This is a genomic window from Actinomadura sp. NPDC049382, assembly GCF_040677125.1.
GTDB lineage: Bacteria > Actinomycetota > Actinomycetes > Streptosporangiales > Streptosporangiaceae > Spirillospora > Spirillospora geliboluensis.
Map to the genome: position 1 here is coordinate 57,672 of NZ_JBFARO010000009.1, position 54,441 is coordinate 112,112.

The following is a 54,441-nucleotide window of genomic DNA, read 5'->3' on the forward strand; positions in this document are numbered from 1 at the left end:
GCGGCGACGCTCGCGGCGGCGGCCGAGGAGCTGCCGTCCGGCATCGCCGTCAACGTCGGCCATCCCGAGCATGTGGCCGTGCGGGACGCGATCGCGATGCTCGTCGACGCCCTGGGCGTCCAGGCGGAGATCCAGCGGGAGACGCCGGTGGCCGGTGACGCGCACCGGACGTGGGCCGACACCGGGCGCGCCCGGGAGCTGCTCGGCTGGGAGCCCGCGATCGGTCTCCGAGAGGGGCTCGACGACCAGATCGCCTGGCATCGGGCGTCGGCGGAGGTGCGCGTCGGATGAGGCACAGAGCGGCCTACGTCGCGTTCGATCGGTTCCCGTCCAGCAAGGGGTCGGCGGTGCACATCGCGCAGATGGCCGACGAGCTGTTCGACCGGTACGGCGGCGGGCTCCTCGGCGTGATCGGCGGCGGTGACCTGCCCCGCTACCAGCGGGAGGGGACGCGCGAGATCGCGCGGTTCGACACGCCCGTCCCGAATCTGATCGACCGGGCCGAGGCGTTCTCCGGCTGGGTGGCCGACCATCTGGCGCCGCACTGGGAGACCCTTGAGGTCTGCCACGTGCGGGACCCCTGGAGCGCGCTGCCGGCGGTCGCGGACGGCCGCCGCCACAAGGTCGTGTACGAGGTCAACGGCCTGCCGTCCATCGAGATGAGCCACACGTGGCCGTGGGCGGCGCCGAGCACGCTCGGCAAGATCCGCGAGCTGGAGCGGTTCTGCCTGGAGCGCAGCGACGCGGTCGTGGTGCCGTCGCGGGTGATCGGCGACGCGGTCCGGGAGCGGGGCGTCCCCGAGCACAAGGTGCGTCTGGTGCCGAACGGCGCGGACGTGCCCGGTGAAACCGAACGGCCCGCCGATGCGCCTGAGCGTTATGTCATCTATGTCGGCGCGATGCAGCCGTGGCAGGGGCTGGACGTGCTGATGCGCGCGTTCGCCCGGCTCGCCGACCTCGACGGGCTGCGGCTGGTGGTGTGCGCGTCCGTCCCGGAGCGGCGGGCGAAGCCGGTGCGGCGGCTCGCCGAGCGGCTCGGGGTCGCCGACCGGATCGACTGGCGGTTCACGCTGCCGCACCACGAGGTCGCCGCCTGGCTGGCGCACGCCGAGGCGTCGCTGGCGCCGCTGACCGGCTGCGCCCGCAACCTCGACCAGGGCTGCGCGCCGCTGAAGGTCATCGAGTCGATGGCGGCGGGCGTCCCGGTCGTCGCGTCGGACCTGCCGGCGGTGCGCGAGCTGATGGCGGACGGGGAGCACGGGCGGCTCGTCCCGGCCGACCGTCCCGCCGAGCTGGCGCGGGCCGTCCGCGTCCTGCTGGAGTACCCGCACGAGGCCGCCGCGATGGGGCGACGGGGCCGCGAGCACATCGAGGAGAGCCTGACCTGGGCGCGGTCCCGCGCCCGGCTGGCCGAGGTCTACCGCACGCTAGGTCGATAGGTGGTTCGACATGTTCTGGCGTAAGCAGAAGGCCGCCATCGAGCGGTTCCATCCGCTGCACAAGGCGCTCACGCTGGAGAAGGGGTTCTCCGTCTCGCTGCGGCGCGACGACTGGGAGCCGGTGATCCAGAGCCTCGCGGGGCACCGCACCGTGGTGAAGCGGCGCAAGTGGCAGCTTTCCGGGCGGGTCCCGGCCGTCCTCGTCCCGCTGCTGCGGGTGCTGGCCGCCGACATGCCGCCGGACGGGGTGCTGTCCGTCGCCGCCGACCTGCGCGGCTCCGACCTGCCGGAGAAGTGCGGCCCGCAGCACGACGTGCCCGTCCAGCGGCCGGTCATCTCGATGAAGCAGTGGTACGCGTTCGACCCGTGGTTGCGGATGCGGGCGGAGCTGCGCGACGGCAGCGTCCTGGAACTCGCCGTCACCGACCGGGTCCGCTACCGCCGGCGCAAGAAGCGCAACCCGCGCGGCAAGGTCAAGATCAAGACCAAGACGAAGACCACCCAGCTCGTGCGGGTCACCCGGCGGCTGGGCAAGGATGCGGTCGTCCGGCAGCCGTCGTCACCGCCGCCGCGCTGGCTCAAGGTGCAGGTCAAACCGGGGAAGCGGATGGTGATCCGGGTGGACGGGAAGCTGCGCGGCGTGCAGGAGGGCAAGGCCATGCTCGACCGCATCCTGGACGTGTCGACGGAGCCGTTCCGGTGGACCCCGCCCGGCACGGCCGCGAGGAGGGCCAAGTGACCCGCTGCACCGTGACCACCGGATTCTTCGTCCTCGGCCGCTGCGGCCAGGCGGCGGTGGCGGCCTGCCCGCACTGCGCGCGTCCCGTCTGCGCGGCGCACGCGGCGCCGGGCGGGGCCTGCCCCGAGTGCGCGGCGGCGCGCGGGTACCGCACGCAGGACCCGCACGACCCGACGTGGGTGGGGAACCGACGGCGCGAGTACTACCACCGGAGCTCGCAGACCTACCAGGACACGTACTGGTACTCGTCGTTCGACGAGTACGACCGGGGCGCGTTCAACCCGGGTGACGACTACTCCTACGGCGGCGACTGGGGTCCGGACGACGACACCGGCTTCGTGGACAGCTGATGCACCGCGTCCTGTGGCTCACCGAGCACTACCCGCCGAGCCAGGGCGGCATGGCGCAGTCGTGCGACCGGATCGTGCGGGGCCTGCGCGGCGCAGGGGTCGAGGTGGACGTCGCGCACCTGACGCGGCGCGCCCGCCCGTGGGGCGTGAAGCGGGAGCACGGCGGGCGGCTGCTGACGGCCCCGCTCGGCGACGACTCCGAGCACGCTCTGCGCCGGCTGTGGACGACGATCACCGCCGAAGACCTCACCGGCTACAGCCATGTGGTGGCGTTCGGCGGCGTGTACGCCATGCTCGCCGCGCCCGTGCTGTCCTCGCTGCTGCACGCCCCGCTGGTCACGCTGCTGCGCGGCAACGACATCGACGTGGGCGTGTTCTCGATGCGGCGGCGCGGCGTGCTGGCGGACGCGCTGCGCGCCTCGGCCCAGGTCTGCGTCGTCGCCCGGTCGCACGCGCCGCTGGTGGCGGCGCTCGCCCCGGACGCGGCCGTCGAGTTCGTGGCGAACAGCGTCGACACGGCGCAGTGGCGGATCCTGCCGTCCGAGCGGGCCGAGGGCCTCGCGTGGCGGGACGCGAACGTCGAGACGGGCCGCCGCACGATCGGCCTCATCGGGCACCTCAAGGTGAAGAAGGGCGTCGGGTTCCTGCTGGACGCGCTGGCCGCGTCGGGGCACGCCGGCGCGTTCCACCTGGTTCTCGTCGGCGAGGTCGAGGAGTCGGTGCGGGAGTGGCTCGCCGGGCACGACGTCCCGCACTCGTTCCTGCCGTTCATGGAGCGCTACGACCTGCCGGCCGTCTACGCGGGCTGCGACCTCGTCGCGCTCCCGTCGTTCTATGACGGGATGCCGAACGTGGCGCTGGAGGCGGCGGCGCTCGGCGTGCCGCTGCTCGCCTCGGACGGCGGCGGCCTCGCCGACCTGGCGGACGACGAGATCGGGTTCACGTTCCCCGCCGGGGACGCGCACGCCTGCCGCGCGGCCGTCGACCGGGCCGCCCGCGCGGGCGCCGACGAGCTGGCGAAGCTCGGCGCGGCGGGCGCGGAGCGGATCCGCCGCGACTTCACCCCGGCCGCCGAGACCGCCGGGTACCTGGCCGTCCTCGACGCGGCCCGGTGATCGTCTGCTACGCCGCCGGGGACGGGCTCGGTCATCTGACGCGGCTCCGGGCGGCGCTGCTCACCCTGGGCATGGACGGCCCGGTGACGGTGGTGACCGGTTCCCGGTTCGGCGGCGACGCGCGCGTCACGGGCCGCTGGCGGGTCGTGGAGAGCGCGGCGGGGCTCGCACCGGACGAGGTGGTCGTCGACGCATTCCCGGCCGGGCTGAAGGGCGAACTGACCCGCTTCCCGTCCGGGACGAGGGTCACGCACCTGGCCCGACTGCTGCGCTGGGACGCGTACCGTCCGCTGCTGCCCGCAGACCCGCCGCGCTTCGACCGCACGTTCGTGCTGGAGCCGCTTGCCCCCGCCCATGACGCCTATCTGCGCGAGGTGTCGGACGAGGTCTCGCCGCTGGTCCTCACCGATCCCCCATCGGAACCGGTCGATGTGGACGGCTGGCTCATCGTCCACAGTGGGCCCGACCTGGAAACCCTTGAACTCGTCGCCTATGCGCGGGACATGGCGTCCGCCGAAGGGGTCCGCCCGCCGATGACGCTGGTGTCGCCCCAACGGCCACATGGTCTACCCCAAGGCATCGCCCATCTGGACGTCTACCCCGCCTACGCGCCGGGCCCGAACGTCGAACGCATCATCACCGCCGCCGGGTTCAACGCCGTCCGCCAGTACGCGCCCTGGCGCGAACGGCACCGGATCCTGCCGTTCCCGCGCAGCCTGGACGACCAGTTCGCGCGCGCGGCACGCGCCCGGCGGGAGACCGCTACTCGGGAAGCCTGATGTCGAACTCCACCTCGACGTCGTCGGCGAGCCGGAGCGCGCCGAAGAACGCCGAGTAGGGCTTGACGCCCCAGCGGGTCTGCGTGACCGTGGCGGAGCCCCGCACCCGGCCGCCGTCCAGGGAGGCGGCGACCCGCACCGGCTTCGTCCGGCCCATGATCGTGAGGTCGCCCTCGACGGCGTCCTCCCCGACCGCCGTCGAGACGAACGTGATCTCCGGGTACCGCCCGCTGTCGAGGACCTTGCGCAGGTTCCTGCGGATGTCCGCGCGGTCCTGGTCGGACAGCGGCAGCGCGCCGCCGCTGCCCTCGCGGACCTCCAGCCCGTCCACCTCGACGGTCACCTCGACCGACGACGCGGACAGCGGCTCCCCGGCCCGCACCGCCGCCGACCACCGGGTGGCCTCGATCGTCAGGTCGTGCCCCGCCCGCCGGCCGAGCCCGCTGCGGCCCGTGCGCAGCAGCAGGCGCCCGTCGTCCGGTCCCAGCTCGAAATCTCCCCGCATACTTCCCACCCTGCCACGCGGCATCTCCGCGCTCTGCGATAGGGCGCCTCCGCGCCCGTCAGCGGCACTTCACCTTCGGCTGCGGCCGGTACTCGGTGTGGAACTTCTCCCTGCGCACCTTGCGGCCCTCGGCGTACAGCGTCCGCCACACGTCGATCTTGAAGCCCTTCCGGCCCGTCATCGGCACGCACTTGCGGCCGTGCCCCACACCCGCCCCGTACGGGGTGAACCCGTACCGCTCCGACGTCGTCGACCGCACCTCGTACTTGCGCTCGCCCCACAGGTTCACCGTCAGCGACGACCCCGTGTAGCCCGCCTCGATCCGCACGGGGCGGCCGGTGTCGTTCTTCCAGGTGAAGTCGAGGTCGGGGTAGGAGACCGCGGCCTCCCGCCCTTCCGGGTACTCCGGCATCCACATGGTGTGCGCGCGCGACTTGCGGATGTCCAGGCCCGCCCTGAACACCGCGTTGAACAGCGTCGTGGACACCTGGCAGATGCCGCCGCCCACATCGTTCACCAGCCGCGGCCCCACGATGGCGGGCGCGGGCACGTACCCGCGGCTCTTCGTGCGCGGCCCGACGGCGCCGTTGAACGAGAACGTCCCGCCGGGCTCGACGATGTGCCCGTCCAGGATCTGCGCCGCCAGCTCGATGTTGCGGACGCGCGGCTCCCCCGGCGTGAAACGCGTCGTGTAGGTGCTCATCAGCCGCTCCGCCGGGTCCCGCGACGCCGCGTCCGGCCGCTTCGGGGCCGGACGGCCGGGGGCGGCCAGCGTCGCCGCCTTCTGGCGCGGGACCTCCAGGTAGGCGCCGAGCAGCAGACCGGTCGTCGCGAGCGCCCCCGCCACGATCGGCCACCACTGCCGGACGCACTGCAGCAGCTGCGGCTGGCGCTCCTGACATCGCCGGTACCGGTCCCGCCGGGTCCGTCCCACGGCCCACACCCCCAGATGATCCCCTAGCGGGATCCTGCACCGGACCCTGCCGCCGCCGGACGGGCGACTCCCACGCCTTTACCCGAACAAGACCGGCCCCGGGCCAACACGGGAACGCGCCTTGACGCGCCACCCGTCCGGGAACCGCTACCGGGGCCGCTACCCGGGCGCCGGGGGCGCCGTGGGGCAGAACACCGCGAGCGCGCCCGTGTGCTTGCCGAACCGGACCGCCGCCGGCAGCGACGAGACCTCGCCGTCGCGCGCGAGCCGCAGCCCGCCGTCCGAGGAGACGACCTCCAGGCCGCTCGTCCGCCACTCCCGGTACCCGGGCATGACGTGCAGGGGCCCGGCCAGCACCGCGGCGACCGCGCGGACCCGCGGCACCCGCCGCCCGGTGACGACCATCCGGACGTCGAGCCGGCCGTCGTCCAGCCGCCCGCGCCAGGTCGGCGCCGCGCCGCGCGAGCCGAAGACGCAGTTGCCGACGAACGCCAGCCACACCCGCAGCCGGCGCCCGTCCACCAGCAGCTCGACCGGCTCGGAGTGCCGCAGCGTGCGGACCGCCGCGACCGCGAGCGCCGGCCACTTGCCGATCCGCCGCTCCAGCCGCTCGCGCCGGTCGACGAGCTCGGTGTAGGCGCCGAAGCTCGCGGTGTTGAGGAACAGCCGCTCCTCGTCCCGGCCCGCGCCGGCCACCGGGGCGGCGTAGGCCACGTCCACCCGGCCGAGCCGCCCGTCCCGGTACGCGCCGATCGCCGCCGCCGCCGACTCGATGCCGAGCGCGCGGGCGAAGTGGTCGAACGTCCCGCCCGGGACGACGAGCAGCGGCACGCCGTGCTTCAGCGCGGCCCCCGCCGCCGCGTTCACGGTGCCGTCGCCGCCGACGACGCCGAGCACGTCGGCCCGCTCGGCGGCCTCGCCGAACGCCTTGTCGAGGTCGGCGTCCGGGTCGAGCTGGACGATCTCCGCCGCCGGAAGCTCATGGCGGAGCAGGCCCAGCGTCACCTCCGGGCGTCCCGGCAGGGAGATCCCGGCCGCCTCGCCGCCCGCGCCGGGCCCGGCGCCGCTGTTGGCGACCACGACGAGCCCGCGCCCGTCCTCGGCCACCTTCGCCGGCCCGGCCGCCGGCGCGACCTCGGCCACCGGGGGCCGGGCGGGCCACACCAGGCGGGTCCCCGCCCCCGCCAGCGCGCCGATCCCGACACCGGCGAGGACGTCCCCCGGGTAGTGCGCGCCGGTGTAGACGCGGGCGAACGCCACCGCGGCGGCGGTCGCCGCGACCGGCACCGCCAGCCGCCGCGGCGCCTCCAGCGCCACACCGGTCGCGAACGCGGCGGCGGACGCCGAGTGGCCGGACGGGAACGCGTGCGAGGTCGGCAGCTTCCAGCGGATCCGGATCGGCGGGACCAGGTCGACGACGGGGCGCTTGCGGCGGAACGCCTGCTTGCCGAGGATGTTCACGGCCGGGCTCGCGACCGCGATCGCGATCGCGCCGCGCAGCGCGGCGCGCCGCAGCCGGGGCCGCCCCGTGAGGCCCATCACCCCGGCCGTGGTGAACCAGAGGACCCCGTGGTCGGCGAACCGCGACAGCCGCGGCAGCACGTATTCCAGCCCGTGCAGCCGCGCGGCCGCCACCCGGTCGAACGCCCACCGGTCGGCGCGGCCGAGCCGGCGCAGCAGGACGGATCGGGGGGAGCGGGCATGGGCGGGCTCATGACGACGCCTGATGGCGGACCGTGATGGCACGACGATGCTCCGTGAGTGGTTGACCCGCATCTCCGGGGTATCCCCAGGGACGCCGACATGATTCCGTAAAGATCTCAAATCGGGGGTCACATGCGGGCGAACGTCACTCTCGACTCATCGACTGCAATAGGCTTCGCGACATGAGTCACCCGGAACGGCTCGGATCCCCGGGTGGCGAGTCGGTCGGAACGATCGCGGAGCCTCATCACGTGAACGGGTCCCTGGCCGACTACGCCGCACGATACGGGCTGAGGCAGAGCGCTGCGCGCCCCCCGCTGCGCAAGTACATCCAGGATGTGTGGGCTCGCCGCCATTTCATCTGGGCGTTCGCGTCGGCCAAGAACATCTCGATGTACTCCGACTCGCGGCTCGGCCAGGTGTGGCAGCTGCTGACACCGCTGCTGAACGCGGCGGTGTACTACCTGATCTTCGGGCTGCTGCTGAACACCAAGCGCGGGGTCCCGGACTTCATCCCCTTCCTCGTGACCGGCGTGTTCCTGTTCGGGTTCACCCAACGCTCGGTCACGTCCGGGGCCAAGTCCGTCGGCGACAACCTCTCGCTGATCCGGGCGCTGCACTTCCCCCGGGCCACGCTGCCGCTGGCGATCGCGGTCGTCGAGCTCCAGCAGCTGCTGCTCTCGCTCATCGTGCTCTTCGCGATCATCTTCGCGTTCGGCGAGCCCCTCAGCTTCAACATGGCGCTGTTCGTCCCCGTGGTGGCGCTGCAGCTCATGTTCAACGTCGGCATCAGCATGGTCATGGCGCGGCTGGGCGCGTTCAACCGCGACATCACCCAGCTCCTGCCGTTCGTCATGCGGACCTGGCTCTACATGTCCGGCGTCATCTTCAGCCTCCCGTCGCTGATGCAGCCCGGCTCCAAGCTCGCGGAGTACCCCATCCTCGGGGAGCTGCTGAAGGCCAACCCGGCGTACGTGTACGTCGAGCTGAGCCGCCACGTCCTGCTCGGCGAGTACCGCGAGCACGTCTCCAAGGAACTCGGCGTCCAGGAGACGGGCCAGTTGTGGTTGTACGCCGTCATCTGGGCAGTGGTGATGCTGGTCGGCGGATTCACGTACTTCCACCGCGCTGAGGAGCGATACGGCCGTGGCTGACACGAAGGTGCGCATGAACCCGTCCGGAAACCAGGTCACCATCGACCCGTCCCGGGAGCCGATCGTCGTCGTGGACGATCTGCACATCGTCTACCGCGTGTACGGCGCGGGCGGGAAGGGCAACGCCGCCTCCGCGTTCTCGCGGGTCCTGCGCCGGCAGAAGCGCCCCTCGATGACCGAGGTCCACGCGATCAAGGGCCTGTCGTTCGTGGCCTACCGCGGCGAGGCCGTCGGGATCATCGGCACCAACGGCTCCGGCAAGTCGACGCTGCTGAAGGCCATCGCCGGGCTGCTGCCCCCGCACCGCGGCGGCGTCTACACCGACGGCCAGCCGTCCCTGCTCGGCGTGAACGCCGCCCTGATGAAGGACCTCACCGGCGAGCGCAACATCGTGCTCGGCTGCCTCGCGATGGGCATGTCCCCGGCCGACGCCAAGGCCCGCTACCAGGACATCGTCGACTTCGCCGGGCTCAAGGAGGGGTTCATCCAGTACCCGATGCGGACGTACTCGTCCGGCATGGGGGCCCGGCTCCGGTTCGCGATCGCGGCGGCCAAGACCCACGACGTCCTGCTGATCGACGAGGCCCTCGCCACCGGCGACGCCAAGTTCCGGACGAAGAGCAAGCGCCGCATCGACGAGCTGCGCAAGGAGGCCGGCGCGGTCTTCCTCGTCGCGCACCAGCTCGACACGGTCAAGGACATGTGCGACCGGGTCATCTGGATCGACGAGGGCCGCATGCACATGGACGGCGACCCCGAAGAGGTCATCGCCGCCTACGTCGAGGCCACCGGCAAGTAACCCGGGCGCACTCCCGGGGTCGACGTGGCCGCCGAGGCCATTGTGACGCGGAGTTACCGGATCGTCTCTGGATGAAGTCCCCTCGCCGATCTACCGTCGAGGGGAGACCTCCAGCGGCGAGGGAGACTCCCCATGGCCGAACGGTTCGACACCCCCGGGATCAGCAGACGCGGCTTCCTGTCCTCCACGGCGCTCGCGGCGGGCGCGTACGGTGCGCTGGCGGGCTGCGCCAGCGAGTCCTCCGGCCCGCAGGCGAAGAACACCGGGAACGCCCCGAAGGAGGTGTTCACCGCCCCCGCGAAGAAGCTGAGCGGCTCCCTCAGCATCCTGATGTGGAGCCACTTCGTGCCCCGGCACGACAAATGGTTCGACACGTTCGTCTCCGACTGGGGCAAGAAGGTCGGGGTGGACGTCCGGGTCGACCACATCAACACCGTGGACGTCCCCCGCCGGGCCGCGTCCGAGATCCAGGCGGGGCGCGGCCACGACCTCATCCAGCACATCGCGCCGTTCTCGCAGTACGAGCCGTCCGTCCTCGACATGACCGACCTCGTGCAGGAGGCGACCCGGCGCTGGGGGCAGCAGCTGGAGCTGTGCCGCAAGTCGAGCTACAACCCCAACACGAAGAAGTTCTACGCCTACTGCCCCGGCTGGTCGCCCGACCCCGGCGACTACCGCAAGTCGATGTGGCAGAAGGTCGGCATGCCGAACGGCCCGTCGAGCTGGGACGACCTGCTGCGCGGCGCCGCCGAGATCAAGAAGCAGACCGGGGTGCCGTGCGGCATCGGGCTGTCCCCGGAGACCGACTCGAACATGGCGGCGCGGGCGCTGCTGTGGTCGTACGGCGGGTCCGTCCAGGACCAGAACGAGCGGGTCGTGCTGAACTCGGACGCGACCGTCGCCGCCGTGGAGTACATGGCGCGGCTGTTCAAGGAGGCCGAGACCAGCGAGGTCTTCTCGTGGACGCCGGCGTCGAACAACCAGGCGCTCATCGCCGGCAAGTCGTCCTACATCGTGAACTCCATCTCGGCGTGGCGCACCGCGATGGGCACGAACCGGACGATCGGCGACGACATCTTCTTCGTGCCGGCGCTGCGCGGCCCGAAGGCGGCGATGGCGGCGCAGCACGTGATCCAGCAGTGGATCGTGCCGAAGTACGCGGGCAACGCGGACGCGGCGAAGGAGTTCCTGCTGCACTACACGGCGAACTTCCCGTCGGTGTCGTACTACTCGGAGCTGTACGACCTGCCGGGCTGGCCGTCGCTCGTCCCGCAGCTGAACGGCTGGCTCGACGACGACCCGTGGGGCGCGAAACCGGCGAACAAGCTGGGGCTGCTGAAGACGGCGACGTCGTGGAGCGCGAACATCGGCTACCCGGGCCCGTCCAACCCGGCGATCGGCGAGATCTTCAACACCAACGTGCTGCCGACGATGTTCGGCCGCGCCGCCCGCGGCCAGACGTCCCCGCGCCAGGCGGTCGCGGAGGCCGAGCAGCGCGTCAACGCCATCTTCAAGAACTGGCGCGACCGCGGCCTCGTGGGCGGCTGAGGAATGAACACGGTCGAGGTCAAGGGGCTGGTGAAGACCTTCGACGGGCATGTGCGGGCCCGGCGGGGGCGGGCGGAGCACGTGCGGGCGCTGGACGGTGTCGATCTCGCGGCGGAGCCCGGGGAGTACCTGGTGCTGCTGGGGCCGTCCGGGTGCGGGAAGACGACGCTGCTGCGCACCATCGCGGGCCTGGAGCAGCCCACAGAGGGCGAGGTGCTGATCGGCGGGAACGTCGTGAACGGGCTTCCGCCGAGGGTCCGGCAGATCGCGATGGTGTTCCAGTCGTATGCGCTGTACCCGCACAAGACGGTGAGGGACAACATCGTCTTTCCGCTGCGCGCGGAAGGCATGCCCAAGGAGGAGCGCGAGAAGAAGGCGCAATGGGCGGCGGGCCTGCTGGAGATCGAGCCGCTGCTGCGCCGCAAGCCGCGCCAGCTGTCGGGTGGTGAGCGGCAGCGGGTGGCGCTGGCGCGCGCGCTCGTCCGCGACCCGGCGGTCTTCCTGCTGGACGAGCCGCTCTCCAACCTCGACGCGAAGATGCGCGCGATGGCACGGGACGAGCTGAAGCGCTTCCAGCAGCGCGTCGGCACCACCACCATCTACGTCACCCACGACCAGGCGGAGGCGATGGGTCTCGGCGACCGCATCGCGGTGCTGGAGCACGGCCGCGTCCGGCAGGTCGGGACGCCGCAGGAGGTGTACGACGACCCGTCCGACACGTTCGTGGCGACGTTCATCGGGTCGCCGCCGATGAACCTGGTCGAGCGCGGCGACGTGCTGGTGGGGTTCCGTCCCGAGCATCTGCTGCCCGCCGAGAACGTCGTGTCGCCGGAACGGGTGACGATGCCGCTCCGGGTGGAGCGGATGGAGTACCTGTCCGGCGACCGGCACGTGTACGGGACGGTCACGGGCATCGGCGCGGAGACCCGCGTGATCGCCCGGCTCCCCGCGACCGTGGGGACGCCGCTGGATGCCGGGGAGACCCGCGAGTTCGCGGTGCCGGCGGAGCGGCTCCGGTTCTTCGACGCCGCGTCGGGCGCCCGGCGGGCCGCCGTGCCGCTCGGGGACGCGCGGTGACGCGGGCGGAGGCGGCGCCGGCGGCCGAGGCCGCGGCCCCGCGGGCGAAGGCCGGGCTCGCCGACCGGGAGGGCTTCCTCGCCTGGGTGATGCTGCTGCCCTCGGTCGTCTACATCGCCGCGCTGGTCGGCGTCCCGTTCCTGCTGGCGATCGCGTTCGCGTTCTCGGACGTGACGACCGGCGACCCGTCGTTCGACCTCGTCGGGTTCCGCAACTTCGACGCGGTCTTCGCGGACGGCGTGTTCTGGCGGGCGCTGCGCAACACGCTGGTGTTCACGCTGGTGAGCATGGTGTTGATCGTCCTGTTCGGGAAGATCCTCGCGAACATCCTGGTGGCCGACTTCCGCGGTAAGTGGATCGTGCGGTTCCTGGTCCTGCTGCCCTGGACGACGCCCGTCGCGCTGTCGACGATCTCGTGGCTGTGGTTCCTCGACTCGATCTACTCGCCGGTCGACTGGGTGCTCCGGCACCTGGGGCTGATCGACGCGAACGTCGTGTGGCTCGGGCAGCCCGGCACGGCGATGGCGTCGGTGATCGCGGTGCAGACGTGGCGGCTGACCCCGCTGGCCGCCGTGATCGTGATGGCCGGGCTGGTCGCGATCCCCCGCGACATCGACGAGGCCGCGCGGATCGACGGCGCCGGGTTCTGGCGGCGGATGTTCGAGGTGACGATCCCGCTGACGCTCCCGGTGATCGCGGTCGCGGGCCTGTTCGGCGCGATCATGACGTTCACCGACATGACCGTCCCGTACGTGCTGACCCGGGGCGGCCCGACGCACTCGACGGACGTCCTGGCCTCCTGGGCGTACTTCCGCGGCATCGAGGGCGGCGACGTCGGCCAGGGGGCGGCGATCGCGCTGTTCCTGTTCCCGCTGCTGCTGGCCGGCGCGGTCGCCATCCTCCGGGCCGTACGACAGCTGGAGGCCCAATGAGCACGGACGTGGCGGCGCTGCGGCGGAAGTATGCCCGGCGGCATGTGGCGGCGCGGTGCGGGGTGTACGGGGCGGCGGTCCTGGCGGCGCTGGTGTGCGCGCTGCCGTTCCTGTGGAGCGTGATCAGCGCGTTCAAGCAGAATCAGGACCTCTACAACCCGGAGAGCAACCCGTTCTTCTTCAACAAGCCGGCTACGCCCGACCATGTGACGTTCCTGTTCACCGACACGCCGTTCCTGACGTTCGTGGTGAACACGCTGATCGTGGGCGCGGCGGTGGTGGCGGTCACGCTGGTGCTGGCGCTGCCGGCGGCGTACTCGCTGGCGCGGCTGGACCGGCCGTGGGGCACGCCGCTGGGCATCGCGATCTTCATGGTGTACCTGGTGCCGCCGTCGCTGCTGTTCCTGTCGCTGACGCGGGTCGTGGTGGCGCTGCACCTGGAGGACACGCTCTGGTCGATGATCGTGGTGTATCCGACGATCACGGTCCCGGTGTCGGTGTGGCTGCTGATCGGGTTCCTGAAGGCCGTCCCGAAGGACGTCGAGGAGCAGGCCATGGTGGACGGCCACAGCCGCCTCGGCGCGTTCCTGCGGGTCGTCCTGCCGCTGGTGTTCCCGGGGATCGTCGCGGTGGTCGTGTTCAGCTTCACGCTCACCTCCAGCGAGTTCGTGTACGCGCTGGCGTTCGTGTCGGCGAGCCCGGAGATGGTGGTCAGCACCGGCGTGCCGACCCAGCTCGTGCGGGGGGACGTGTTCTTCTGGCAGTCGCTGCAGGCGTCCACGGTGATCACGGCGGTGCCGATCGCGTTCCTGTTCAACCTGTTCCTGGACCGTTTCGTCACCGGGTTCACCATGGGCGCGGTCAAGACGTGACGCCCACTGGTAGAGATGGAGGGACACGAAGATCCTGATGTAGGAGGTCGCCATGGCCAAGCCGCCGCTTCCGCACGAGCACCTGCCCGAGGTCCCGTCCTTCACCGTCGAGAGCGACGACGTCGCCGAGGGCGAGCGGCTCGCGGACGAGCACGTCTTCGACGACTGGGGGTTCAGCGGCGGCAACAGGTCACCGCACCTGCGCTGGTCGGGGTTCCCGGCGGAGACGAAGAGCTTCGCGGTGACCTGCTACGACCCGGACGCGCCGACCGGCAGCGGCTTCTGGCACTGGAGCCTGTTCGACATCCCGGCCGACGTGACCGAGCTGCCGACGGGCGCCGGCACCGCCGACTCCAAGATCGGCGTGCAGGCCCGCAACGACTTCGGCACGAAGGCGTACGGCGGCGCCGCGCCGCCGCCGAACGGGCCGCACCGCTACGTGTTCACCGTGCACGCGCTGGACGTGGAGTCGCTGGGCATCGACTCCGACGCCTCCCCCGCCGTCGTCGGGTTCAACGTCACCGCGCACACGCTGGCCCGCGCCTCGATCGTCCCGGTCTACGAGTCCTGAGGTTCCCGGCCGCCCCCGGCCGGGGGCGGCCTCAGCCGGCGCCCACGAGGACGTCCCCGACGGCCGTGCGCCGGTAGAGGACGGACCGGCCGCTCCGCTCCCGCGTGACCAGCCCGGACTCGCGCAGCACCGCGAGGTGGCCGCCGATGCCGCCGAGGCTCATCCGGAGCCGGGCGCTCAGCCAGGTCGTCGTGGCGGGTTCGGCGAGCAGGCGCAGCAGTTCCGCGCGGGTGCGGCCGACGAGCCGGTCGAGGGCGTCCTCGCCGCGCGGCTCCCGGCTCTCCCAGAGGGCCGCCACTCCCCGCGCCCGGTACATCAGCGTGTACGGCCAGTCCTGTTCGAGGGCCAGGCCCACCTCGGAGAAGACCACCGGCACGAGGGTCAGCCCGGCGCCGCCCAGCCGGTAGGTCACGTCGCCCTGGATGTCGGCCTCGATGACGCCGTCCCGCCAGCGCACCTGGCGTGACAGGCCGTCCAGCGCCGCCGCCCAGCCGTAGGCGGCGAGCCGCCCGGCGCGGTGGACGATGTCGCGTTCCAGGATCGAGCGCAGCACCGCCCAGTCCGGCTCCAGCAGGGTGCGCCACGCGGTCTCCAGGCCGGCGGCGAGCCGCTCGGGCATGTCGGGCGCGTCCAGGACGCCGCGGATCTCGGCGTCCGGCTCCGGCAGGCCCACCAGGTTGCGGGCGATCTCGCGCCGCGCCTGGCCGAGCGGCGTCGCCCGGACGGCCGCCAGCTGCTCGGGGACGGTGAGGTTGGGCCGGGCGGGCGGCGGGACGACGAAGTCCGCCATGTACCCGTGCGGGCGGCGCAGGAAGACCAGCGCCCGCACGGCCGGGTCGCCGGCGATCTCCCGGTACGCGGGCCGGGCCCGCTCCACCCACGGCACGAGCGGCCCGACGGGCATCCGGCCGGCGACCAGGCCGAGCGCGGCGTACACCTCGATCAGCGGGCCGACCCCGAACCGGCTGGCGGCGATGTCCCCCGGCCCCACCACAATGCGGTACATGTTTCGCTCCTCCCCGAAACATTGTCGCGGACCGGGGCCGGGGCCGCAGAGTCGGCGGCATGACCGCTCCGCCCTCCACCGCCGCCGCGCGGTACCGCGACGTCTTCGGCGTCGCCGAGTTCCGGACGCTGTTCTCCCTCCAGACGCTGCAGGTCGCGGGCGACTCCGTCCGGACGATCGCGCTGTCGGTGCAGACGTTCGAGCGCACCGGGTCGTCCGTCGCCGCCGCGCTCGTGTTCGCCGCCGGGATGCTCCCGTACGTGATCGGCGGCGCGCTGCTGCTGTCGCTCGCCGACCGCCTTCCGGCGCGGCGGCTGCTGACCGGCTACCACGTGCTGCGCTTCGTCATCACGGCCGTCCTCGCGCTGGGGGTCCTGCCGCTGCCGGCGGTCATGGCGCTGCTCGTCGCGGTGGGGCTGTTCGCGCCGGTCGGCGCCGCGTCCGTGCAGGCGCGGCTGCCCGCCCTGCTGCCCGGGGACGGCTACGTGCTGGGCCGGTCGCTGTTCACGATGACCAGCGCGGGCGCGCAGATCGCCGGGCAGGCGGCGGGCGGGCTGCTGCTGGCGGCGATCTCCGCGTCCGGGGCGCTGTGGCTGGCGGCGGCGGGCGCGGCGCTGGCCGCGCTGCTCGCCCGCACGCGGCTCCCGGACGCTCCGCCCGCGGCGCGGCCGTCGTCGTCCGGCCTGGCGAGCGAGACATGGCGGACGAACCGGCTGCTGCTGGGCCATCGCGGCACGCGCGGGCTGCTGCTCGCCGCGTGGCTGCCGATCTCCCTCTCGGTCGGCGCGGAGGGAGTCGTCGTGCCCTTCACGGCCGATTCGGGACGCCCGGACGCGGCGGGGCTGCTGCTGTCCGCCGCGGCCGCGGGCATGTTCGCGGGCAACCTCGTGGTGGGGCGCTGGATCCCGCCGGCGACGCGCGAGCGCCTCACCCTCCCGCTGGCGATGCTGACGGGCGCGCCCCTCCTGCTGTTCGCGTTCGACCCGGGCCTGCCGGCGGCGTGCGCGCTGATGGCGGCCGGGACGTTCGGGCTGGGCTACGAGCTGACCGTCCAGCGCCGCCTCGTGGACGCGGTGCCCGAGGAGATCCGTGGTCAGGCGCTGGGGCTGTCCGGCAGCGGGCTCATGACGGGCCAGGCCGCCGGGATCGGCGCGGCGGGCGCGCTGGGCGAGTTCCTGGCGCCCGGCCACGTCATGGCGCTGTGCGGCGCCGCCACCGTCGCCGCCTGCCTGTGCCTGGCCCGTTCGCTGCGCTGAGCCTCCGGGACGGCCACAGCAGCCACGCCTGGAGGAGGCCGGGGCCGGTCGTCGCCGCGAAGAACACGGCGATGTCGAGGGGACCGGGCAGCTCGCCGAGCGGCATGATGAGCGTGATCCCGAGGACCGACAGCGGGCTGGTGACGAAGACGAGCCAGATGCCGATGAAGCCCGGGTCGTCGGAGAAGAGCATGACGCCGAGGACGACCGCGCTGACCGCGAGGACGGCGACGGTGTAGCCGGCGGCCAGCACGAGCCGGATCCGGTCGGCCGGGCCGCGCCCCTCGAAGGAGAGGATGTGGGGGGACATGCGGGCATCGTCGCCGTGCCGCGGCGACCGCCGCATGGGCGTTCGTGCTCAGCCGGGGGCGGCCACGTACTCAGTCCGGCCGTGGCCGGCCCCCGGCTCCTGGCACGGCTCGGCTACTTCTCCCAGGGGAAGCGGTCGGCGAAGGCGGGCTTCAGGTCGTCCAGCCAGACCGCGTCGGGGTCGTAGTGGGCGAAGAAGGGCTTGCCGACCAGGTCGGAGTCGCGGCACTGGATGAAGTGCAGCGCGAACACCTTCTCGCCGAGCAGGTCGAGGACGCCGTCCACGCAGACCTTGCCCGGCGTCGCGGACATGGACGGGCCCCGGACGGTACGGGAGAGGCCGGAGACGTTCCTGTAGGCGTCCCGGAAGATGTCGTAGGCGCGGGCGAGCGGGACGGCGAAGTAGTCCTGCGGCCCGGTGTCGCGCTCGACGAACATGTAGTAGGGGATCAGACCCATGCGGGTCTGCGTCCGCCACATGCTCTCCCAGGTCGCGGCGTCGTCGTTGATCGTCCTGATCAGCGGGGCCTGGGTGCGGATGATCGCGCCGGTGTCGCGGATCCGGCGGCACGCCTCGGCGACCATGAGGGGTTCGAGCTCGCGCGGGTGCGAGAAGTGCGCCATGAACGCGAGGTTCTTGCCCGACTCGACGACCTGCTCGAACAGCCGGAGCATGTCGTCGGCGTCGGGGTCGGTGACGAACTTCTGCGGCCAGTAGGCCAGCGACTTGGTACCGATCCGGATGGATTCGAGCTGCTCCAGGTCGAGCAGCGGCTCGACGTAGCGGCGCAGCACCGGCTCACCCATGATCATGGCGTCGCCGCCGGTGAACAGGACGCTGGTCACCTCGGGGTGGGCGATCAGGTAGTCGCGCAGCGCCGTCGGCTCGTCGCCGGCCATCTTCAGGTCGGCCTCGCCGACGAACTGGGCCCAGCGGAAGCAGTAGGTGCAGTACGCGTGGCAGGTCTGGCCCTGCTTGGGGAAGTACAGCACGGTCTCGTCGTACTTGTGCTGCATCCCGGGGATCTTGCCGTCGCCGAAGCTCGGGATGTTGAGCTCCATCTGGCCGGCCGGGTGCGGGTTCAGCCGCATCCTGACCCGGTGGGCGGCGGCCTCGATCTCGGCCTTCGGGGCCTCGCGGCGCAGCAGGTCCGACAGGTGGGCGACGTCCTCGGCGGGGAGCATGTCCGGGCGCGGGAAGACGAGCCGGTAGATCGGGTCGTCGGGGGCGGCCGTCCAGTCGATGAGCTCCTCGATGACGTAGGCGTTGGTCCGGAAGGGCAGGACCGTCGCCACCGCCCGGGTCGCGAGCCGCTCGTCGGGCGCCAGCCCGGCGCGAGCGGTGAGTTCGTCCAGGTGCTTCGCCGTGAAGGCGCGGAACTTGCGACCGGTGGATCGCACCGCGGGAGCCGCGTCGTTCACCAGTGTCACGTGTTGGTACTCCTTGCTGTCAGCGGGGGAGGCGCGCCCCGGGGCGTCGTCACGGTCTGTGATCAGGAGTGCGCGGGACACCCCCATTCAACCGTTTGGGACGGGTTCATGCCGAATTGATACCCCCTACCGGGCCGGGACAAAGGCTGGTCAAGGACGATCCAGACAAATCGCCTGGACATCATCGTTGACGCTCGGTACCCAGTACAACGACTACGGGACGTCAACTTCTCCGTCATCCGGCGGTGAGATGCGCCGCAACCCGCCCGGCGCACGGACACTGCCAGCGGATACACCGCGACTCGGCACCCCCGGTCCCCGCAAGTCGCGATCTTGGGAAATACTGGGCGGGGCGGGCAGGACCGAAGCGGCGGGACCGGGGCGTGCGGCAGGGCGCGGACGCGGTCACGCGGCGTGAGGGGGGCCGGTGGACGCTGTCGAACGGGACGGGCCGGGCGTCGTCCCGCTGCGGCTGGTCGTCCTCGCGACGATCGCCGGGATCAGCTACGCGACCTTCGTGCTGGAGAACCTCCTCAGCCCCAAGCTCGACTTCTTCAACGGCTACGTCAGCGAGCTGTCGGCCGCCGACCAGCCGTTCCACCTCGTCTACAGCGCGGGCGACTTCGTCACCGGGGTGCTGTCGATCATGGTGGCGATCGGCACGCTGCGCCGGCTCACCCGCAGGCCCCTCGCCACGGCGGGCTGGGCGTTCCTCGGGCTGTTCGGCGTCTGCGCGATCGGCGACGCGTCCTTCCCGCTGGACTGCGCGCCCAGCCTGGAGACCTGGTGCGCGCTGCGGGAGCGCTCCGAGCACGTCTCGTTCTCCCACGAGTTCCACTCGGTGACCAGCAGCGCCGTGATCGTCTGCGGGGTCGCCGCGCTGCTGCTGCTCTCGCTCGCCGCCCGCCGCTACGGCTGGTGGCCGGCGCTCGCCCGCTGGGGCTGGCTGCTCGCCCTCGCCGAGTCGGTGTCGGCGCTCGGCACGCTCGTCGCGATGTACCTGGGGCAGTGGCTCGGGGTCGTCCAGCGCGTCCAGATCGGCATCCTCGTCCTCGGCCTGCTGGTCATCGCCTGGGCGCTGTACGCCGACCGGCGGGACGCGGCGCGCGCCGCGCGGGACGACACCGCCGCCGTGACGGAGGAGGCCCGGCTGTGAGCACGAGCGGAACCCCCCTGCCGGACGGGCGGATCGTCAATGCCGGGCGCGAGCAGGTGCACGTGATCGAGACCGGTCCGCCGGGCGGGCCGCCGCTGCTGCTGACGTCCGGGCTGGGCGGGGCGTGGTTCGACTGGGTGCCGAGCATCGAGCAGCTGCGGGCCGGGCACCGGGTCACGGTGTTCGACCGCCCCGGCCTCGGGCTCAGCCCGGCCGCGGTCGCGCCGCCGTCGCTGCGCCGCGACACGGCGATCCTGGAGGCGCTGGCGGAGCGGGCGGGCGGGCCGGTGACCGTCCTCGCGCACTCGATGGCCGCGTTCCCCGCCGAGGCCCTGGCCCGGCTGCGGCCCCGGCTCGTCCGGGGCCTGGTGCTGCTCGACCCCAGCCACGAGAACGACCCGCGGGTGCGCGTCCGGACGGCCGCCGCGCTGACCCCGCTCGCCACCGCCACCGGCGCGCTCCTCGACGCGACACGGCTGGCGAGGGTCGCCGGGCCGCTCGGGCGGCGGCTGGTCCTCGACCGCACCAGCCGCCGCGACGAGGCCGTCCCGAACCGCGTGGTCCGGTCGGTGTACGGGCGCGGGACGGTGATCGGCACGGTGATCGCGGAGGAGCTCGCCTACCGGGAGATGGCCGCCGACCTGGCCCGGCTGCGGGAGCGGCGCCCGTTCCCGCACATTCCGCTCGTCGTGGTAACCGCGCTCGGCGACGTCGACGACCCGGGCGGGAAGCGCGACTGGGCCGAGGGCCACGAGCGGCTCGCCCGGATGAGCCCGCTCGGCAGCCGGATCGAGTTGCCCGACGCCCTGCACATGGTCCCGCTCGACCGTCCCGACGTGGTCGCCGACGCGGTCGGCCGCACCGGCCGGGTCGAGGAGTCCGCATGAGAAGGGGGCCGGTCCTCGTCCTGGCGGCGCTGCTCGCCCTGACCCTGTCGGGCTGCAAGGTGATGCAGCGCATCTCGGAGGGCGCGTACCGCAACGCGGTCTCCGACGGGGTTGTGGACGAGCTCAAGATTCGCGGCATCGAGCTGCGAGAGCGCCCCTCGTGCGAGTCGCCGGTGCCCGCCACGAGCTCCGTGGTGCGGGTGGCCTGCACGGCCCGCACCACCGCCGGGGAACCGGTCACCGTGGACGGGGTCGCCTACAACGCCGACACCGACCGTCCGCGCGAGACCTACGTGGTCACCGTCGGCGGCCGCGAGGTGCTGCGCAAGGGCTGCCTCGGCCTCGGCTGCGAGCACCCGAACACCTGACCCGGACGGCAACGAATCCGCCTGCGGACCTTCAAAACCAACCACTCGACGCATACGTTCGCGTACTGTCGGTGACGTAACCGTTGTGAAGATAAGTCGCAAGAAGGCCCTGATCCTGGGGTCCGCCGCGCTCATCGTGCTCGCCCTCGCCGGCGGGATCTCGTACCTGGCGCTGTCCGGCGGCAAGGAGCTGAAGTACAAGACGCAGGCCGCGCTGCGCAACGCGCTGCCGGTCACCGCCGCCGCCGAGCTGCACCAGCGCGGCGTGACCCTCGCCGCGCCGCTGAAGTGCGCCGACCTGCCCGGCTGGACGAAGGAGCGGCTGCGCGTCTCGTGCACCGGCACCACGTCCGACAGCAAGCGGGTCGAGGTGCTCGGGAGCGGCGAGAAGAAGACCGCAACGACCTACTACACGATCCTCGTCGGCGGCCGCCCGGTCGTGCAGAACGCGACCTGCCTGGGCGCCGACTGCCACAGCCAGGAGGCCGGCAGCCGCGGCTGACGCCCGGAGGGTGATGATCGCCACTCCGGCCGGGCGCTGCCAAGGCAGGTGAAGGAACGCCATACGATGCGATGAGCTGCGTTGTTGCGGCACACCGCATTTTCCTTCCATCTCCCTGGAGCGGCCATGACCGGCACTGGCGAGCCGTCGCGTGCCGGGTCGCCTCGCCGCGTGCCGCCGCGTCCGCTGCCGGTCGCGGTCGACACGATGGGCGGCGACCACGCCCCCGGGGAGATCATCGCCGGGGCGGTGGACGCCGTCCGCGAGCACGGCGTCCGGCTCGTCCTGGTCGGGCAGGCCCCGCGGATCCGGCGCGAGCTCGACCGGTACGGCTATGTCGGCAAGATCCCGATCGTGCACGCCGACGAGGCGCTCGACATGGGCGAGGGCGCGCTCGCGAGCTGGCGCAAGCCCCGCTCGTCCATCGCGATCGCCTGCCACCTGATCAAGCAGGGGCGGGCGTCGGCCCTGGTCTCGGCGGGCAGCACCGCCGGGGTGGTGGCGACGTCGCGGCTGCGGCTGAAGGGCCAGCAGGGCGTGCTGCGCCCCGCCATCGCGGTGACGCTGCCGACCCGCCCGCGCCCGACGATCCTGCTGGACGCGGGCGCCACCGCCGACGTCAAGGCGGAGACGCTCGTCCAGTTCGCGGCCCTCGGCACCGCGTACGCGCAGATCCTGCTCGGCCCCGACCGCCCCACCGTGGGGCTGCTCAACATCGGCGCCGAGGCGGGCAAGGGCAACAAGCTCGCCAAGCGCGCCCACGAGCTGCTCGCCGGCGGCAGCCACGGCATCGAGTTCGCGGGCAACGTGGAGGGCCACGACCTGCTCGCCGGGCGGGTCGACGTCATCGTCACCGACGGGTTCACCGGCAACATCGCGCTCAAGACGATGGAGGGGACGATCGGCACCGCGTTCACCGAGATCCGCGACGCGATGACCTCCACCCCGGCGGCGCGGATGGGCGCGCTGCTCCAGCGGCGCCGCCTCCAGGACCTCCGCGACCGGCTCGACCCCGACACCTACGGCGGCGGCGTCCTGCTCGGCCTGAACGGCACCGTCGTGATCGCGCACGGCGCCTCGCACGCCCGCGCGATCACCTCGGCGTGCGAGCTGGCGCACCGGCTGGCCGCCGGGCGGATCGTCGAGCGGATCCGGGAGCAGGTCGCCGCGACCCGCACCTCCCGGTTCGGCCGCTGGACGCACGGCGAGCGCGACGCGGGCGACAAACCACCCGAAAAACCCCCGGAAGGGGCGGCGCAGCCCGTCGAGGGGCCGCCCGCGCCCCGGCAGCCGGTCAGCGGTCCCGCCGGCGACACCGTCCCCGACCGCACCGAGCCGCCCGGCGCGCCGTAGCGGAAAACCGGGTCCGGTCGGGCGTCCCGCGCCGATAACCTTGGGACATGCCCGATCCGCAACTCGTACTCGCCGCTCGGGTCCAGGCCGCGCTGAGCGCCGCCTTCGGACCGTCATACGCGGACGCCGACCCGGTCATCCGGCCGTCGCAGTTCGCCGACCTTCAGGCCAACGTGGCGCTGCCGCTGGCCAAGAAGCTGGGCCGCAAGCCGCGAGACGTGGCCGACGAGATCGTCAAGAACCTCGACACCGCCGACGTCGTGGCGAACGTCGAGGTCAGCGGGCCGGGCTTCATCAACCTGACGCTCAGCGACGGCTGGATCGCCGCCGAGGCGCAGCGCGCCCTGGAGGACGAGCGGCTCGGCGTCCCCGCGGCCGAGGAGCCGCAGAAGACCGTCGTCGAGTACTCCTCGCCGAACGTGGCGAAGGAGATGCACGTCGGCCACCTGCGGACCACGATCGTCGGCGACGCGATCGCCCGGATCCTGGCGTTCCTCGGCCACGACGTCGTCCGGGACAACCACGTCGGCGACTGGGGCACCCCGTTCGGGATGCTGATCGAGCACCTGCTCGACCTCGGCGAGGACGCCGCCGCCCGGGACGACTCGTCCGTCAGCGACCTGACCGCGTTCTACCAGGCCGCACGGGAGAAGTTCGACGGCGACGAGGAGTTCGCCGACCGGTCCCGGCGGCGGGTCGTCGCGCTCCAGGCAGGCGACGCCGAGACCCTCCGGCTGTGGAACGTCCTCGTGGACGTGTCGAAGCGGTACTTCAACGCCGTCTACGGGCGGCTCGGCGTCACGCTCACCGACGACGACATCAAAGGCGAGAGCTTCTACAACGACCTGCTGGCCCCGACCGTCCAGGAGCTGGAGGACAAGGGCATCGCGGTGATCAGCGACGGGGCGCTGTGCGCGTTCCCGCCCGGCTTCACCGGCCGCGAGGGCGAGCCGCTGCCCGTGATCATCCGCAAGAGCGACGGCGGCTACAACTACTCCACCACCGACCTCGCCACCATCCGGTACCGGGTCGACACCGAGCACGTCGACCGGATGATCTACGTGGTGGGCGCCCCGCAGTCACTGCACTTCCAGATGGTCTTCGCCGTCGCCCGGATGGCGGGCTGGCTGAACGACGAGGTCGAGGCCGAGCACGCGCAGATCGGCAACGTCCTCGGCACCGACGGCAAGATCCTGCGGACCAGGGCGGGCGGCACCGTCAAACTCGCCCAACTCCTCGACGAGGCCGTCGAACGGGCCGGCGCCGTCTTCGACGAGATCCAGCACGACGAGCCGTTCGACGACGCGACGCGGGACGCGATCGTCCGGGACGTCGGCATCGGCGCGGTCAAGTACGCCGACCTGTCGGTGGCGCGCGACAGCGAGTACGTCTTCGACTTCGACCGGATGATCTCGTTCCACGGCAAGACGGGCCCGTACCTGCAGTACGCGGCGGCCCGGATCCGGTCGATCTTCCGCAAGGGCGGCGTCGCCGTCGAGGACGCCACGGGCCCGATCACTCTGGGCGACCCGGCCGAGCGGGCGCTCGCCCTCGAACTGCTCGGCTTCGGCGCCGTCCTGAAGCAGGCCGGCGACACCGCCGAGCCGCACCGGCTGGCGTCCTACATCTACGCGGTCGCCGACGCCTACACCACGTTCTACGAGAACTGCCCGGTCCTGAAGGCCCCGGACGAGGCAACGAAGGCGTCCCGCCTGGCCCTGTGCGCGGCGACCCTGCGCACCCTGGAGACGGGCCTGCACCTCCTGGGCGTCCCCACCCCAGAACGCATGTAAGCCCGAACCCCAACCACCACCCACGGGTCGTGCGGCCGGAGGGCGCCCTAGCGCCCGGAGGTCGCACGACCCGCCGGCCTCCCGGCCGTGACGGGGGTTCCAGGGGGTCGCCCCCCTGGGCAAACACAGGGTCACGGAACGCCCGAACCGTGGTGTGTAGATTGACCGGCTCGTGACGGGGGTTCCAGGGGGTCGCCCCCCTGGGTGAACCCGGCTCCGTCTTTCAGGACGACTCGTTCCTGGGCCATCTTCTCTCGGACTTCGGGGACGACCTCCAGGGCGAAGACCGGGAGGTTCGCCGGGTCGCCGGCGTAGAGGAACGAGTCGACGCCGTGGCCGATGGCCAGTTCGGTGAGTTCGTAGACCCACTGGCGGGGCGGGCCGTGCAGGAAGCCGTGGGAGTCCCGCCCGTCCAGGGCGCCTTCGAGGATGTAGACGCGGCGGATGGCGGCCGGGTCGCGGCCGGCCCGGGCGGCGGCGTCGTCGAGGCGGCGGCGGCCGTCCGCGAGGCGTTTCGGCGGGACGTGGGACGAGGGCACGATCCAGCCGTCGGCGATCCGGCCGGCGAGGTCGATGCCGCGCGGGCCGGTGACGCCGAGCCAGACGCCGATCTGCCGCCGCGGCGCCGGGCCGGCGTCCGCGGCGGCGAACCGGTAGTGGTCGCCGTCGAAGCGGAGCCCGGGCTGGTCGCTCCAGTGCAGCCGGATGAGCCGCACCGCCTCTTCCAGGGCGCGGAGCGCCGCCGCGCCGCCGGGCCGGGTGCCGCCGTAGGATTCGATGCCGGCCGGGTCGGCGCCCGCGCCGAGGCCGAGTTCGACGCGGCCGCCGCTGAGCAGGTCCATGGTCGCGATCGCCTTGGCGAGCGCGGCGGGCGGGCGCAGCGGCAGGCACGCCACCGCGGGCAGCGCCCGGATCCGGGACGTGCCGGTCAGCACGGCGGCCAGCAGTGTGAGCGCGTCGGCGGTGCCGCGCCGGTGCGGCAGGTCGCGGACGCCGAGCAGGTCGAGGCCGTAGCGGTCCGCGTCCTGCGCGGTGCGGAGCAGCGGGGCGGCGGCGGCCGGGTCAAGGCAGGCGCCGAACCGCAGCCGCCTGCGTGGTGGGTGCGGCGGCGTCACTGGAGGTAGCCCTCGACCTCGTCCGGCGGCCGGACGTCGGCGGCGTCCGGGTCCTGACCGGCGTCCAACCGGGCCCTGCGGCGGCGCAGCAGGTCCCAGCACTGGTCGAGGGCGACCTCCAGCTGCTCCAGCCGCCGGTGCTCCTCCTCGCGCCCCAGCTCGTCGCGCTGGTAGCGCTCGCGGAGCCGCTGCTCCTCGCCGACGTACTCGTCGATGCGCGCGAGGATGTCCTTCTCGTCCATCCTCAGCGCTCGCGGCCGGCGTTGGTGAGCCCGCTGAGGAACCCGCCTTCGCTCCGCGTCGAGTGCTGGAACGGGCCGGTCTTCGGCTCGACCATCGAGGACGCGGACTGCGCGGCCGCGGCGGTGGTCCCCGCCGCCTCCATCGCGCGGCGGGCGGGCGTCTTGCGGGCCGTACCGGACCGCGATGACGTCCCCGACCTGGTGCTCGTTGTGGTCTTGGACGAGGTCGTCTTGCGGGCCGCCGACGTCCGCGACTTGGGCGCGGACGCCTTCTTGGCCGTGCTCGACGGCTTCGACTTCGCCGTGCTCGACTTCGACGAGCTGGTCCGGGCCGAGGTGGTCGGCCGCGACCGGCTGGACGCCGCCGAGGTCGTCTTGCGGGACGAGCTCGACTTGGACGTGCCCGCCTTCGCCCTGGACGTCCCCGACTTCGAGGTGCTCGCCTTCGAGGTGCTCGCCTTGGACGACGTGCTCCTGCTCGCGGGCGTGCTCTTCTTCGCCGTGCTCGACTTGGCGGTGGTGGTGATGACCTTCGCGGCCGCGTCCATCGCCTTCGCGGCGTCGGACATCGCCTTGGTGGCGCTGGTCATCGCCTTGGTCATCGCCGTCATGGCCTTGGCCGACGAGGACGCCTTGGTCGCCACCGACTTCATCTGCGTCGCGGCGGTCTTGGCCTGGCTCGCGGCCTTGGTGACGCGGGTCGCGGCGGTCGACGACGTCCGGCTGGACGCGGTCGACTTCTTCGCCGTGCCGCTCTTGGTCCCGGTCGACCTGGTGGTGGTCGACCGGGACGACGAGCTCGCCGCCGACGTGCGCTTGGCCGCCGGCTTCTTGGCGGTGGTGGACTTGCTTGCTGTGCTCTTCGCGCGACCGGCCGTCCCTCGGCTCGCGGTCGTGCGCGATGCGGTTTTCGTTGCCACTGATCTCCCCCCCGAAATGATCAGTTACGGGGAGATCTATTCCACACTTTGTGACCCTCTACACGCGGAGCGTCAAATCGAATTAGACGCCCACCGGGTGCCAGACGGTCTTCGTCTCCAGAAATGCCGTCATACGGGCGGTTCCCGGCTCCTCGGTCCAGTCGGTCTCCGTGGGGCGCAGGACGCGTTTCAGGTTCTCGGCGGCCTTCTCCTCCAGGTCGCCGACCTGGTCGTCCGGGACGCCGGCGAGGTCGATGGCGTTGACGTCCATGTGGGTCGCGAGCCAGGGCGCGATCTCCGCGCGGCGGCCGGTGAGGACGTTGACGACGCCGCCCGGCAGGTCGGACGTGGCCAGCACCTCGGCGAGGGTGATGGACGGCAGCGGCGCCGGCTCGGAGGCGACCACCACGGCGGTGTTGCCGGACACGATGGCGGGCGCCACCACCGACACCAGCCCGAGCAGCGGCGAGTCGGGCGCGACGACGGCGACGACCCCGGTGGGCTCGGGCGTGGAGAAGTTGAAGAACGGCCCGGACACGGGGTTGGCGGCGCCGGCGACGGCGCTCAGCTTGTCGGCCCAGCCCGCGTACCAGACCCACCGGTCGACGGCGGCGTCCACCTCGGCGCCCGCGGCGCCCTTGGAGGCGCCGGCCCGGCGCAGCTCGTCCACGAACTGGTCGCGGCGGCCCTCCAGCATCTCGGCGACCCGGTACAGGATCTGGCCGCGGTTGTAGGCGGTGCGCCCGGACCAGCCGGGGAACGCCTTGCGCGCGGCGACGACCGCGTCCCGGGCGTCCTTGCGGGACGCCTGCGAGGCGTTGGCGACGAAACGGCCCTTGGCGTCGGTGACCACGTACGACCTGCCGGACTCCGATCGGGGGAACGCGCCGCCGATGAACAGCTTGTAGGTCTTGCGGACGGCGAGACGGTCAGGCATTGAGGTAGGCCTCCAGTCCGTGGCGTCCGCCCTCGCGGCCGAACCCCGATTCCTTGTAGCCGCCGAACGGTGAGGCCGGGTCGAACTTGTTGAACGTGTTGGCCCACACCACCCCGGCGCGCAGCCGCTGCGCCGTCCAGAGGATCTGCGAGCCCTTCTCGGTCCAGATGCCGGCCGACAGCCCGTAGGGGCTGTTGTTGGCCTTGGTGACGGCCTCGTCCGGGGTGCGGAACGTCAGCACCGACAGCACCGGCCCGAAGATCTCCTCGCGGGCGATCCGGTGCGACTGCGCGACGCCGGTGAAGATCGTCGGCGCGAACCAGAAGCCCTGGGACGGCAGCTCGCACGGCGGCGACCACCGCTCGGCGCCCTCGCTCTCCCCGGCCTCCGACAGCTCCTTGATCTTCGCGAGCTGCGCGGCCGAGTTGATCGCGCCGACGTCGGTGTTCTTGTCGAGCGGGTCGCCGACGCGCAGCGTCGCCATCCGCGCCTTCAGCCGCTCCAGCACCTCGTCGGCGACCGACTCCTGGACGAGCAGCCGCGACCCGGCGCAGCACACGTGCCCCTGGTTGAAGAAGATCCCGTTGACGATGCCCTCGACGGCCTGGTCGAGCGCCGCGTCCGCGTAGACGATGTTGGCGGCCTTGCCGCCGAGTTCCAGGGTGAGCTTCTTACCGGTCCCCGCCAGGGAGCGGGCGATCTGCCGTCCCACCTCGGTCGAGCCGGTGAAGGCGACCTTGTCGACGCCCTCGTGCTCGACCAGCGCGCGGCCCGTCTCCCCGGCGCCGGTGACGATGTTGACGACGCCCGGGGGCAGTTCGGCCTGCCGGCAGATGTCGGCGAACAGCAGCGCGGTCAGCGGCGTCGTCTCGGCGGGCTTGAGCACCACCGTGTTGCCGCAGGCCAGCGCGGGCGCGATCTTCCAGGCCAGCATCAGCAGCGGGAAGTTCCACGGGATCACCTGCCCCGCGACGCCCACCGGCCGCGGATCCGGGCCGAACCCGGCGTACGGGAGCTTGTCGGCCCATCCGGCGTAGTAGAAGAACCAGGCCGCGACCAGCGGGACGTCCACGTCCCGGGACTCGCGGATCGGCTTGCCGTTGTCGATCGACTCCAGCACGGCCAGTTCCCGCGACCGCTCCTGGATGATCCGGGCGATCCGGTACAGGTACTTGGCGCGCTCCCGGCCGGGCATCGGCCCCCACACCTTGTCGAAGGCCGTGCGCGCGGCCTTCACGGCGCGGTCGACGTCGCCCTCGTCGGCGCACGCGATGTCGGCCAGGACGCTCTCGTCCGCCGGGTTGATCGACTTGAACGGCTCGCCGTGCCCGTCGGTGAACTCGCCGCCGATGAACAGCCCGTAGGAGGCGCGGATGTCGACGACCGCCCGCGACTCGGGCGCCGGCGCGTACTCGAAAACCATGGTCAGTCCAGCGTGAAGTAGTCGGGACCGGAATAGACGCCGGTGGCCAGCTTGCGGCGCTGCATGAGCAGATCGTTCAGCACGCTGGACGCGCCGAGCCGGAACCACTCGGGGGTCAGCCAGTCCGGGCCGGCGGTCTCGTTCACCAGCACCAGGTACTTGATCGCGTCCTTGGTGGTCTTGATGCCGCCGGCCGGCTTCACGCCGACCTGCCGCCCGGTGGCCGCGCGGTAGTCGCGGACGGCCTCCAGCATCACCAGCGTGACCGGCAGCGTCGCCGCCGGCGCCACCTTGCCGGTGGAGGTCTTGATGAAGTCGGCCCCGGCCCGCATCGCGAGCCACGACGCCCGCCGCACGTTGTCGTAGGTGGCGAGCTCGCCGGTCTCCAGGATCACCTTCAGGTGGGCGTCCCCGCAGGCGTCCTTCACGGCGGTGATCTCGTCGAACACCTTGGCGTAGTCGCCGGCCAGGAACGCGCCGCGGTCGATCACCATGTCGATCTCCGCGGCGCCCGCCGCGACCGCGGCCCGCGTGTCGGCGAGCTTGGCCTCCAGCGGCGCCCGCCCCGCCGGGAACGCCGTCGCCACGCTCGCGACGCCGATGCCCGTCCCCGCCAGGGACCGGACGGCGACGTCCACCAGGTCCGAGTAGACGCACACCGCCGCGACCTTCGGCACCGACGCGTCCGCCGGGTCCGGGTGGGCGGCCTTGGCGCACAGCGCCCGCACCTTCCCGGGCGTGTCCGCGCCTTCCAGCGTGGTCAGGTCCACCATCGAGATCGCCAGGTCGATCGCCGCGGCCTTCGCCGTCGTCTTGATCGACCTGGTGGCCAGCCGCGCGGCCCGCTCTTCGGCGCCCACCCGGTCCACGCCCGGCAGGCCGTGCAGGAAGGCGCGCAGCTCGGCGGCGCCGTTCAGAGTCTCCGTTGACACTCCCCAAGCATCGCCGAACTACGTCCCCGGCACAAAACGGACGACTAACGAAGCGGTGTCGCCGTCCACCCCTCGGGATCGGAGCCGAGCGGTTCGATCCGCCGGAACAGGCCCGTCAGCCCCCCGCCCGCCTGGAGCCGCCGGAGCGGCTCGCCCCGCGCGTCGATGCCGATGTCGAACCCGCGCACCCCGAACACGCGGAGGATCTGCGCCTTCGACGCGGGCACCCGCCCGGCCGTCGGCCCGGGATGCGGCAGCCGGGTGTCAAAGGCGGGATGCCCGTCGATCACCGTGTTCGCCGCTGACCGCGCCCTGGCGACCCGACTCGCCGGACTCACCGAGATCATCAGCTCGTCGCCCGCGCCGGGCCCGCCGAGCGAGAACATGACGTCCGGCCCGGCACCGAGCCACACCCGTCCGACCTTGAGCCCGTCCGGAAGACCGCCGACCCTCACCGGAAACGCCACCGGCCCGCCCCCGCCGAATCGCACCCCAGCCGCGATCCGGTGGACGGTCTCCTCCGTCGCAACACCACGGTCGTTGACCGACAGCAGCGCCCACGTCTTCGGCCGGTACTCCCACCGGAACTCCGCCGCCACCTGCGCCGACCCAGGACCGCCCGGCCTGATCGACCAGTACGCGGGCCGCCCGTTCACCGGCGCCGCCTTCGTCAGCCGCCCCTTCCGCGCCCCCGGCAGCAGCGGGATCGCCGGCCGCGTCCCCGGCGGCAGCACGGTCAACTCGATCGACTGGCTCCCGGGCCCGCGCCCCGCGCTCACCTTGAAGGCGGGGACGCGCCCGCCGTCCTGCGTGACCCGCGTCCGCGCGAACCCCGCGGGCAGCCACCCGAACCGCGCCTTCTCGATCAGCGGGCTCGGATACTTCGCCGGCTCCACTACCTTCGGGACGCGCTCCTCCTGCGACGACGGCAGCACCACCACCCCCACCGCGACCGCAGCGACCCCCACTACCACCGCGAGGACCCCCGCCCGCCTCCTCCGCTTCACCCGCCGCCCGGCGACCACCGCCGCCGCGACGTCCACCCCGGACGCCGGAGCGGGCTCCCCGGCGAGACGCTCCAGCTCACCCCTGAGACCGTTCATGCCGGCTCCCCCTCCAGCACCCGCCGCAACGCGTCCAGGCCGCGCGCGGTCTGGCTCTTGACCGTCCCGGCGGAGCACCCCAGCACACCGGCGGTCTGCTCGACCGAGAGGTCGCAGTAGAACCGCAGGACCACGACCGCCCGCTGCCGAGGCGGCAGCACCGCGAGCGCCGCCCGCAGATCCACACCGCCCGCGTGGTCGGCGGGCTCGACGGCCGCATCGGGCGGCCGCTCGACGACCCGCACCCGCTGCCGCCACCCGCCCCGCTGCTCGGCCAGGAACACCCGGACCAGCACCGTCCGCGCGTACCCGTCCACGTTGTCGGCCGCCGCCGCCCGCCGCCAGTGCACGTACAACCGCGTGATCGCGGACTGCACCAGGTCGTCCGCCCGGTGCCAGTCCTGGCACAGCAGGTAGGCGACCCGCCGTAACCACCCCATCCGCGCCGTCACGTAAGCGGTGAACTCCTCGTCCCGCCCCGCCATCCGCCCACCCCTCCCCTGCCCCACACCCCCCTGATGCACCAACCCCCACAAAAGGTTGCACGCCCGCTCGAACCAGTACCGACCAACCACCTGGACGGCCGCGCTCTACCGCCACGCCTCGGCGGCCTGCCCGTGGTCACGGCGGGCATGCCGACCGACCGTCACGGCTCCACCGCGACGGTCGGCGCTTGCTCGCTCCGTGGTCAGCGGGGGGTGAGTCTGAGGGTGGTGTCTCTGGGGCCGGGGCGGGTCATCGGCTCGGCGTAGGGCGTGCTGCCGTACTTGGTCAGGTAGGCGGCGTCTACCTGCTCGTTGACGGTCGGGTCGGGCTCGTCGATGAACGCCACGTCCACGGTCGTGCCGTCGGCCTTGATCTGGCCGCGGTGGGTGTTCTCGGCGGTCTGGTACCAGTGGCCGTCGGGGCCGTTGACCGAGCGTACGTACATCTCTTCGCCGCTGCGGACGATCCAGATCGTGGTCGGGTCGCGCAGCGTGCCGTCGCTGTTCTCCGGCGCGATCTGGATCTCGGCGGCGCCGCCGAGGCGGGTCAGGTCGTCATTGCTCCAAGTGGACATGTCGGGGTCATGCCCGGCCAGCCGTTCGATGCGGCCCGTATTGCCCGAATTTGGGGATGTTCGGAGGGTCTTCGTTCCCGCGCATTGACATCGGAGAGGACTACACCTCTAAAGTACTAGCATCCTAGTTAAATGGAGGTGGCGGTGATCGAGTTCCATCTGGACTCCGGGTCGGGGGTGTCGCCGTACATGCAGCTCGTCCGGCAGGTGCGGCACGCGCTGCGGCTCGATCTGCTGCGGGTCGGTGACCAGCTGCCCACGGTCAAGGACGTGGTGGCGCAGCTGGCGATCAACCCGAACACCGTGCTCAAGGCGTACCGGGAGCTGGAGCACGAGGGGCTCGTCGCGCCGCGCCCGGGGGTCGGGACGTTCGTGACGCGGTCGCTGGCCGGCGAGTCGCTCGCCGCGCACGGGCCGCTGCGCAAGGACCTGGAGCGCTGGCTCGCGAAGGCGCGGCTGGCCGGGCTGGACGACGAGAGCATCGAAGCGCTGTTCATGACCACGTTTCGGTCCGCCCGCGAGGAGGACATAGCGTGACCGCCGTCCTGGAGGCCCGGGGGCTGGGCAAGAGGTACGGGCAGCGGTGGGCGCTGTCCGACTGCACGCTGGACATTCCGGCCGGACGGGTCGTGGGGCTCGTCGGGCCGAACGGGGCGGGCAAGAGCACGCTGCTGAACCTCGCGGTCGGCCAGCTGGCGCCGACGGCCGGGAGCATCCGGGTGCTCGGCGAGCGGCCGGCCGCGGGGCCGGAGCAGCTGGCCAGGGTCGGGTACGTCGCGCAGGACACGCCGACGTACTCCGGGCTCAGCGTCGGCGACCATCTGGCGCTCGGCGCCCGGCTCAACCCGCGGTGGGACGACGCCCTCGCGCGCGAGCGGGTCGGGCGGCTCGGGCTCGGCCTGCGGCACAAGGCGGGGAAGCTGTCCGGCGGGCAGCGCGCCCAGCTGGCGCTGACGCTGGGCATCGCCAAGCGGCCGGAGCTGCTCATCCTGGACGAGCCCGTCGCGGCGCTCGACCCGCTGGCCCGGCGCGAGTTCCTCCAGGGGCTGATGGAGGCCGTCGCCGAGCACTCGCTCAGCGTCGTCCTGTCGTCCCACCTGGTGTCGGACGTGGAGCGGACGTGCGACTACCTCATCGTGCTCGTGGAATCGCACGTCCGGGTCGCCGGGGACATCGACGACCTGCTCGCGACCCATCACCGGCTGACCGGGCCGCGCAAGGAGAAGCTGCCGGCGGACCAGCACGTCGTGTCCGAGAGCCACACCGACCGGCAGAGCACGTTGGTCGTCCGGACGGATGGCCCGATCCACGACCCGGCCTGGACGGTCGGGCAGATCGGCGTTGAGGACCTCGTCCTCGCCTACATGGCCCAGGCCCCGAGCCGTCCCACGCTGGAGGCGATCCGATGATCTGGTTGACGTTCCGGCAGTTCCGGGTCCAGGCCGCGGTGGTGTTCGGCGGGCTCGCCGTCCTCGGCGCGGCCCTCGCCGTCAGCGGGCCCGGCCTGGCCGACGCCTACGACAGAGGGCTCGCGTCCTGCGGCACGGAGAACGCCTGCGCGCACTTCGCCAGGCGGTTCTTCACCGACCACCAGGTGGAGTACGGCGCGCTGGTCGTGATCGTGACGGTCCTGCCCGCGCTCATCGGGATCTTCTGGGGGGCGCCGCTCATCGCCCGCGAGCTGGAGAGCGGCACGCACCGGCTCGTGTGGAACCAGAGCATCACGCGGAGCCGCTGGCTGGCCGTCAAGCTCGGCCTCGTCGGGCTGGCCGCGATGCTCGCCGCCGGGATCGCCGTCCGCGCCGCCAACTGGTGGGCGGGCCCCCTGGACAGGGCCGCGGCCGAACGCTTCCCGCGGATCGCGCCGCTCGCGTTCGGCGCGCACGGCATCGTCCCGATCGGGTACGCGGCCTTCGCCTTCGCGCTCGGCGTGACGGCGGGCGTCCTCACCCGGCGCACCGTGCCGGCGATGGCGATCACCCTCGCCGTCTTCGTCGGCGTCCAGGTCGCGATGCCGGTGTGGATCCGCGCCCACCTCGTCCCGCCGGAGACCGCGACCGTGGCGATCACGTCGAAGAACATGTCGCAGATGACGCTGGACCAGGGCTCCAAGGCCATGACGGTGCAGACGGACGCGGCGCCGGGGGCGTGGACGCTCGCGAACCACACGGTCGACGCGTCCGGGCGCGCGGCGGCCCTGCCCGGCGCCCTGATCACGGGAGCGTGCGCCCCGCCGGGGCCGCCTCCGATGCCCGCGCCGAAGGCGGGCGCGCCGGAGGCGGGGCCGCCGGACCCGCCCGACGGGCCCGCCGAGAAGTGCTTCACCGAGATCGCGCGGCTCGGCTACAAGCAGAAGGTGGTCTACCAGCCCGCCGACCGCTTCTGGCCGCTGCAGTGGGCGGAGACGGGGCTGTTCGCCGTCCTCACCCTGGGGCTCTGCGGCGTCTGCTTCTACTGGACGCGCCGCCGCCTCTCCTGAAGGCCGTCCGACGCCGCGGCCGCGCCTCAGAAGCGGAAGGTCTCGACGAAGCGGTGGAGGAGGCCGGGGTCGCCTTCGACGCGGACGGTGCCGTCGGCCAGCGCCTGGTCAGGGGTCTTCGCGCCGGTCATCAGAGCATGGACGCCCTGGTCGGCGAGCCGCTCGATGACCGGGTCCGGGGCCGGGTGCGGGCCGGCGCCGACCGCGAGGTCCCCGCCGGTGAGCTGCAGGCGGAGGGTGAAGTCGCCCATGCGGACCTCGTAGCCGACCGTGGCGCCCCGGGCGGCCTCCGGCCGGTAGGTGGTGCGGAAGGCCATCGCCACCGACTCGGCCGTGACGGCCTCGCCGGGGCGGGGGGCGGTCATGGTCCGCGCGCCCGGTCGCGGCGAGCGCCGGACGGCCGCTCAGCCGGAGAGGGTCAGCGTGCGCTGGATCCGCTCGGCGGCCGCGCGCATCCGGTGCGCGGACCGCTCGATGCGGGGCAGCTTCGCCGGCCGGCACGAGATCGCGAGCGCGCCGGTCACCGCGCCCGCCGCGTCCGTCACCGCGACGGCCGCGCAGCCGGTGCCGAGCGCGTACTCCTCGCGGTCGAACAGCAGGCCGGTCGGCGTGCTGAGCGAGTGCACCAGCCGGGCCTGCTCGGTGATGGTGTGCGGGGTCAGGTCGACGAGGGGGTGCCGGGACAGGTAGTCGCGGCGGCGCTCGTCGTCGAGCTGGCTCAGCACGCACTTGCCGATCGCGGTCGCGTGCGCGGCGTCCTCGAACCCGACCGACAGGTCGACGCGGGGCGCGCGAGGGCCGTCGGCGACGTCGATGAGCCGGATCTCGTCGTCCACCTGCATGCCGAAGTAGGCGGCGGCGCCCAGCTCGTCGCGCAGCGCGACGAGGGCGGGCCGGAGCCGGGCGGGCAGCCGCTGCGACCGGCCCTGCTCGTACAGGGCCTCGACCCGCTCGCCGAGCACCCAGACGCCGTCCGGCAGCCGGGTCGCGTAGCCCTCGTGGGCGAGGGTGCGCAGCAGGTGGTAGGTGGTGGCGAGCGGGAGCCGCGCCTCCCGGGCGAGCTGCTTGGCGGGCGCGCCGCCGGGATGCGACGCCACCGCCTCCATGAGGTGCAGGGCGCGCTGCACCGAGGCGATGAGCGTGGGTTTGCGTGACTCGCTCATGCGCGCGGTGCACCCCTCTGGTCCGAGCCGGTCGAGCCTCCGGCGCCGGTCCGTCCATTGGATCACCTCCCGCCGGGGGACGCCCGGGGTTTCCCGATCCGGTCACGGGAAATGCGGTCACCATGAGTCAGCAGACGTATGCGCATGTCGACGAGCGGACGGCCCGGAAGGTCGCCGAAGAGGCACGGGAGACCGAATGGCGGCTGCCGAGCTTCGGCAAGCAGCTGTTCCTTGGCGATTTCCGGCTGGACCTGATCCACCCGCATCCGCGTCCGGATGCCGAGCAGCGGCGCAAGGGCGAGGCGTTCCTCGCCCGGCTCACCGAGTTCTGCGCCACCCGGGTCGACTCGGCGCTGATCGAGCGGGAGGCGCGCATCCCCGACGAGGTCGTCGCCGGGCTCCGCGACCTCGGCGCGCTCGGCATGAAGGTCCCGGAGAAGTACGGCGGGCTCGGGCTCAGCCAGTACTACTACGGCCGCGCGCTGATGGTCGTCGGATCGGTGTGCGGGGCGCTCGGCGCACTGCTGTCGGCGCACCAGTCCATCGGCGTCCCGCAGCCGGTCAAGATGTTCGGCACCCGGGAGCAGAAGGAGGAGTGGCTGCCGCGCTGCGCCCGGCAGGTCAGCGCGTTCCTGCTGACCGAGCCCGACGTCGGCTCCGACCCGGCCCGGCTGCGCGCCACCGCCGTCCCCGACGGGGACGACTACGTCCTCAACGGCGTCAAGCTGTGGACGACGAACGGCGTCGTCGCCGACCTCGTCGTGGTGATGGCGCGCGTGCCGAAGTCGGCCGGGCACCGCGGCGGCATCTCCGCGTTCATCGTGGACATGGACACGCCCGGCATCACGGTCGAGAACCGCAACGCGTTCATGGGGCTGCGCGGCATCGAGAACGGCGTGACCCGGTTCCACGACGTCCGCGTCCCGAAGGCGAACCTGATCGGCGCGGAGGGCGCCGGCCTGAAGATCGCGCTGACCACGCTGAACACCGGGCGGCTGTCGCTGCCGGCGATGTGCGCGGCGAGCGGCAAGTGGGCGGCCCGGATCGCCCGCGAGTGGTCGCGGGAGCGGGTGCAGTGGGGCCGGCCGGTCGGCGAGCACGAGGCCGTGTCCCGCAAGATCGCGTTCATCGCGGCGACCGCGTACGCGATGGAGGCGATGCACGACCTGTCCAGCCAGCTCGCCGACGACGAGCGCAATGACATCCGGATCGAGGCGGCGCTGGCGAAGCTGTGGTCGTCGGAGATGGCGTGCCGCGCCGCGGACGACCTGATGCAGCTGCGCGGCGGGCGCGGCTACGAGACCGCGGCGTCGCTCGCGGCGCGCGGCGAGCGCGGCGTCCCGGTGGAGCAGGTGGTGCGCGACCTGCGCATCAACCGGATCTTCGAGGGCTCCACCGAGATCATGCACCTGCTCATCGCCCGCGAGGCGGTGGACGCGCACCTGTCGGCGGCCGGCGAGGTCATCGACCCGGACGCCTCCCCCGCGCGCAAGGCGCGGGCGGCGGCGAAGGCCGGCGGGTTCTACGCGCGCTGGCTGCCGACGCTCGTCACCGGCGCCGGGCAGCGGCCGAACTCCTACGCCGAGTTCGGGGTGCTCGCGCGGCACCTGCGGTTCGTGGAGCGGGCGTCCCGCAAGCTGGCCCGGTCGGTCTTCTACGCGGCGGGGCGCTGGCAGGGCGGGCTGGAGCGCAAGCAGGGGTTCCTCGGCCGGATGGTCGACATCGGCGCCGAGCTGTTCGCGATGAGCGCGGTGTGCGTCCGCGCCCACGCCGACGCGTCCGGCCAGAGCGGGCTCTCGGACGGGACGCCCGGCAAGTCGGCGCTGCTGCTCGCCGACGCGTTCTGCAAGCAGGCGCGCGTCCGCGTGGACGAGCTGTTCGACGGGCTGTGGCGCAACACCGACGCGATGGACGCGAAGCTGGCGCGGGCCGTCCTCGCCGGCGACTTCGCCTGGATCGAGGAGGGCGTGCTCGACCCGTCGATCCCGGGCCCGTGGATCGCGCCGTCCGAGCCGGGGCCGAGCGAGCGGGAGACCGTGCACCGGACGATCGGCTGATCCGGCGCCCGCTCCGAGCAGGCGACACGCCGTCCGGGCGCCCGCCGACGCGGTCACTGACGGACGCCCGGCGTGCACGCATGGGTAGACTGTCCCGACCTTCGCGCCAGAGATCGACCGGCCCCGGGCGGGCCGGGCCACGGATCCGGCGAACGAGAAGCCGAACGCCAACGCACCCAGCGAGCGGGAAGTATGCAGTCACTTGGTCAGAAGAAGTCCATCGCGGGCAGCCTCCTCGGCCTGCTCGGCAGCGACCCGAAGAAGGGCGGTCCGGGCACCGGGCCCGCGCCGCACGTGAACGCCGACGGTGACGTCGTCCAGCCCGCCGCCGGTGAGGGCGCGCTGGAGAACCACCTCGGCGGCGACGAGGCCCGCAACTACCGCAAGTACGAGTACGAGACCGTCGCCCCGTACGTGGGCCGGTCGATGCTGGAGGTCGGCTCCGGCCTCGGGCACTTCTCCGAGCAGTTCGCGGGGCGGCTCGACTACCTCGTCGTCAGCGACAACGACCCGTACTGCGTCGGCGAGCTGCGCAGCCGCTACGACGGCAACGACGACGTCGAGGTCATCGACCTGGCCCTGCCGGACGACATCAAGATCCGGCAGAAGGTCGACACCGTCGTGATGATGAACGTGCTGGAGCACATCAAGGACGATGTGCAGGCGCTCCGCGACCTCGCCGCCGTCACCGAGCCCGGCGGCCGCATCGTCATCTGGGTGCCCGGCTACATGCAGCTCTACGGCGACTTCGACCGCAAGGTCGGGCATGTCACCCGGTACACGCCGCAGACGATGGAGGCGTCCGTCCGGGAGGCGGGGCTCGTCCCCGAGGTGCTCAAGCCGATGAACTTCCTCGGCGGCATCGCCTGGTGGTTCGCGGTCCGCCGCGGCGGCGCCGGCTACCCCGACCCGCGGCTCGTCAAGATCTACGACCGGACGGTGGTGCCGACCACGCGCGCCATCGAGCGCTTCGTCCGCCCGCCGTTCGGGCAGACGGTGTTCTGCGTGGCGCGCGTCCCGCGCTGACCGCGCGCCACAGGGCACGTGCCGGAGGGCGATGGTGCCGGGTCACGGAACGCGGCTCGGCACCGTCGCTTTTTTCTCTCGCCCCGAACGGTATGTCTCGCGCGCCGTCGGGGCCTCCGGACCACAAGACTGGGCAGTGGCCGGACGGGTCACGGGCCGTCTCTCCGGACGGCGAAGCACCGCCTGCTTCCGCGGGCCGTGCCCCGGCCGGCCGGCCACGATGTTCCCGTGTGGTCCGACGGTTCGGGGCGGGGGATCCGGGAGGGGAGGTCCCCCGCCGCCGAATCGATCACGCTCCGCAGCAGGTCAGGCGCGGGCCTTCGGGGCGGCGAACAGCCGCATCCGGTGCGCGGTCGCGGCGGCCTCGCCCCGGCTCGCCACCTCCAGCTTGCCGAGGATGTTCGACACGTGGACGCTCGCCGTCTTCACGGAGATGAACAGCGCCTCGGCGATGTCGCGGTTGCTGCGCCCCTCCGCCACCAGGCGCAGCACCTCGAACTCGCGGGGCGTCAGCCCGAGCGGCGCGGACGCGTCGCCGCGGCGCGGCGACCGCACCCGGCGCAGCATGTCGGCGACGTCCGCGGCGAGCAGCGGCGCCCGCAGCTCCGCGGCGAGGTCGCCGGCGGTGCGCAGCGCGTCCGAGGCCGCGTCGTGGTCGCCGCCCGCGAGCAGCGCCTCCGCGGACCGGAGCAGGGAGCGGGCGCGGGCGTAGGGGTTGGCGAGCGTCTCCCACGTGGCGGCGGCCTCCGCCCAGGCGGCCTGGTCGAGGACGCCCCGGGCACGGGCCAGCTCGGCGGCGAACGTGAGGCAGTGCGCGCGCTGCAGCGGCCCGCTCGACTCCAGCCCGGCGGCCCGCTCCTCGATCCGGGCGAGCTCGCCCGCCGCGCCGTCGCCGAGCTCGGCGCAGGCCGCGGCGCCCGCGAGCAGCACCGGCCACGCGTAGCGCGCGTCGTCCGGCATGCCCGCCTGGTCGACGACGGGCCGGACCGCCTCCAGCGCGGCGGCGGGGCGGCCCTCGGCCAGCGCGATGTTCGCCTCCAGCCACAGCGTGCCGAAGTAGTCCTGCGTCTTCAGCCACTCCGCCTTCAGCTTCTTGATGTCGCGGGACGTGGCGAGCCGCTCCCGCGCGGTCGCGAGGTCGCCGCGCGCCAGCGCCACCCAGCCGGTCAGGACGAGCAGCGACGTCCGGGTGGTGATGGCCGGGTCCTGCGCGAGCGCGTGGTTCATCACGGCCATGGCCTCGTCCCACCGGCCGAGCGAGACGAGCGGCTCAGCCTGGTTGATGCACAGGAACGTGCCCTGGGTGCGGGCCACCCCGTACTCGCGGGCCAGCTCCTTGCCGTGCGCCGCGACCGCGGCGGCCTCGGCGTGCCGGCCGGCGCCCTCCAGGAAGTGCGACTTGATGACGTAGTAGCGCAGCAGCACCTGGTGGTTGCGGGCGCGCTCGGCGGTCGCCTCGATCTCGGCGAGGCCGACGTCGTTCTCGTAGTCGGTGTCGGCGCAGTACCGCGTGATGAGCGCCTCCGCCTCCGCGAGCGGGTCGCCGAGCCGGCGCGCGACCGCCAGCGACTCCTCGGCCGCGTCGCGCGCCGCGCCGATCTCGGTGGTGACGCGCACGTAGTTGCCGAGCATCGACAGCGCCCGCGCGCGCAGCACGGTCGGCGGTTCGGCGGGCAGCGCCTTGACGGCGGCGCGCAGGTCCTCGACGAAGCCGGGGCGCGCCATCTGGTACCGCATCCTGGCGCGCAGCACCAGCAGCGTCGCCCAGCACTCGGTGTCGCGCGCGCCGTCGGCGGCCTCGACCTCCTTGAGCGCGGCGGTGACGAGCTTGATGCCGCGGTCGTACTCGCCGGCGAGGTCGGCGGCGGTCGCGGCGTCCATCAGCACCTTGACGAAGCCGGCGTCGATGCGCTCCGCCGCGTCGGGGACGAGGTCCCACAGCTGCAGGACGCGTTCGAGCATCGCCAGACACTCGGCATGGGCGAGCGCCTTGCGCGCCTCGCCGGCGGCGCGCCAGGCCGCGACCAGCGCCCACGTGCTGTCGTGGGCCTGCTTCCAGTGGTAGCTCAGCTCGACCCACAGCCGCCCGGCGGAGACCAGTGACGGGTTCTCCTCCAGGGTCTCGGCGTAGCGCTTGTGGAGGCGGGTGTGCTCGCCCGGCAGCAGGTCGTCGTGGATGGCCTCGCGGATCAGCGCGTGCCGGAACGCGTACCCGTCGCCGTCCACGACCAGGACGTTGGCGGCGACGGCGGGCCGCAGCACGCGGGTCAGCGCGGCGTCGCCGAGCCCGGACACGGCGGAGAGCAGCGCGTGCTCGATGCGGGTGCTGCTGCCGCTCGCGTCGCGCAGGACGTCCTGCGTCTCGTCGGGGAGCCGCTGCACGCCGGCGAGCAGCAGGTCGCGCAGCGACTCGGGCAGCTCGCACGCCAGCCCGCCGTCGTCGTCGAGCAGCGCCTCGATGAACAGCGGGTTGCCCTCGCTGCGCGCCTCGATCCGCTCGACCAGGCCGGGCGGCGGGTTCTGGCCGAGCAGCTGGGCGACGAGCGCGGACACGTCGGCGCGGGTCAGCTTGCCGAGGTCGGTGCGGCGCACCCGTTCCAGCCGTTCGAGCCCGGCGAGGAGCTGGCGCAGCGGATGGGTGCGGTGCAGCTCGTCCGTCCGGTAGGTCAGGACGACCAGCACGGGCCCCCGGCCGAGGTTGCGCACGAGGAAGGCCAGCAGGTCGCGGGTGGAGCGGTCGGCCCAGTGGGCGTCCTCGATGACGAGCACGACCGGGCCGCGCTCGGCGAGCCGCTCCAGCAGCGACAGCACGACCTCGAACAGCCGGGCGCGCTCCTCCCCGGACGCGGCGTCGGACTCCGGCTCGCCGAACTCCGGCAGCAGCCGGGCGAGGCCGCCGGTGTCGCCGCGCGGGACGAGCGCCGCGACGCCGTCGATGCCGATCTCCCGGACGAGGCCGCGCAGCACGGTGGTGAACGGCGCGAACGGCAGGCCGTCGGAGCCGAGCTCCAGGCAGCCGCCGACGAGGACGTTCGCCTCCCCCTCGACGGACCGGGCGAACTCCTTGATGAGGCGCGTCTTGCCGAGCCCGGCGTCACCGCCGACGAGGACGGCCCCGGGCGCGGCGGCGAGGGCGTCCCGCAGCTGCCCCAGCTCCGCCGCCCGGCCGACCAGAGCAGGACTCACCGCACGCGCGTTCACGTCCCCAGCATGCCAAACGGGTAGGACAATCCCACCCGAATTTCATTCCGTGAGACGCCAGCCCTGGCCTCGGTGCTCGTCCGCCTCGGGCGCCGTCCCGCCCTTGACCGGCGGGTGGACGGTGGTCCGGACGGGCCCTTCGTCCTGCACTTTCCGGTGCGCGAAGTGGTCGAGGGCGAGCATCTCGGCGTGGGAGAGGAGGGGAGCGACGGGGGCGCCGGCCTCGGTCAGCCGCTCGACGGCCTCGTCCAGCGTGAGCTTCGCCACGGCCGCCGTGACGGCCCCGTCCAGCTCGGCGATGCGGCCCAGCCGCTCGGCGAACGGGACGCCGGCGTGCTCCTCGATGCCCAGCGCGCGGCAGGTCGCGGCCCACAGCCGCTCCTCCGACACCACCCCGAGCGTGATCTTCCGGCCGTCCTTGGTCGGGTAGACGCCGTAGCCGGGGACGGGCCCGGCGCCCGAACTGCGCGTCGCCGCCGGGACGGTGCCGGTCCAGTGCGCGAGGACGTCCGCCATGCCGAGGTCGACGCGGTCGCCGGTCCCGGTGGCGCGGGCCTTGAGCACCGCCGCGGTGATCGCGAACGCGGCCATCGTGGCGGCGGCCATGTCCGCGAGCGGGAGGTCGTCGGCCTCCGGGGAGACGGCGTCCGGGGGCAGCGCGGCGGCGTAGGCCCGGTAGTTGATGTCGTGGCCGGGGACGTCGCGCAACGGTCCTTCCGCCCCGTATCCGGAGATCGAGCAGTAGACGAGCCGCGGGTTGAGCGCGCGGAGCGCCGCGTGGCCGACGCCCAGGCGGTCGGCGACGCCGGGCCGGAACCCCTCGACGAAGACCTCGGCGTCCGCCGCCAGCCGCCTCAGCTCCGCGAGACCGTCCGCCGACTTCAGGTCGAGGACGATGCTGCGCTTGTGCCGGTTGAGGACGTCGAAGTGGTCGCGGAACATCCGCATCGGCTCCCCGCCGGGCGGCTCGATCTTGATCACGTCGGCGCCGAGCTGGGCGAGCAGCAGGGTGGCGTACGGGCCGGGCCGCCACATCGTCAGATCGAGGACGCGCAGTCCGTCCAGCGGCGCCATGGGGCTCCTCTCGCGGGGGTCGTCGCGCTCACGGTGCCGGGTGCCGCCGCCCGCCGTCAAGCGAGCGCTTGGTCGTTGTTGACGCCGAGTCCAATCGGGGATCGCCGATCCGACTACATCCGGGAGGTCGATCCCACTAACTTCTCCTAAGAAGTAGTACTCGTATCCGCAGGAGATGAAGATGCCCCCCTGGTCCAAGTGGACCCTTCACCCTGACCTGGCCAACGCCCTGAAACAGGGCAACTCGTTCGAGGACTGGCTGGGCGAGCACCGGCCCGGTGCTTCGTACGCTCGGATCAGCAAGGATCTCCGTCAGGAGATCGGAGTCAAGCGCCAGCACGAGAACAACGACGAGTTCGCAGCCCACAATAATGTCGTCATCGTCGTCCGCTACACCGACAACGGCATCACAGCGGTAGACCCGGACCTGGAACGTCCGGCCTTCCTCCGCCTAGTGCGCGATATCCGCGCCCGTCGCTGTGAAGAGGGGTACCCGATCGCAGGCGTGATCGCGGTCGAGCCGGAACGAATCGTCCGCCTGCCCGAGGACTACCTGAAGCTGAACCGAGCTCTCACCGTAGACGAAGACGGCTTCTTCGGGCTGGGGGACGCGAAGACCTTCCTTGACGTCCACGGGGACTCTGAGATACTTCGCCACCTCCTCGCCTCAGCCATGGGCGAGCTAGAGGTCAAGAAGATCAAGCAACGGGTCTCTCGCAACTCTAGAGACAAAGCCAAAGAGGGAAGGCCCTTCGGGCGGGGCAGGTTCGGGTGGCTGCCCGCCGACCCGGCCTCTAAGCGCCAGGCCAACGAGTCCCTTGATCCCGATGCGGCCCCGATCGTCCGAAAGGCGATCGACATGAGGCTGCAGGGAAAGTCTTGGCGGGCCATCGGCTTCACCTTTGGGGAGGAGTGCCTGAAACTCGCCGACCATTTCCAGAGCAGCTGCGACTTCCAGACGGCAGAGAAGTATCGCAAGCGGGCCGAGCAGATCTCCACCAACGTCATGCAGTACATGGTCACCAACCCCGCCAACTGCGGCTACCGGATGATCGAGAACGAGATGATCAGAGACCGGGAGACCGGTGAGCCCGTCATCGGGAAGTGGGAGACGATCTGCACTCCGCAGGAGTGGGAGAAGCTCGTTCTGGACTGTCCGGTGTTCTTCAACCCGTTCGGAGCAATCAAAAAGAGCCCCACCGGCCGGGGAAGACCGGCGGGCCAGCAGAAGCGGACAAAGAAGGAGTTTGCCGATCAGGCACGCAAGCACCTGAGCTCCGGTATCCTGCGATGTGGCCGGAAGAACGAGTTCGGGGAAACCTGTTACGGGCGCATGAATGGGTCCAATGGAAAGCGCCAGGCACTCTACAAGTGCAACTCTCCGTCCTGCGGACGACTCGGACGCCGAATGGATCTGGTGGACGAGACGATCCAGGAGATCGCCATCAAGGCTCTTCTGCAGAGATACGCCAACCAGGAACCCGAAAATAATGAGTGGTACGGGGCGAAGACTCTGGAGAAACTCCAGCAGTCCAAAGCAGAGCTGAAGTCAAGGTTGAAGGCAGGGACGATCGACGACTCTGACCTCTTCGATCTGCTTTCCGACCTGGACTTGAAGATCCAGGACGCAGAGGCGGACAGGGCGCAGTTCGAGAAGGAACAGGCGAGTAAGAACTTCCTCTCACGGTTCTCCATTGAGAAGTGGGATTCCTGGGGTCTTCGCCAGAGGCGGACCGCTATCGACGCGGTCCTGTCCGCGGTGATCGTCCTCCCGATCCCTGAGGGGCGCACAAAGCGCGCCCCGTTCGATCCATCTCTGCTGATCCCCGTCTGGCGCAAGTCGTGCTCGGCGAGTCCAGGGCCCGCGCTCGTCCCGGCCCGGCCGACGACCCGGCCCTCACCTTCACGGTGAAGACGGCGGACTTCCTGCGGATCCTCGCCGGCGACGCCAACCCGGCGACGCTCCTCATGGACGGCCGCCTCGAACTGCGCGGCGACCACGACCTGGCGCCGCGCCTCAGCGAGATGTTCGGCGGCCCGTCCCCGTACTGACCCCCGGGGCGCTTGGTGGTGGCCGTAGTCCCCCGATGACCACGGCCACCACATAGTCAGACGTCCACACCCCCCGCGAGAGTTCGCGATCCGGCGAAAAACCTCGATCATCTTCCCCCGCGATGCCTTACCGTCGCCTGGTGTTCTCCCTCCAGGAACCCCCGCTGTTCGCACGCCTGCAGAAGGCCCGCAGCGTCCTCGTCGCGGGCGCGGGCGGCGGCTTCGACGTCTACGCGGGTCTCCCCTTGGCCCTCGCCCTCATGCAGGACGGGAAGGACGTCCACCTGGCCAACCTCTCGTTCAGCGCGCTGTACGGCCTCCCGTCCGACACCTGGCTGGAGGTGGACGTCGCCGCCGTGACCCCCGAGACCCCCGGCCGCGACGACTACTTCCCCGAGGGCGCGCTCGCGCGGTGGCTCGACCTCCACGGCCTGCCGTCCACCGTCTACGCGTTCCCGAAGGTCGGCGTCGAACCGCTCCGCGCGGCGTACCGGTACCTGGCCGACCACCTCGGCCTGGACACGATCGTCCTCGTGGACGGCGGCACCGACATCTTCATGCGCGGCGACGAGGCCGGCCTCGGCACCCCGGAGGAGGACATGGCGAGCCTCGCCGCCGTCCACGGCCTCGACGTCCCCGAGAAGATCGTCGTGTCCCTGGGCTTCGGCGTCGACGCCTACCACGGCGTCAGCCACGCGCTCGTCCTGGAGAACCTGGCCGCCCTGACCGCCGACGGCTCCTACCTGGGCGCCCTGTCCATCCCCCGCGACAGCCGCGAGGCGGCGCTCTACCTGGACGCGGTCGAGTACGCGCAGGCGGCGACGCCCGCCCACCCGAGCATCGTGAACGGCTCGATCGCCGCCGCCGTCCAGGGCCGGTTCGGCGACGTCCACGTCACGACCAGGACGCGCGGCAGCGAGCTGTTCATCAACCCGCTGATGGCGATGTACTTCGCCGTGGACCTCGACGGCCTGGCCCGCCGCTCCCTCTACCTCGACCGACTGGAGGGCACCCGGCTCATGCGTCAGATCGCCTCGATCATCGAAGACTTCCGGGACGAGGTCCGCTCCCGCCCGCCCCGCCAGTACCCGCACTGAGCTACGACCTGATCGACGGCCGGCCAGCGATGAGGTCGCTGAGCCGGTCGCCGAGCCGCTGCACGGGCCGCCGGTAGCGGCGTTCGCGCTTGACGGCGCGCCGCTCCTTGCGCGACCCCGGCCGGTACCTCCGCCGCGCCCACGGCGAGTCGGGACGGGCCAGCCGGACGGCCCCGACCAGCGCGACCACGCCGATGAACAGCCCGATCAAGCCCGTCCAGACCTTGCCCTTGAGGAGGGCGACCAGGGCCACCAGCATGTCGAACACGATGATGGCCGCGATCGCCCACAGGCCGTCGCCCGCCACGTCGTCCAGGCCGAGGGGCCGCAGGCCCAGCAGCATCAGCCCGCACAGCGCGATCGTGATGAACACGACCTCGACCGACAGGCGGCCCTGCTCGCTCCAGTAGACGTCCTCCAGGTGCAGGACGAGCGCGAACTCGTCCAGCACCAGCGCCGTCCCGACCCCGAACACGGCGGCGGCCGCCGCCGCCCACCCGGACGATCCGTCCTGGACGGCGAGCCCGCCCACACCGCCCACGCACATGAAAACCAGGCCGAACACGACATGGTGGATATGCCGCCCGCCCGGCGTGACGTTGCCCGGCCACCACCGCACCTGCCGCCGGATCATCCGCACGCTGAACCGGATGAACAGGAATCCGGCGATGAACGCCACCAGGAAACAGGCCAGCCGGAGCCGCCCGGTGTCCGCGATCTCCCGCGTGTACCAGTCCCCCACACCGGCCCCCTTCCCCGGTCCGGGCGAAGCTCACCTTCACACCGGCGGGCGGAACTCCGTTTTCAGGCGCGCCCACACGGTCTTCCCCTCGAACTCCGCCCGAACGCCGTGCTCCTCGGAGAGGAATTCCACGATGCCCAAACCCCAGCCGCCCGGGTCGGGAGCATCGTCCGGCACCGGCGTTTCCGGCATCGAGAGGTCCGGCACGGCCCCCTTCGGATGAACCGGCGACGTGTCCCAGACCTCCACCCGAAGGCCGTCCTCGGCCAGCGCCAGCCGCAACGACACCGGCCGGTGGCGCGTGGCGCGCACGGCGTTGGTGAGCAGCTCAGAAGCCACCAGGACGGCGTTCTGCACGGTCTCCTCCGCCACCCCCCACTGGAGCGCCTGCGACTCGACGATCAGCCGCCCCTCCTGGACGACCTCCGGCTCAGCCAGAAACCCCCGCCGCATCGCCCACGGCCCGACCGCCGTCCTTTCCACTCGAACTGAACAGTCCGTTTCGTCGAACCCGCCTCTCCGCCGCGCCCGCCCGAAGATCATTTCTCCCACCACTCCCATCACTCGATGTGTGCAATCCGCTACACATCGTGGGAGCTTCTGGTTATAGTCGGAAGTGGGACGAGCTTTACCCAACTCGATACTTCCGGAGGTCAACTCATGGTGAATCGGAAGCGACTCGATCCGACCGAGTCAACGGCCGCACTTTTCGGGGCAAAGCTCCGCAAGTTTCGGGACAAAGCCGGACTTTCCCAAGCCCAGCTCGCGGAGGCGGTCGGCTACTCCCACGACACGATCTCGAAGGTCGAGACCGCCGCCCAGGCCCCGTCCCCGCAGCTCGCCGAACTCCTCGACGCCCACTTCGGCACCGACGAGCAGTTCCAGGAGCTCCAGCCCCTCGCCGCCAAGGAGGGCATCCCCGTCTTCTTCCGCCCTTACGCCGACCTGGAGAGCACCGCCGACGCACTCCGTGTGTACGACCACGTCGTCATATCCGGTCTGCTCCAAACTGAGGACTACGCGCGGGCAGTGCTACGTCCAGGGCAACGACCAAGCGCCCTTGAACAGGCGGTTTCCACTCGACTGAGCCGTCAAGAGATACTTCGGAGGGACGAGCCTCCGTGGGTGGTCATCCTCTTGCAGGAGAGCGCGATTCGAAAGGTGGTCGGCGACAAGGGGACGACCAAGGCACAACTCGGGCGGCTACTGGAGCTTCTCCCCGAGCCTCACATCAATATCTTGGTCGTACCAGACGACGCTGCCGTATACCCCGGTGGGGGGTTTGCTCTCTTCAGCCATGAAGACGAACCGGACGTCGGTTATTCCGAGGGCGCTGGCAGCAGTGGCCAAGTGATCACACAAAGCTCTAAAGTGGAAGAGTTTCGACGGCTGTGGGACATGCTCAACCATGCGGCCTTGAGCAACACAGCCTCTGAAGCTTTGATCCAGGAGGTGATGGAGAGCCTGTGAACGCCTCAACACGCGTCGCGTGGCGCAAGAGCAGTTACAGCACCCAGGAAGGCGGTGCTTGTGTGGAACTGGCCGACCTGACGTCTGCCGTGGGAGTCCGGGACAGCACTGACCCCCGCGGGCCCGTCCTCCAGTTCGGACGGGACACCATGGCCGTGCTGCTCAACCGCATCAAGGCCGGCGAACTCGACCGCTAGCCGTCCCCCCGGCAAGCAAGCCCCCTCTCCGGAGGGGGCTTTTCCGCTTTTTCGGGCCGCTCAGTGGCATAGCGAACCCTCGCCATCCGTCCCCCGAAAGCACAACATCTAAGCCGGAAGCGAGACCGGATCAACCGGTGTTCCTTCCGTTAGATAGCGAGCGATGAGAGCGGCAAGGCCGCTCGGGTAGACGGTCTGCTCGGTATGGGTGAGCTCGTCCAGCTCCCACCACCGCCAGGCGCGGATGTTGTCGGTCTGGGTGGCTTCGGCTGGGCGGACATGCTGTGAATGGACGCGGACGATGAAGTACTTCTCGACCTGCTTGACCTGCTCGCCGATGACCAGGTGAGTCGACGTGCGGGTGGCGAGTTGGGGTCCGATGGGGGCTTGCTCAAGGCCGAGTTCCTCGTGCATCTCCCGGACGGCCGCGGCGGCGTGGGTCTCGCCGGGCTCCAGAGCCCCTCCGGGGACAGCCCAGAAGATGTGGCCTTCGTCGTAGCGCAAGAGGAGTACGCGGTCGTCCTCGTCGAGGACGATCACGCGGGCAGCGTCGCGTGTCCGGGCTTCCATCATGGATTCCATGGTGGCAGACCCTCGGCGATCGACTCCCTCTTACGGCTGGTCAGCGCAGCTTTTCGACGAGGAAGTCGCCGATGCACAGGGCGTCCAGGTCGGTGTCTTGGAAGGTGGCTAGGGCGTCGGCCGGGGTTTCGACGATGGGTTCGCGGTCGTTGAAGGAGGTGTTCAGTACGACGGGCACTCCGGTGATCGTCCCGAAGTTGTCGATCAGGGATGCGAAGCGCTGATTGGCGTTCGAATCGACGGTTTGAACACGTGCGGTGCCGTCGATGTGTACGACTCCTGGAATGAGCTTGGCGTGCTCTGGTTGGACGGTCGGGGCGAGAAGCATGAACGGCGATCGGGTGCCGTCGAGGTCGAACCAGTCGGAGCCATCGTCTTCGAGGATCGCCGGGGCGAACGGACGGAAGGGCTCGCGGTGCTTGATGCGATGGTTGAGCGCGTCTCGGCCCTGCGTGCTGCGAGGGTCGGCGAGGATGGACCGGTGGCCGAGCGCGCGGGGCCCGAGTTCGCTGCCACCTTGAAACCAGCCGATGAGTTTGCCGTCGGCGAGCAGCTGGGCCGCAGTGGCGGCAATGTCATCGTCGCGCCGCCAGGTGAAGGGAGCGACGGTTCGCTCGACGAGGCCGGAGCGTGGGTCGCGTTTGAGGGCGAGCTCGATGTCGTAGTCGTCGTAGGTGCGTCCGAATGAGTCGTCGGTCAAGGGGCAGCGTGGGAGTTCGCCGGTGAGGCGGTGCAGTCCGTACAGGGCGCAGCCGAGGGCTTGGCCGCGGTCGGACGCCGGCGGCGGGATGAAGAGGCCGGTGACGGAAGGTAGGCGGCGGAGGCGGTCGTTGGCGACGCAGTTCAGGGCGACGCCGCCGGCGAGGCAGAGGTTGCCGATGCCCGTTGTGGCGATGAGCTTCTCCGCCAGTTCGGTGAGGACCTGTTCTGTGTGGTGTTGGAGGTAGGCGGCGGCGTTGATGCCTCGCTGGTCGTGTCCCTTGCTGTCTGGTGGGCCGAAGTCGGAGTTCGTGCGCGCGGCTAGGTCGGCGACGCCGGTGGCGTGGGTGGAGGTGAGCCGGCTGTGGACCTGGGTGCCGTCGAGGTCGAACAGCGGGACCGTGTACGTGCGTGGATCTCCGTAGGAGGCAAGCGCCATCGTCTTCCCGGCTTCTTGGGGTGACCAGCCCAGGTATTCAGTGAAGGCCTCGTAGGTGGGGCCGATCCCGCCTGCTCTGGGGCGGCCGGTGTCGTTGCCGCCGAGCCGGCTGATGCCGTCGGAGTCGGCGATGTAGAAGGTTTCGGTGTCGGTGTTGTTGCCGCCGCCGTCGGTGACCAGGATCGTGGCCCGCTGGTAGGGGCTGAGGCAGAAGGCGGTGTAGGCGTGTGACAGGTGGTGGTCGACGGTGGTGATTCGTCCTAGGGGGATGCCGAGGAGGTCGAATCCGGTGTCGGCCGGCTTGGCGGGGGTGCGGCCGTAGGAGCTGGCGACGATGAGGTCGACGTCGGCCAGAGCGAGGTTGGTGGCGCGCAGGCAGTACATGACGGCGTTGAGCCATCCGTTGCTGTAGCGGTGGCGGTTCAGCCGTTCCTCGCCGATGGCCACCGTGCAGTCAGGGGTGAGGAGTGCGGCGCCGCCGTCGTGGCCGAAGTTGATGCCGAGCACGCATGGGCGGCTGCTGGTCATGAGGGCACTCCCATGAGTCGGTGTTCGTGGAGGTCGGCGGTGTGGGATTCGAGGACCTGGTAGGGGTCCCACAGGCGGGTGTGGCCGTCGGAGCGGAAGAGGCTGGCGAGCTGGAACATCTGCATGAGGCCGCCGCGGTAGGCGAAGGCGGCGGTGATGGGCTCGCCGAGCGCAGCGGTGCCGCCGAGCGCGGCGTGCTGATCGGTGAATCGGTCATCCACAGCCGGCTGAGGTGGAGCGGCGGTCGGGGTGACGTGAAGAGTGGCTCCGTGAGTGCTGAGTTCTTCAGCGACGAGGGAGAGAACGGTTTCCGGAGTGAGTGGATCGGTCTGGATGATGAGTGGCGGGTGCGGGCACAGCGCAGGCGCTTTGTCGATGTAGAACTCGGCCAGTCGCTCCAGCAGGCCGCGGTCGTACCACTGCCGCCAACGTGGGTGGCTTGGGAGGCCGCCGCGGCGTTCGAGGCTTGCGCCGGCGCTCACCTGGAGGATCACCGTTCGCTGGTCGGCTTCGGTGTAGAGCGGGGCGATGTGTCGCTGGTAGTAGGCGACGGCTTTGGCGTAGGGGAGGCCGTCGCTTCTGCGCGCGGCCCAGGTGTAGGCCAGGACCCCCAGGTGATTGCGGTCGCACACGACCATATGGGCGTCCGTGAGCGGGTCGGCGTGCTGCGCCGTGCTGCCGGTTCGGCGTAGGGCCTGGGCGCGGCACTTCTCCTGCCGTAGGTACCAGAGCGTTTCGGACGCGGTGGTTATCTGCGGTCTGGTGGAACCTACGGGGCGGGCCTTGATGTTGGGCTCCGGGAAGAACAGGGCTCGGTCCAGGAGGGCGGGGACGAGGGCGCCGAGCAGTGTCGTCTTGCCAGCGCCGGGAGGCCCCTCGATCGCGAGGATCGTTGGTCCTGTCATCGCCCGCTCCTCACATACGTCGGAGGGACGTCCTTCCAGGCACCTTGGTCGTTCGCCGATACGAGCGCGGCGGAAGCCAGGGCGAGCGTCCGCAGATGGTCCGCCAGGTCGTGCTCGGGCAGCGTTGCGTCGTCCAAAGCCGCGGTGAAGGCGGTGTAGGCACCGAGGACGCCATCGGGTACCCACTCGCCGCTGGGGGCATGGGTGACGGAGCCGGAGGCGGTGTGCAGGGTTGCGGTGGCGTAGGTAGCAGTGGCGTCGGCCTTGTCTCCGTTGACGTACCAGGAGCTCGACCAGGCCTGCGGAGCGCGTGTCTGGTTGTGCAGGGTGAGCGAGGCGACCAACGGGCTGTCGAACGCGAGCATGATGCTGTAGGAGAGCGGACACTGGGCGGTCTGGCGGGGAAAGCAGCCAGCTCGGGCGGAGACGGCGACCGGCTCTGTGCCAGCGATCTGGCGTGCGAGATCGAGGTAGTGCAGTCCGTGGTCGAGAAACAGGTAGCCGGGGTGGCGCGTGAACCAGGTGTCGATGTCCTCGTTGAAGTGGTGGACGTGCGCCAGGTGAGCCAGGTTTCCGAGTTCGCCGGCGCGGATCCAGCTGAGGAGCCGACGATGGGCCGGCGCCCAGCGCAGGTTCTGGTTGACCGCGATTTGGACGCCTGCGTCGGCCGCCTCTCGGGCGATGGTGTTCGCCTCGTCGGGGTTGTAGGCGATCGGCTTCTGCACCAGGAGCGGTTTGCCGTAGGGCAGTAGCTCGCGGATCAGGTCCAGGCGGCCGTCGGGCCGGGTAGCGATGTCGATCAGCTCGACGTCCGGGTCGGCGGCCAACTCCCGCACGCTGTCGTGCACGCGGAGGCCGGGAAACTCGGTTCTGAACTGCTGGGCCAGGTGGGTGGCCGTAGTCCGGGTCTGGCTGCAGATCGCCCTGACTGGGACACGGCCTTGGGCGTAGGCCGGTAGATGCCCGGTGCGGACGATTCGACCGGCTCCGACGATCCCCACACGCCATGGTTTGGTGTCGTTCATGGTTGCTCCGAGTTCAGGGGGACGGACTCTCCGGTGCTCGATGCGGGTCCGTTCACGGTGGTGAAGCGGGCCAGGCCGTAGGCGAGCTGTTCGACGGCCTCGGCGATGTGACCCGTGCCTGTGGGAATTGCTCGTTGTCGGCTATGCGCGGTGAGGCGGTCGGCGATGGCCGACCACATTTGCCGTGCGGGGAGGTCGTCGCCTCGGGCAGGGAGCAGTCGTCGCCGCGCACCGTGGGCGAACAAGGTTCCTCCATCTGCTGGCCCGTATGGGGGCGGGAATTCGGCAGTGAGGGTCGTGTCCGAGCCGGTGAGCGTTACGTGATCGAGGTGGACGCCGGAAGAAGCCGACCCGATCGTGCACGCGATCGTTGCCTCGTTCGGCGCACGGACGATGCCGTGGACGGTGGTGCGGTCCTGGCTGAGGGTGCAGGAGACAGGCCGGGCGTTCGGGACGGTCAGCGCCATGGTGGTCAGGAGGTGGTATCCCTGCCACAGCAAGATCTTCAAGGCGCGTCCACCGGCTGGACCGAGTACCGCGGGAGTCTGCGGTTCCCGGTCGGTGCCGAAGGTGTAGGGCGACACGCCCGGTGGGAGAAAGGGTCGGCGTGCGGCCGCGTCGTGCCCGTCGGCCTTGACCATCCAGCCGCCTCGAAGCTCGTGCTCGGGTAGCTCGCGCCTGAGCTCCGCAACAGCGCTGTCGAATGCCCGGACGACGCCCACTTCCAGCAGCAGACCGGCGGCGTCGGCCTGGCGGCGGAGCTGGCGCGTGCAGTCGAGGTCCAGGCTCACCGGCTTCTCGGTGAACACATGGACGCCGACGGCGAGAGCCAGCTCGATCCAGGGTTCGTGGACACCGGTGAGTACGGCGAGCAGATCGGCGCCCTCGATCAGCTCGGCGGTGCTCGCAGCCACTCGACCCCCGAATTGGGAGACGGCCTGTTCGGCGCGTCCGATCTCCCGGTCGTAGACGGCCGCGATCTCCACGGCCGGAAGGGCGGATAGGACGGGCAGGTGAATGCCGTACGCGGCGCCGCCGCATCCGACCACCGCGACCCGCCACGCCCGCCGCTTCACAGTGGCGTCCCGGTGTCCGTCCGGCGTGGGTTTCATGGCCTGCCCTGAACGTCAGTGACCGCACTCAGGGCACGCTGAGCGATCAGGTGATCCGGCAGCCGGCGCAGCGAGGGGTTGAACAGCTCAACCGACAACGGCCCGGCGTATCCGGCGTCGGTCAGTGCGTGGATGAATTTCGGCCAGGGCAGGGCGCCGTCGCCGGGGAACAGCCGCATCTCGTCGGTCCAGCATTCGGGCGGCACGGTGGTGGGCGTGTCGGCGACCTGGACGTGCGCGATTCTCGACGGCACGAGGCCGGTCAGCTGCGCGGAGTCGGCG

Annotated in this window: 57 protein-coding genes (2 of these 57 running past the window's edge); 30 read left to right on the plus strand and 27 right to left on the minus strand. The window is 71.7% G+C overall.

All coding sequences use genetic code 11. From position 1 onward, the window contains the following. The 6 genes in view from AB0K34_RS08675 to AB0K34_RS08700 are tightly spaced (at most 10 nt apart) and all read left to right on the plus strand, a layout consistent with a single transcriptional unit that may run on beyond the window. Window positions 1-291, plus strand: partial view of an NAD-dependent epimerase/dehydratase family protein gene (locus AB0K34_RS08675; RefSeq protein WP_364546699.1) — the 3' end only. The gene continues 663 nt to the left of window position 1, outside the view; only the last 291 of its 954 coding nucleotides appear in the window; its start codon lies off the left edge, out of view; it ends in the stop codon at window positions 289-291. After that, window positions 288-1,439: a glycosyltransferase family 4 protein gene (locus tag AB0K34_RS08680; protein ID WP_138637310.1), complete on the plus strand. Its 1,152-nt coding sequence runs from the start codon at window positions 288-290 to the stop codon at window positions 1,437-1,439. Before AB0K34_RS08675 ends, AB0K34_RS08680 begins: the two co-directional genes overlap by 4 nt. 10 nt (window positions 1,440-1,449) lie before the next feature. After that, the gene (locus AB0K34_RS08685) at window positions 1,450-2,178 is read left to right on the plus strand and encodes a hypothetical protein (RefSeq protein ID WP_138637309.1); all 729 of its coding nucleotides are present in this window, start codon (window positions 1,450-1,452) and stop codon (window positions 2,176-2,178) included. Then, window positions 2,175-2,528, plus strand: a complete 354-nt coding sequence (locus AB0K34_RS08690; RefSeq protein ID WP_138637308.1) for a hypothetical protein — start codon at window positions 2,175-2,177, stop codon at window positions 2,526-2,528. The genes AB0K34_RS08685 and AB0K34_RS08690 overlap by 4 nt, the downstream gene beginning before the upstream one ends. Next, window positions 2,528-3,643, plus strand: a complete 1,116-nt coding sequence (locus AB0K34_RS08695; protein ID WP_364546703.1) for a glycosyltransferase family 4 protein — start codon at window positions 2,528-2,530, stop codon at window positions 3,641-3,643. The genes AB0K34_RS08690 and AB0K34_RS08695 overlap by 1 nt, the downstream gene beginning before the upstream one ends. After that, the gene (locus tag AB0K34_RS08700) at window positions 3,640-4,422 is read left to right on the plus strand and encodes a hypothetical protein (protein ID WP_301176564.1); all 783 of its coding nucleotides are present in this window, start codon (window positions 3,640-3,642) and stop codon (window positions 4,420-4,422) included. The genes AB0K34_RS08695 and AB0K34_RS08700 overlap by 4 nt, the downstream gene beginning before the upstream one ends. Here AB0K34_RS08700 and AB0K34_RS08705 read toward each other — a convergent pair. From AB0K34_RS08705 to AB0K34_RS08715, 3 genes are all read right to left on the minus strand, one after another. Next, window positions 4,406-4,927: a YceI family protein gene (locus AB0K34_RS08705; protein WP_301176563.1), complete on the minus strand. Its 522-nt coding sequence runs from the start codon at window positions 4,925-4,927 to the stop codon at window positions 4,406-4,408. The genes AB0K34_RS08700 and AB0K34_RS08705 overlap by 17 nt on opposite strands. A 58-nt stretch (window positions 4,928-4,985) precedes the next feature. Next, window positions 4,986-5,861 carry a VanW family protein gene (locus AB0K34_RS08710; protein ID WP_301176562.1) on the minus strand — a complete coding sequence of 292 codons (876 nt, stop codon included), beginning with the start codon at window positions 5,859-5,861 and terminating at the stop codon, window positions 4,986-4,988. A gap of 159 nt (window positions 5,862-6,020) precedes the next feature. Next, window positions 6,021-7,607 (minus strand): bifunctional phosphatase PAP2/diacylglycerol kinase family protein, encoded by a 1,587-nt coding sequence (locus tag AB0K34_RS08715; RefSeq protein WP_301176561.1) that lies wholly within the window; start codon window positions 7,605-7,607, stop codon window positions 6,021-6,023. A 209-nt stretch (window positions 7,608-7,816) separates the two neighbouring features. On the opposite strand from AB0K34_RS08715, the gene AB0K34_RS08720 reads away from it, so the two are divergent. The 7 genes from AB0K34_RS08720 (at window position 7,817) to AB0K34_RS08750 (ending at window position 14,518) form a co-directional block, all read left to right on the plus strand. After that, a complete protein-coding gene (locus tag AB0K34_RS08720; RefSeq protein WP_301176560.1) occupies window positions 7,817-8,719 on the plus strand; it encodes an ABC transporter permease in 903 nt (300 codons plus the stop codon). 13 nt (window positions 8,720-8,732) lie between these two features. After that, window positions 8,733-9,518 (plus strand): ABC transporter ATP-binding protein, encoded by a 786-nt coding sequence (locus tag AB0K34_RS08725; RefSeq protein ID WP_138636506.1) that lies wholly within the window; start codon window positions 8,733-8,735, stop codon window positions 9,516-9,518. A gap of 132 nt (window positions 9,519-9,650) precedes the next feature. Beyond that, window positions 9,651-11,066, plus strand: coding sequence for an extracellular solute-binding protein (locus AB0K34_RS08730; protein WP_301176559.1), 1,416 nt, complete (start codon window positions 9,651-9,653; stop codon window positions 11,064-11,066). 3 nt (window positions 11,067-11,069) lie between these two features. Next, on the plus strand, window positions 11,070-12,143 hold the full coding sequence (locus tag AB0K34_RS08735; RefSeq protein WP_301176558.1) for an ABC transporter ATP-binding protein: 1,074 nt from the start codon (window positions 11,070-11,072) through the stop codon (window positions 12,141-12,143). Further along, on the plus strand, window positions 12,140-13,075 hold the full coding sequence (locus AB0K34_RS08740) for a sugar ABC transporter permease (protein WP_301176557.1): 936 nt from the start codon (window positions 12,140-12,142) through the stop codon (window positions 13,073-13,075). The genes AB0K34_RS08735 and AB0K34_RS08740 overlap by 4 nt, the downstream gene beginning before the upstream one ends. Then, on the plus strand, window positions 13,072-13,947 hold the full coding sequence (locus AB0K34_RS08745; protein ID WP_301176556.1) for a carbohydrate ABC transporter permease: 876 nt from the start codon (window positions 13,072-13,074) through the stop codon (window positions 13,945-13,947). Before AB0K34_RS08740 ends, AB0K34_RS08745 begins: the two co-directional genes overlap by 4 nt. Window positions 13,948-13,999: 52 nt before the next feature. After that, the gene (locus AB0K34_RS08750; protein WP_301176555.1) at window positions 14,000-14,518 is read left to right on the plus strand and encodes a YbhB/YbcL family Raf kinase inhibitor-like protein; all 519 of its coding nucleotides are present in this window, start codon (window positions 14,000-14,002) and stop codon (window positions 14,516-14,518) included. 31 nt (window positions 14,519-14,549) lie between these two features. Here the strand turns inward: AB0K34_RS08750 and AB0K34_RS08755 are convergent, their stop codons facing one another. After that, on the minus strand, window positions 14,550-15,524 hold the full coding sequence (locus AB0K34_RS08755) for a winged helix-turn-helix domain-containing protein (protein ID WP_364546712.1): 975 nt from the start codon (window positions 15,522-15,524) through the stop codon (window positions 14,550-14,552). 59 nt (window positions 15,525-15,583) lie between these two features. Between AB0K34_RS08755 and AB0K34_RS08760 the strand changes: the two genes are divergently transcribed. Continuing rightward, the gene (locus tag AB0K34_RS08760; RefSeq protein ID WP_364546715.1) at window positions 15,584-16,780 is read left to right on the plus strand and encodes an MFS transporter; all 1,197 of its coding nucleotides are present in this window, start codon (window positions 15,584-15,586) and stop codon (window positions 16,778-16,780) included. Here the strand turns inward: AB0K34_RS08760 and AB0K34_RS08765 are convergent. Beyond that, window positions 16,716-17,090, minus strand: coding sequence for a hypothetical protein (locus AB0K34_RS08765; RefSeq protein WP_301176552.1), 375 nt, complete (start codon window positions 17,088-17,090; stop codon window positions 16,716-16,718). The two genes, AB0K34_RS08760 and AB0K34_RS08765, sit on opposite strands and share 65 nt — an antisense overlap. Window positions 17,091-17,203: 113 nt before the next feature. Then, window positions 17,204-18,520, minus strand: coding sequence for a lysine 2,3-aminomutase (locus tag AB0K34_RS08770; protein ID WP_301176551.1), 1,317 nt, complete (start codon window positions 18,518-18,520; stop codon window positions 17,204-17,206). A 427-nt stretch (window positions 18,521-18,947) separates the two neighbouring features. On the opposite strand from AB0K34_RS08770, the gene AB0K34_RS08775 reads away from it, so the two are divergent. The 6 genes from AB0K34_RS08775 (at window position 18,948) to argS (ending at window position 24,579) form a co-directional block, all read left to right on the plus strand. Continuing rightward, window positions 18,948-19,676 carry a DUF998 domain-containing protein gene (locus AB0K34_RS08775; RefSeq protein WP_301176550.1) on the plus strand — a complete coding sequence of 243 codons (729 nt, stop codon included), beginning with the start codon at window positions 18,948-18,950 and terminating at the stop codon, window positions 19,674-19,676. Then, window positions 19,673-20,563, plus strand: a complete 891-nt coding sequence (locus AB0K34_RS08780) for an alpha/beta hydrolase (RefSeq protein WP_364546720.1) — start codon at window positions 19,673-19,675, stop codon at window positions 20,561-20,563. The genes AB0K34_RS08775 and AB0K34_RS08780 overlap by 4 nt, the downstream gene beginning before the upstream one ends. Continuing rightward, window positions 20,560-20,931 (plus strand): hypothetical protein, encoded by a 372-nt coding sequence (locus AB0K34_RS08785; protein WP_138636498.1) that lies wholly within the window; start codon window positions 20,560-20,562, stop codon window positions 20,929-20,931. The genes AB0K34_RS08780 and AB0K34_RS08785 overlap by 4 nt, the downstream gene beginning before the upstream one ends. 85 nt (window positions 20,932-21,016) lie before the next feature. Then, a complete protein-coding gene (locus AB0K34_RS08790; RefSeq protein WP_138636499.1) occupies window positions 21,017-21,433 on the plus strand; it encodes a hypothetical protein in 417 nt (138 codons plus the stop codon). Between the two features lie 126 nt (window positions 21,434-21,559). Then, on the plus strand, window positions 21,560-22,786 hold the full coding sequence (plsX, locus tag AB0K34_RS08795; protein WP_364546723.1) for a phosphate acyltransferase PlsX: 1,227 nt from the start codon (window positions 21,560-21,562) through the stop codon (window positions 22,784-22,786). 47 nt (window positions 22,787-22,833) lie between these two features. Continuing rightward, complete coding sequence (gene argS, locus AB0K34_RS08800) at window positions 22,834-24,579, plus strand: arginine--tRNA ligase (RefSeq protein WP_364546726.1); 1,746 nt, start codon at window positions 22,834-22,836, stop codon at window positions 24,577-24,579. Between the two features lie 131 nt (window positions 24,580-24,710). Here argS and AB0K34_RS08805 read toward each other — a convergent pair whose 3' ends face one another. The 9 genes from AB0K34_RS08805 to AB0K34_RS08845 all read right to left on the minus strand — a co-directional run bounded on the left by AB0K34_RS08805 (window position 24,711) and on the right by AB0K34_RS08845 (window position 32,311). Then, the gene (locus AB0K34_RS08805) at window positions 24,711-25,694 is read right to left on the minus strand and encodes an LLM class flavin-dependent oxidoreductase (protein WP_364546729.1); all 984 of its coding nucleotides are present in this window, start codon (window positions 25,692-25,694) and stop codon (window positions 24,711-24,713) included. Then, the gene (locus tag AB0K34_RS08810) at window positions 25,691-25,936 is read right to left on the minus strand and encodes a DUF2630 family protein (RefSeq protein ID WP_364546732.1); all 246 of its coding nucleotides are present in this window, start codon (window positions 25,934-25,936) and stop codon (window positions 25,691-25,693) included. The genes AB0K34_RS08805 and AB0K34_RS08810 overlap by 4 nt, the downstream gene beginning before the upstream one ends. 2 nt (window positions 25,937-25,938) lie before the next feature. Continuing rightward, window positions 25,939-26,856: a hypothetical protein gene (locus tag AB0K34_RS08815; protein ID WP_364546735.1), complete on the minus strand. Its 918-nt coding sequence runs from the start codon at window positions 26,854-26,856 to the stop codon at window positions 25,939-25,941. A gap of 82 nt (window positions 26,857-26,938) precedes the next feature. Beyond that, on the minus strand, window positions 26,939-27,793 hold the full coding sequence (locus tag AB0K34_RS08820) for an aldehyde dehydrogenase family protein (protein WP_364546737.1): 855 nt from the start codon (window positions 27,791-27,793) through the stop codon (window positions 26,939-26,941). After that, window positions 27,786-29,216, minus strand: a complete 1,431-nt coding sequence (locus AB0K34_RS08825) for an aldehyde dehydrogenase family protein (RefSeq protein WP_364546740.1) — start codon at window positions 29,214-29,216, stop codon at window positions 27,786-27,788. The genes AB0K34_RS08820 and AB0K34_RS08825 overlap by 8 nt, the downstream gene beginning before the upstream one ends. 2 nt (window positions 29,217-29,218) lie before the next feature. After that, entirely contained in the window at window positions 29,219-30,148 is a 930-nt protein-coding gene (gene deoC / locus AB0K34_RS08830) for a deoxyribose-phosphate aldolase (protein ID WP_301177761.1), read from the minus strand. A 44-nt stretch (window positions 30,149-30,192) separates the two neighbouring features. Next, the gene (locus tag AB0K34_RS08835) at window positions 30,193-31,251 is read right to left on the minus strand and encodes a hypothetical protein (RefSeq protein ID WP_301177762.1); all 1,059 of its coding nucleotides are present in this window, start codon (window positions 31,249-31,251) and stop codon (window positions 30,193-30,195) included. Then, window positions 31,248-31,736, minus strand: a complete 489-nt coding sequence (locus AB0K34_RS08840; protein WP_301177763.1) for a SigE family RNA polymerase sigma factor — start codon at window positions 31,734-31,736, stop codon at window positions 31,248-31,250. Before AB0K34_RS08840 ends, AB0K34_RS08835 begins: the two co-directional genes overlap by 4 nt. A 203-nt stretch (window positions 31,737-31,939) precedes the next feature. Next, entirely contained in the window at window positions 31,940-32,311 is a 372-nt protein-coding gene (locus AB0K34_RS08845; RefSeq protein WP_301177764.1) for a DUF2255 family protein, read from the minus strand. 132 nt (window positions 32,312-32,443) lie between these two features. Here AB0K34_RS08845 and AB0K34_RS08850 point away from each other — a divergent pair, with 132 nt between their 5' ends. The 3 genes from AB0K34_RS08850 to AB0K34_RS08860 are packed head-to-tail and all read left to right on the plus strand — an operon-like array spanning window position 32,444 to window position 34,790. Further along, on the plus strand, window positions 32,444-32,848 hold the full coding sequence (locus tag AB0K34_RS08850; protein WP_171069207.1) for a GntR family transcriptional regulator: 405 nt from the start codon (window positions 32,444-32,446) through the stop codon (window positions 32,846-32,848). Next, window positions 32,845-33,720, plus strand: a complete 876-nt coding sequence (locus AB0K34_RS08855) for an ABC transporter ATP-binding protein (RefSeq protein WP_301177765.1) — start codon at window positions 32,845-32,847, stop codon at window positions 33,718-33,720. The genes AB0K34_RS08850 and AB0K34_RS08855 overlap by 4 nt, the downstream gene beginning before the upstream one ends. Further along, entirely contained in the window at window positions 33,717-34,790 is a 1,074-nt protein-coding gene (locus AB0K34_RS08860) for an ABC transporter permease subunit (protein ID WP_301177766.1), read from the plus strand. Before AB0K34_RS08855 ends, AB0K34_RS08860 begins: the two co-directional genes overlap by 4 nt. A 26-nt stretch (window positions 34,791-34,816) precedes the next feature. Here AB0K34_RS08860 and AB0K34_RS08865 read toward each other — a convergent pair whose 3' ends face one another. Both AB0K34_RS08865 and AB0K34_RS08870 read right to left on the minus strand, forming a co-directional pair. Further along, window positions 34,817-35,155 carry an SCP2 sterol-binding domain-containing protein gene (locus AB0K34_RS08865; RefSeq protein WP_301177767.1) on the minus strand — a complete coding sequence of 113 codons (339 nt, stop codon included), beginning with the start codon at window positions 35,153-35,155 and terminating at the stop codon, window positions 34,817-34,819. 39 nt (window positions 35,156-35,194) lie between these two features. Continuing rightward, window positions 35,195-35,953 (minus strand): IclR family transcriptional regulator, encoded by a 759-nt coding sequence (locus tag AB0K34_RS08870; RefSeq protein ID WP_301177768.1) that lies wholly within the window; start codon window positions 35,951-35,953, stop codon window positions 35,195-35,197. Window positions 35,954-36,075: 122 nt separating this feature from the next. Here AB0K34_RS08870 and AB0K34_RS08875 point away from each other — a divergent pair, with 122 nt between their 5' ends. Next, window positions 36,076-38,010, plus strand: coding sequence for an acyl-CoA dehydrogenase family protein (locus AB0K34_RS08875; protein WP_301177769.1), 1,935 nt, complete (start codon window positions 36,076-36,078; stop codon window positions 38,008-38,010). Window positions 38,011-38,202: 192 nt separating this feature from the next. Continuing rightward, a complete protein-coding gene (locus tag AB0K34_RS08880) occupies window positions 38,203-39,036 on the plus strand; it encodes a methyltransferase domain-containing protein (protein WP_138638801.1) in 834 nt (277 codons plus the stop codon). A 306-nt stretch (window positions 39,037-39,342) separates the two neighbouring features. On the opposite strand, the gene AB0K34_RS08885 is transcribed toward AB0K34_RS08880, so the two are convergent. Beyond that, a complete protein-coding gene (locus AB0K34_RS08885; RefSeq protein WP_364546749.1) occupies window positions 39,343-42,237 on the minus strand; it encodes an AAA family ATPase in 2,895 nt (964 codons plus the stop codon). Window positions 42,238-42,279: 42 nt separating this feature from the next. After that, window positions 42,280-43,311: a CoA transferase gene (locus AB0K34_RS08890; protein ID WP_364546752.1), complete on the minus strand. Its 1,032-nt coding sequence runs from the start codon at window positions 43,309-43,311 to the stop codon at window positions 42,280-42,282. Between the two features lie 175 nt (window positions 43,312-43,486). Here AB0K34_RS08890 and AB0K34_RS08895 point away from each other — a divergent pair, with 175 nt between their 5' ends. From AB0K34_RS08895 to AB0K34_RS08905, 3 genes are all read left to right on the plus strand, one after another. Further along, window positions 43,487-45,223: a recombinase family protein gene (locus tag AB0K34_RS08895; protein WP_301175577.1), complete on the plus strand. Its 1,737-nt coding sequence runs from the start codon at window positions 43,487-43,489 to the stop codon at window positions 45,221-45,223. After that, window positions 45,154-45,363, plus strand: coding sequence for an SCP2 sterol-binding domain-containing protein (locus tag AB0K34_RS08900; RefSeq protein WP_171069206.1), 210 nt, complete (start codon window positions 45,154-45,156; stop codon window positions 45,361-45,363). The genes AB0K34_RS08895 and AB0K34_RS08900 overlap by 70 nt, the downstream gene beginning before the upstream one ends. A 122-nt stretch (window positions 45,364-45,485) precedes the next feature. Then, window positions 45,486-46,460 carry a DUF1152 domain-containing protein gene (locus AB0K34_RS08905; protein ID WP_364546756.1) on the plus strand — a complete coding sequence of 325 codons (975 nt, stop codon included), beginning with the start codon at window positions 45,486-45,488 and terminating at the stop codon, window positions 46,458-46,460. A 1-nt stretch (window position 46,461) separates the two neighbouring features. Here the strand turns inward: AB0K34_RS08905 and AB0K34_RS08910 are convergent, their stop codons facing one another. Next, window positions 46,462-47,202: a hypothetical protein gene (locus AB0K34_RS08910; protein ID WP_301175575.1), complete on the minus strand. Its 741-nt coding sequence runs from the start codon at window positions 47,200-47,202 to the stop codon at window positions 46,462-46,464. A 36-nt stretch (window positions 47,203-47,238) separates the two neighbouring features. Further along, window positions 47,239-47,745 (minus strand): ATP-binding protein, encoded by a 507-nt coding sequence (locus AB0K34_RS08915; protein ID WP_301175574.1) that lies wholly within the window; start codon window positions 47,743-47,745, stop codon window positions 47,239-47,241. 117 nt (window positions 47,746-47,862) lie between these two features. On the opposite strand from AB0K34_RS08915, the gene AB0K34_RS08920 reads away from it, so the two are divergent. Both AB0K34_RS08920 and AB0K34_RS08925 read left to right on the plus strand, forming a co-directional pair. Further along, window positions 47,863-48,672, plus strand: a complete 810-nt coding sequence (locus AB0K34_RS08920; protein ID WP_364546760.1) for a helix-turn-helix transcriptional regulator — start codon at window positions 47,863-47,865, stop codon at window positions 48,670-48,672. Continuing rightward, window positions 48,669-48,869: a DUF397 domain-containing protein gene (locus AB0K34_RS08925; RefSeq protein ID WP_364546763.1), complete on the plus strand. Its 201-nt coding sequence runs from the start codon at window positions 48,669-48,671 to the stop codon at window positions 48,867-48,869. The genes AB0K34_RS08920 and AB0K34_RS08925 overlap by 4 nt, the downstream gene beginning before the upstream one ends. Window positions 48,870-48,977: 108 nt before the next feature. Here the strand turns inward: AB0K34_RS08925 and AB0K34_RS08930 are convergent, their stop codons facing one another. From AB0K34_RS08930 to AB0K34_RS08955, 6 genes are all read right to left on the minus strand, one after another. Then, window positions 48,978-49,451 carry an NUDIX domain-containing protein gene (locus AB0K34_RS08930; protein WP_205719239.1) on the minus strand — a complete coding sequence of 158 codons (474 nt, stop codon included), beginning with the start codon at window positions 49,449-49,451 and terminating at the stop codon, window positions 48,978-48,980. Window positions 49,452-49,491: 40 nt separating this feature from the next. Further along, window positions 49,492-51,036 (minus strand): carbamoyltransferase C-terminal domain-containing protein, encoded by a 1,545-nt coding sequence (locus tag AB0K34_RS08935; RefSeq protein WP_364546767.1) that lies wholly within the window; start codon window positions 51,034-51,036, stop codon window positions 49,492-49,494. Between the two features lie 77 nt (window positions 51,037-51,113). Further along, a complete protein-coding gene (locus tag AB0K34_RS08940) occupies window positions 51,114-52,022 on the minus strand; it encodes a hypothetical protein (RefSeq protein ID WP_138636566.1) in 909 nt (302 codons plus the stop codon). Next, window positions 52,019-53,047, minus strand: a complete 1,029-nt coding sequence (locus AB0K34_RS08945; protein ID WP_364546770.1) for a Gfo/Idh/MocA family oxidoreductase — start codon at window positions 53,045-53,047, stop codon at window positions 52,019-52,021. Before AB0K34_RS08945 ends, AB0K34_RS08940 begins: the two co-directional genes overlap by 4 nt. Next, window positions 53,044-54,159 (minus strand): Gfo/Idh/MocA family oxidoreductase, encoded by a 1,116-nt coding sequence (locus tag AB0K34_RS08950; protein ID WP_364546773.1) that lies wholly within the window; start codon window positions 54,157-54,159, stop codon window positions 53,044-53,046. The genes AB0K34_RS08945 and AB0K34_RS08950 overlap by 4 nt, the downstream gene beginning before the upstream one ends. Then, window positions 54,156-54,441, minus strand: the 3' end of a protein-coding gene (locus AB0K34_RS08955) for a sugar phosphate isomerase/epimerase (RefSeq protein WP_364546776.1). It continues 614 nt past the right edge of the window; 286 of the gene's 900 nt are visible here — the last part of the coding sequence; its start codon lies off the right edge, out of view; the stop codon is at window positions 54,156-54,158. Before AB0K34_RS08955 ends, AB0K34_RS08950 begins: the two co-directional genes overlap by 4 nt.

Bases quoted from the DNA above. Each gene is read 5' to 3' on its own strand.
- AB0K34_RS08725 (WP_138636506.1), top strand. From the start codon at position 8,733: ATGAACCCGTCCGGAAACCAGGTCACCATCGACCCGTCCCGGGAGCCG.
- argS (WP_364546726.1), top strand. From the start codon at position 22,834: ATGCCCGATCCGCAACTCGTACTCGCCGCTCGGGTCCAGGCCGCGCTG.
- plsX (WP_364546723.1), top strand. From the start codon at position 21,560: ATGACCGGCACTGGCGAGCCGTCGCGTGCCGGGTCGCCTCGCCGCGTG.
- AB0K34_RS08810 (WP_364546732.1), bottom strand. From the start codon at position 25,936: ATGGACGAGAAGGACATCCTCGCGCGCATCGACGAGTACGTCGGCGAG.
- AB0K34_RS08950 (WP_364546773.1), bottom strand. From the start codon at position 54,159: ATGAAACCCACGCCGGACGGACACCGGGACGCCACTGTGAAGCGGCGG.
- AB0K34_RS08890 (WP_364546752.1), bottom strand. From the start codon at position 43,311: ATGGCGCCGCTGGACGGACTGCGCGTCCTCGATCTGACGATGTGGCGG.
- AB0K34_RS08755 (WP_364546712.1), bottom strand. From the start codon at position 15,524: ATGTACCGCATTGTGGTGGGGCCGGGGGACATCGCCGCCAGCCGGTTC.
- AB0K34_RS08875 (WP_301177769.1), top strand. From the start codon at position 36,076: ATGAGTCAGCAGACGTATGCGCATGTCGACGAGCGGACGGCCCGGAAG.
- AB0K34_RS08905 (WP_364546756.1), top strand. From the start codon at position 45,486: ATGCCTTACCGTCGCCTGGTGTTCTCCCTCCAGGAACCCCCGCTGTTC.
- AB0K34_RS08870 (WP_301177768.1), bottom strand. From the start codon at position 35,953: ATGAGCGAGTCACGCAAACCCACGCTCATCGCCTCGGTGCAGCGCGCC.
- AB0K34_RS08730 (WP_301176559.1), top strand. From the start codon at position 9,651: ATGGCCGAACGGTTCGACACCCCCGGGATCAGCAGACGCGGCTTCCTG.
- AB0K34_RS08940 (WP_138636566.1), bottom strand. From the start codon at position 52,022: ATGACAGGACCAACGATCCTCGCGATCGAGGGGCCTCCCGGCGCTGGC.
- AB0K34_RS08880 (WP_138638801.1), top strand. From the start codon at position 38,203: ATGCAGTCACTTGGTCAGAAGAAGTCCATCGCGGGCAGCCTCCTCGGC.
- AB0K34_RS08895 (WP_301175577.1), top strand. From the start codon at position 43,487: ATGAAGATGCCCCCCTGGTCCAAGTGGACCCTTCACCCTGACCTGGCC.
- AB0K34_RS08750 (WP_301176555.1), top strand. From the start codon at position 14,000: ATGGCCAAGCCGCCGCTTCCGCACGAGCACCTGCCCGAGGTCCCGTCC.
- AB0K34_RS08930 (WP_205719239.1), bottom strand. From the start codon at position 49,451: ATGGAATCCATGATGGAAGCCCGGACACGCGACGCTGCCCGCGTGATC.
- AB0K34_RS08945 (WP_364546770.1), bottom strand. From the start codon at position 53,047: ATGAACGACACCAAACCATGGCGTGTGGGGATCGTCGGAGCCGGTCGA.
- AB0K34_RS08695 (WP_364546703.1), top strand. From the start codon at position 2,528: ATGCACCGCGTCCTGTGGCTCACCGAGCACTACCCGCCGAGCCAGGGC.
- AB0K34_RS08825 (WP_364546740.1), bottom strand. From the start codon at position 29,216: ATGGTTTTCGAGTACGCGCCGGCGCCCGAGTCGCGGGCGGTCGTCGAC.
- AB0K34_RS08785 (WP_138636498.1), top strand. From the start codon at position 20,560: ATGAGAAGGGGGCCGGTCCTCGTCCTGGCGGCGCTGCTCGCCCTGACC.
- AB0K34_RS08920 (WP_364546760.1), top strand. From the start codon at position 47,863: ATGGTGAATCGGAAGCGACTCGATCCGACCGAGTCAACGGCCGCACTT.
- AB0K34_RS08735 (WP_301176558.1), top strand. From the start codon at position 11,070: ATGAACACGGTCGAGGTCAAGGGGCTGGTGAAGACCTTCGACGGGCAT.
- AB0K34_RS08820 (WP_364546737.1), bottom strand. From the start codon at position 27,793: ATGCCTGACCGTCTCGCCGTCCGCAAGACCTACAAGCTGTTCATCGGC.
- AB0K34_RS08865 (WP_301177767.1), bottom strand. From the start codon at position 35,155: ATGACCGCCCCCCGCCCCGGCGAGGCCGTCACGGCCGAGTCGGTGGCG.
- AB0K34_RS08860 (WP_301177766.1), top strand. From the start codon at position 33,717: ATGATCTGGTTGACGTTCCGGCAGTTCCGGGTCCAGGCCGCGGTGGTG.
- AB0K34_RS08705 (WP_301176563.1), bottom strand. From the start codon at position 4,927: ATGCGGGGAGATTTCGAGCTGGGACCGGACGACGGGCGCCTGCTGCTG.
- AB0K34_RS08685 (WP_138637309.1), top strand. From the start codon at position 1,450: ATGTTCTGGCGTAAGCAGAAGGCCGCCATCGAGCGGTTCCATCCGCTG.
- AB0K34_RS08915 (WP_301175574.1), bottom strand. From the start codon at position 47,745: ATGATCTTCGGGCGGGCGCGGCGGAGAGGCGGGTTCGACGAAACGGAC.
- AB0K34_RS08745 (WP_301176556.1), top strand. From the start codon at position 13,072: ATGAGCACGGACGTGGCGGCGCTGCGGCGGAAGTATGCCCGGCGGCAT.
- AB0K34_RS08835 (WP_301177762.1), bottom strand. From the start codon at position 31,251: ATGAACGGTCTCAGGGGTGAGCTGGAGCGTCTCGCCGGGGAGCCCGCT.
- AB0K34_RS08680 (WP_138637310.1), top strand. From the start codon at position 288: ATGAGGCACAGAGCGGCCTACGTCGCGTTCGATCGGTTCCCGTCCAGC.
- AB0K34_RS08850 (WP_171069207.1), top strand. From the start codon at position 32,444: ATGGAGGTGGCGGTGATCGAGTTCCATCTGGACTCCGGGTCGGGGGTG.
- AB0K34_RS08845 (WP_301177764.1), bottom strand. From the start codon at position 32,311: ATGTCCACTTGGAGCAATGACGACCTGACCCGCCTCGGCGGCGCCGCC.
- AB0K34_RS08765 (WP_301176552.1), bottom strand. From the start codon at position 17,090: ATGTCCCCCCACATCCTCTCCTTCGAGGGGCGCGGCCCGGCCGACCGG.
- AB0K34_RS08760 (WP_364546715.1), top strand. From the start codon at position 15,584: ATGACCGCTCCGCCCTCCACCGCCGCCGCGCGGTACCGCGACGTCTTC.
- AB0K34_RS08840 (WP_301177763.1), bottom strand. From the start codon at position 31,736: ATGGCGGGGCGGGACGAGGAGTTCACCGCTTACGTGACGGCGCGGATG.